The following is a 57671-nucleotide window of genomic DNA, read 5'->3' as shown; positions in this document are numbered from 1 at the left end:
TCCTTCACCTCGCGGGCCAACGCCTCCTCCAGCGTTTCGCCCACATCTACGTACCCCGCAACCAGTGAAAACCAGTTGCCGCGGAAATTCGCATTGCGGGCCAGCAACAGTTTATCGCCGCTCACAATGGCCACAATAATGGCCGGCGAAATTTTGGGATACACGGTGATATGGCAATTCGGACACACCACCGCCCGTTCGTTGGATTTGTGTTCCGTCCGGCTCCCGCATTTCCCGCAAAAGCGGTTCTGCGTGTACCAGTTCATCAGGTGAAACCCGGCAATGCTCACCCAGGCAATCTCCGGCTGTTCAATTGTCCGGAAGAAGCTAATCTCCTGGTACGTAAAAAGGGAATAGTCCACTTTCAGGTCATCCCATACCAGGAAACACGGAACATCATCGAGGGTAAACAGGAAGGTGCTTTCCGTGCGCTTCGTAATCTCCGGGAAGTCGCTCTTTCGCGGTAGCTCCAATGCCTCCCCGTCGGTTTTCATCAACAAGGAATTGTCGTGGTAATGAAGAACAAAATCGTTCTCTCCGATCGGTAGGTTGGCGATATACTGATTATTGAAACGGTGGGGGAAAATATCCTGAATCATGAGGCAAACGGTTGAAATTTTATCGGGCAAAGATAATAACATTTGTACCCATGAACAATGCACCGTAGAGACGCGATTTATCGCGTCTCCAACAACATCCCATCAACGCGCACATAGAGACGCCCGAATCGGGATTACATCGTAGAGACGCGATTCATCGCGTCTCTACATAAAAATGATGATGAAAAACCTGATCTGCTGCCGTATTTCTTTCATCGCGAGGCTAATCTGGCTTTCAACGTTTCTTTTGGTGGTTTCAAGCATGTGGGCAATCTCATCATTGGTCAACCCTTGTTGTCGCAGCTGGTAGATTTTTTTCCGCTGGGCCGGCATTTTCTCAACAATCATGTCAATCAGAAGCGATTTCTCCACAGCGATGTATTCCTCTTCGGGGCTATGGTAAAGAGTGGCCGGAGCCTGCATCTCGATGACGGACCTGGTTGCATATTTCCATTTCAGGAAATTGATGGCTTTGTTTTTGGCAATGGTAAACAAATAGGAATCGAACGATTTCTCGGGAGCTATTTTTTCATGGTTTTGCCATAACTCGACGAAAATCTCTTCAGCCAATTCTTCAGCATCGGTCATTGTTTTCACATACCCCAGCAAAAAGGTTTTGATTTTCGCATAGTAGAAAACAAAAGCCTTCTCGAAAGCCTGATGACTGCCTTGCTGTATTTCAGATAATATGGCCTTATCCATTTTCGTCATGACGAGCGAAGGTAGATTTTCCAGTTCAGAGTGCAAAACGGTTATTCCGCCGGAAAGCGGGCGGTAACTTTTTTTGAAGAATTTGTATTCCTCTACTGAGTTTTTACCGTCATAACTGTATTAATACAAAAGTGAGATGTTATGCAACAAAAACACGTGTGGTTAATTCTCCTGGTCATCCAGAGTCTGGCGGTATTACAAGCGAAAGGACAAGAGACGAAAAGAGATTCGGTTGACGTTGGCGATTCCATAAAGTGGAAAACCAGTACGGAACATCTGTCGGTACAGCCAATCCTGCAACAGGAAAAACCGGTCCTGTGGTTTCCGGAGAGTGATTTATCCCAAACGCTTCACCAAAAGATTTTTGTCCCCGACATGGATCGTGTTCTGAGATACCTAAGCTACCGGACCAACGACTCTGTATCGTCCGTTTTACCAATGTATCCCGGACTGGCAGATTTCCGGAATTACGGCGGTCGGTTAGGCACGTTCGGCCTGACAGACGACCTGTCGCTGGATTATGGCGCTTTCATTAATGTGCAGTACGGATATCTCACCGGACGCCGGAACATTATTTTTGGGGGGAATTTGCTTTTCCGGTATTCGCTCACCGACAGGCTGCAATTACAAACCTGGGGACAGTATGTTACGCTGGGAAAACAAAACGATCCGGCATTCCGGATGCGTGGCCTTTTCCCAACACGTAATGTTGGTGCCGGTTTACAATATAACTCAGGTGGAAAAGCAAAGGTCAGACTGGGCGTCGAATATCAGTACGACCAGAGCAACAAGGTCTGGAAGCCGGAATCGGGCGGAAAAGTACTGTTTAACTTCAAATAGCGCGGAGCAATGCAATCAGATAAAAAATCATGGAGCGCAGAAATTCTGAGGCTGTACCTTCGGAACCGGTATACCCCGGAAACCGAAGAGAAGATTCAGCAATGGCTGGCTGAAAAACCGGAAACGGAAGATACCGAAGAGGTCGCGAAAGAATATTGGGATTCGGTTGAGCCGGTCAGGGGAAAAGATACCGGGAAAGCGCTTCGACGGGTGAATGCGAAAATCGGCATTCGTAGCCAGGCGAAGAGAATTGGTTGGCACAGCGCCTTTTCAAAGGTGGCGGCCGTTTTCATCCTGCTGATAAGTATTGGCGGCCTCTGGTATTATCTCCGGCAGCAAAGCCATCCTGCCATGGTCAGGCTCACTGCATCGTATGGCGAAACGAAACAGGTGGTCCTTCCCGATAAATCGGTAGTGTGGCTCAATGCCGGAAGTACGTTGGAGTATCCTTCGGAATTCAGTCAGCAAACGCGCCACGTTAGTTTAACCGGAGAAGCTTTTTTCTCCGTCACAAAAAACAAAGCGAAGCCATTTGTGGTAACGACGGCAAATTTATCCGTCAGGGTCTTGGGAACGAAGTTTAATTTGAAGGCATACCCGGATGATAACAGGACGGTAGCCACGTTGCAGGAGGGAAGGATAGCTGTTCGGACAAAAGATAAACAACAGCGGAAGTTGTTGCCCAATCAGCAGTTAACGTACAACAACCGAACGTCGTTGGTGCAAATTGTGAAGATTGCCCCCGGTGATATTCCCGACTGGAAAAACGGGAACCTCACGTTTACCGATGCTACATTGGGCGAGGTGTTGCAAACACTTCGGCGGCGTTTCAATATTTCCATCGAAACGGATAAATCAATCGACCTGTCGACCGAGCATTATACCATCAAATTTGAACGGGGCGAGAATCCGGAACAAATACTTCGCGTTTTGGAAGATGTGGCCGGAGATTTTACCTATACCAAAGAGAATAAACGAATTGTGTTACATAAAAAATGAAACAGATAAAAACGGTACGCCTATGAAGAAACAGAACCGGTAGAAAGCGCCAACTTTTTACCGGTTCAAAATGAAGATACAAAATCAACTCGACGAAAAGCAATTTAGTATCAACAACACAAATGTAATAGAATGAACGTAAAAAAATTAGCAGTAAACATATTTACAATTACCATTCTTCTGTTGTTTTTTTCGGTGCAAACAAGAGCACAGGAAAAGCGCATAACGATTCAAAAAAAGAGTATTTCGCTGAAAGAGGCATTTAACGAGATAGAGCGACAAACCGATTATAGCATTGCGTATAAAAAATCGGAGGTCGACGAGAACCGGAAATTCAGTATATCGGTAGTCGGTGTGCGTTTGGACAAAGCGTTGGACGCGATATTGAAAGATACCGGGCTTACCTACAAAATAAACGGCTACCACATCATTCTGACTCCACAAAAAAAGAAACCGGAAGGCAACAAAACCACCTTAACGCAAACAATACGGGGCTCGGTTTATGATGTTTCCACCGGGCTGCCAATTGCTTTTGCCAACATTGCATTGATGGACAATCCGGGAGTGGGAGCGATATCCGATAGCCTGGGGCATTTCGCTATTCATGGAGTTCCGCTGGGATATGCCAACATCAAAGCTTCCTTTGTTGGGTACCAGCCTTACATCTACCGCGGAATATTACTTACCTCGGCAAGGGAAGCATCGGTTAAAATTCCGTTAAAAGAAAGTGCTCAGTCGGTTGGCGAAGTGGTTGTGCGCCCCCAGGTGAATAAGGAACATGCCATGAACCCGATGGCTTTAGCCGAAGGACGCATGCTAAGTGTAGAGGAAGCCAACCGGTATGCAGGGGCCTTTAACGATCCGGCCCGTTTGGTTACCTCCTTTGCCGGGGTATCCGGAACGGGTGGCATTTCGAGCAATGCGCTATCCATCCGGGGCAATGCGCCGCAGTATACCCAATGGCGGTTGGAAGGTGTTGAAATTCCCAACCCGACCCATTTTGCCGATATGATTTCGTTGGGCGGCGGTGTTTATTCGGCATTAAGCAGCCAGGTAATGGGCAACTCCGATTTTTTCAACGGAGCATTTCCGGCAGAATACGGTAATGCGCTCTCCGGCGTGTTCGATATGCAAATGCGCAACGGGAACAGCCAAAAACACGAAAATACCTTCCAGGTAAGTTTAATGGGAATTGATATGGCTTCCGAAGGACCGTTGAGTAAGGCACACAACAGTTCGTACATTTTTAATTACCGGTATTCGGCAACGGGCCTGGTGGCCGCCGCCAATTTAAAGTACCAGGATTTGTCGTTCAAACTAAACTTGCCAACCAAAAAAGCCGGCGTTTTCTCCATCTGGGGACTGGGATTGATTGATCGGAATAACGTTGGCGCACTCGACCAAAAGGATTGGGAAACGTATGCCGACCGGCAGAATGTGGATACCCGGCTCGGGAAAGGCAGCGGGGGAATTACGCACAAGTACAGCATAAACGACAAAACGTACATTAAAACAGTGCTCGCCGGAACCTACAGCGGAATCATGCAGAATGTGGGACAGGTGGATTCACTGGCTGCTCACAGGCAGGTTGTCGATATTACCAACAAAAACTGGAACATTGTGCTTAACTCCTACATCAACCGGAAATTTGGGGCACATCATGTAAACCGGACCGGGGTAACCGTTACCGGAATGATTTATGATTTAAATTACAATGTTACGCCCAATTACGGACTGGATTTACCCATGGAGAATGTCGCCAAAGGTTCGGGAAAGAATCTCCAGGTGATGGCCTACACACAGTCAGTTTTTACCGTCTCTCCAAAGTTATCGGTCAGTGCCGGTCTCAATGCCTGGTATTTCAACCTCAATAAAAACCGGTCGGTGGAACCCCGGCTAAGCATGAAATGGAATTTTGCTTTCGGACAATCGCTTTCGGCAGCTTACGGACTGGACAGCCGGCGCGAACGACTGGATTTTTACTATGTGGTCGATACAACAACGAACTTGCCGGGCAACACACACCTGAAATTAGCGAAAGCGCATCATTTTAACCTGGCTTACAACTGGCATATTTCCGATGTTCTTCATTTAAAAGTAGAACCCTATTTCCAATATCTGTACGATGTCCCGGTACAAGCCCACACCTCTTTCTCGGTACTTAACCTCGACAGTTACTACCTCGACAAGATGCTGGTGAATTCCGGCAAGGGGAAGAATTACGGGGTAGACATCACGTTAGAACATTACCTCGATAAAGGAGCTTATTATTTACTCACCGGTTCCCTCTTTCGGTCGAAATACAAAGGCGGAGATGGTGTTTGGCGCAGTACCCGCTACGATAGGGGGTATAGCTTTAACGGCGTGTGGGGTAAGGAATGGTCTGCCGGACGGATGAAAAATGACCGGTTCGGATTGAATCTTAGACTGACCTGCCAGGGCGGAGAACATTACACGCCAATTGATAAAGAACGTTCGAAAGCCAGTCACGAAATTAAACTGGATGATTCAAAAGCATTCAGCAAACAGTACAACCCGTTTGTGAGCGGCGACCTTACCGTAAGCTACCGGATCAACCGGAAAAAGGTTTCCCACGAATTTGCCCTGAAAGGACTAAACGTTGGACTGTATACCGGTCAGTCGGGTTATTTTTACAACGAATCGACTCATGTCATCGAGAAAGGAGATGTAATGGGAACCTTGTGGGATATTAGTTATAAGATTCATTTCTGACCGGGGCATATCCATCCCCAAACCGTGCGATCAACAACGCACCGTAGAGACGCGATTCATCGCGTCTCAAAACCCCCATCAATTTCATAGCCCCGAACCGTGCGATCGTAGAGATGCGATTCATCGCGTCTCCAAAACCATCCGAACCCGGAAACCACAGATTTCAGGATTTCCCGGATGAAACGACCCTGCACCCAACGGCGTTCCCGGCACATTCAATCCATCGGCACCCATGAACAACGCCTGGTAGAGACGCCCGATTCGGGCGTCTCTACCGGCGTAATCCGGTTCAGACAAGGTATGCCGGCCTCCAATAATGTGAACAACGAGACGCAAAGCATGGCATCTCTACAGCGGACAAATATCGCCCGTCAGCGGGCATACAACGAATGTCTCCGTCCATACAACGCTCGTCTCCGGTCATAAATCGGCCGTCTCCGTCCATACAAGCGTCGTCTCCGGTCATAAATCGACCGTCTCCGTTCATACAAGCGTCGTTAAATGCCATACTAGCGTCGTTAAATGCCATACAACGGCCGTTAATTGCCAAACAAGCGTCGTTAATTGCAATAAATCGACCGTCAAACGCCATACAACGACCGTTAAATGCGATACAACGACCGTCTCCGGTCATACAAGCGTCGTTAAATGCCATAAATCGCCCGTCAATTGTCAAACAAGCGTCGTTAAATGCAATACAACGACCGTCAATTGTCATACAAGCGTCGTCAAATGCAATACAACGCCCGTCAATTGCCAAACAAGCGTCGTTAAATGCAATAAATCGACTGTCAATTGCCAAACAAGCGTCGTTAAACGCCATACAACGACCGTTAAATGTGATACAACGACCGTCTCCGGTGATACAAGCGTCGTCATTTGACAAAAACAGCCCGACACCGGAGGAAATCAATGGAACTATGAGAAATATTGCCCCGTTCCCCCCGGTAAAAACATCAACACCAGGGAAATGTCGCACGGCTGACGGGTAAAAACAGGTGGTAAATGACTGGCACGTACAAAAACTCTCAACCCAATGCCTGCTTATTTGTTTAGGTGGTGGTAGAGTAGAGACGTAGCATGCTACGTCTCTACAGTAACGGGATATAACGCTATGACAAAAGACTGGAATCCGGAATTATACAACGACAAGCACGCATTTGTGTACCAATATGGCCAGGGAATCCTCAGCTGGCTGGAACCCAAAGCAAATGAACGTATTCTCGACGTGGGATGCGGCTCGGGACAGCTCACCAGTCAGATTAAAGAGAAGGCTGCCTGGGTGGTGGGAATGGATAGCTCGCCTGAAATGATTGCCGATGCGCGAAGCAAATATCCCAGCGTTGCGTTCGAGGTCGGAAACGCGTCCGATTTTGAGTTCAACCAGCAGTTCGATGCCATCTTCTCGAATGCGGTGCTCCACTGGGTAACCGATTACGAAGGAGCCGTTACATGCATGTACCGCAACCTGAAACCGGGCGGCCGCCTGGTAGCCGAGTTCGGTGGAAAAGGTAATGTGCAACACATCGTCGGGACCTTGCGGAAGGTACTGGCAAAGCATGGCTACCGCGAACAGGCGGAAAAGCAACTCTGGTATTATCCGTCGATTGGCGAGTATGCCACGGTGCTCGAAAAAGCCGGATTCCGGGTAACCCGGGCCGAGCACTTCGACCGTCCCACGGAACTGGCTGATGCAGACACCGGCATCATCGACTGGCTCTCGATGTTTGCGAAGCAATTCTTCGATGGTGTGAGCGACGCTGATGCCAAAGCCATCAAAGCCGAAGTGCAGGAAACCTTGAAACCGGTTAGTTTTACCGACGGTAAATGGTATGCCGACTACAAACGCATTCGCGTGATGGCGATAAAGGAGAAAGCTGAAACCATCGATATCAAATAACAAAATATGGAGAACACGCAGGCATCAACCAACGAACCACTTCAGCCGTTCATCCCCGACGGACAGCCAGCCTTGTTGCTGGTCGATATCCAGCAGGGATTCGAAGACCCGGCCTACTGGGGCGGTGGGCGTAACCACCCCGACGCGGAGAAAAACGCTGCCCGGTTGTTGGAAGTCTGGCGCAATCACGGCTTTCCGGTTATTCATGTAAAGCATAATTCGGTTCTCCCGCAATCGCCGCTGGCCGAAGGAAAGCCCGGCAACGCCATTCAAACGGTGGTACAGCCGAACGAGGGCGAACCGGTTATCGGGAAAACGGTCAACAGCGCGTTCATCGGCACTGATTTGGAGCAACGCCTGCACGACAACGACATTCGTCAGTTGGTGGTCGTTGGTCTCACCACCGATCAGTGTATTTCCACGACCGTGCGCATGGCCGGCAACCTTGGCTTCGACACGTACGTGGTGAACGATGCCACGGCCACGTTTCCCAAGGCCGGCTTCGACGGAAAACACTATTCAGCAGAAACCATTCATGAAACAGCGCTGGCAAGCCTGAACGAAGAATTTGCCACCGTATTGAATACGGAGGACATCATAAAAACATTCATTTAAAACGAAGGCCGGTCATTAAAAATAGTGAGAACGCCGGCTGAAATGAAGCGAAGAATATGAACAGACTTGTACCGATTAAGACCAAAGAAGACATCTTCCCGGAGTACCGGGATACGCCTATTGGCGATTTGTTGGAGTATCACGATCTCGAAAGAGAATTCGCGTCCTACGATTCAGCACAGTTGCTGGTCGGTATGTGTATGGACAACCGGAAGCATCTGAACATCCCCGACAACTTCTCGTACATCATCAGGGCGGGTGGAGCCAATCTTCGTTACAGCGAATTTAAGGTGTCGTTTGCCATCGCGATAGGAAATGTGAAGCACATTGCCATCATCGGGCACAGTAACTGCGGCATGGTGAACCTGGCATCGAAAAAAGAAAATTTTATTGGTGGCCTGGTGGATAAAGCCGGCTGGGAACGTTCGTTTGCCGAAGAGCATTTCAATCAGTTTGCCCCGCTTTTCGAGATTGGCAACGAAATCGATTTCGTGTTAAGTGAAGTCAAACGGTTGCGGAACCGCTACCCGAAGATAACGGTAGCTCCCATGTATTACAAGGTGGAAGACAACAAGCTCTACCTGATCACGGAGGATTAAAGAAACGGAAGAGAACAATGGCTGTCTGGAAGGTTGGGTGAAGAAAGTGAACACCAGAGATTAGTAAGTGAGCTTTTATTACACCCCTCATCTTCGATACTATCGAGACAGGGGTGTCCGAAAACAACAAAAAACATTTACAGAACTATCGAATTGTTAGGAAGGCTTTTGTAATTAACCCCTAAATCCCCTAAAGGGGACTTTAAGCCGCCCCTTTAGGGGAGGTTTGGAGGGGTAAAAACAAGTCGGCTGACAATGGGTAAGTTTCAAAATTTACCGTTTTAACTTTCGGACACGGTCTTTAGGGGTGATATTTCAGCAAACACTTACTGTTTGGTTGTTCACAAGAAACTCCCCGGACTATTTCAACAGCCATCAAGCAAAGACATCAGGTGAAGCGCCCGGCTCTTATTTTGAGAACCGGCATGCTTCACCTTTTTTTTTGTTTGCCCGTATTGGGTGATAGCCTCCCGGTTATTTTCTCCTTTCGGGAAGTTTTCTAATCATAAAATTTGTTAATGAAAGCTATCGGGAGGATAACCAGCCCGATTTATCCTTACATTTGATACGGGCAATGAAGTCTGCCATTAACCGTCTCCCCGAGGCTAATGACTTCTACAATGTGAAATTGAACACTAAAATTTCGATTGTATGATGAAGTCATTATTGATTGCAGGCATGGGAGGGTTTGTCGGAACCGCTTTCCGGTTCGCCATCTCCCGCTACATTCAAATCCACACCCCAACGGTCTTTCCCTGGGGAACGTTTATTGTGAACATTCTGGGCAGCCTTCTCATAGGCTTTATTTTCGGTTTAACCGAGAGAGGAGATTGGCTGTCGCCGGAGTTTCGCATTTTCCTGACAGTGGGCATCTGCGGCGGATTTACCACATTCTCGGCACTTACCGACGATGCCTTTCTATTACTCCAAAGCCGCGAGTGGCTTCGGTTTATCACGTATGCGTCACTGAGCTTCACCCTGGGATTGGTGGCGGTGTACATCGGACGAATGACGACAAAACTGGTATAAGATGGAAAAGTCAAATAAAACACTACTGCTAAAGATTTTCATCGGCTCTACCGATAAGCTGGGCAACGATAGTCTTTACGAATCGCTGGTTTTTAAAGCAAAAGAAGCCGGGCTGGCAGGCTCCACCGTCGTGAAAGGCGTGATGGGCTTTGGAGCCAGTTCGGTCATTCACTCGTACAAATTCTGGGAGATTGCTGAAAAGCTTCCCACCGTTGTGGAAATTATCGATGAGGAGGATAAGGTGATGGCGTTTTATGAGACCATTAAAGGCGACCTGGATACGATGCGTTACGGTTGCCTGGTAACGGTGGAGGAGGTGAAGGTGTTGTTGAACAAAGCCGGAGAGAAACGGGAGTTTTACTTTTAAGATATTATGAAATAGAACGGGCATGAGCAACGATTCAGCCGAACAGTCGGTGAATCCAATCATGTGACGTACCAAAAACAAAAAATTATAATCATATGAAAATTGCCAAAGTAAGAGCAATGGAAATCCTCGATTCAAGAGGAAATCCAACGGTTGAAGTAGATTTGAAACTGGAAAACGGAACGACAGGACGGGCAATGGTGCCCAGCGGCGCTTCCACCGGCGAGCGCGAAGCTTTCGAAATGCGCGACGGCGACCCGAAACGCTACGGCGGAAAAGGGGTATTGAAAGCCGTTGAAAATGTGAACACGGTTATCGCGAATAAAACAGTGGGCCGCTGTTTCGGCAGCCAGCGCGAGCTCGATTTGCTGCTCCTCGAACTGGACGGAACAGCAAACAAATCGAACCTGGGAGCCAATGGCATCCTTGGCGTGTCGATGGCTTTTGCGCGTGCCATGGCTACCGCCACCAACACACCGCTCTACCGTTACCTGGGCGGAAGCAATGCCTACCTGATGCCCGTTCCGTGTATGAACGTTATCAACGGAGGCCGCCACGCCGATAACAACGTCGATTTCCAGGAATTCATGATTGCGCCGCACGGCGCTACATCCTTCCGGGAATCCATCCGCATGGGCGCCGAAGTGTTTCATGCCCTGAAAGAGGTGTTGAAGAAGAAAGGATACAGCACCGGCGTGGGCGATGAAGGTGGATTTGCTCCCGATTTGAAATCCAACGAAGAAGCGGTGGAAGTCATCCTCGAAGGAATTACCAAAGCCGGCTACCGGCCCGGCGACGATGTGAGCATTTGCCTCGACCCGGCATCGAGCGAGCTGTGGGAAGATGGTAAATACCGTCTCTTCAAAAGCACCAAAGAACTTATCACCAGCGATGACCTGGTGAAACAGTGGGATAGCTGGGTGCGGCAGTATCCGATTGTGTTACTGGAAGATGGCTTGGCTGAAAACGACTGGGAAGGCTGGAAGAATCTCACCCAAACCCTGGGCAGCCGCATCGAGCTGGTGGGAGATGACCTTTTCTGTACGAACAAGGCTATCCTGGCCGAAGGAATCGAAAAGGAAGTAGCGAACTCCATCCTCATCAAGCTGAACCAGATTGGTACGGTAACCGAAACGCTCGAAACCATCGAGTTGGCTTATAAAAACGGCTACAATGCATTTGTATCGCATCGTAGCGGTGAAACAGTCGACACGTTTATTGCCGACCTGACGGTTGCCGTGAATGCCGGTCACCTGAAAACCGGAAGCGGTTGCCGCGGCGAACGCATCGAGAAGTTCAACCAATTGATGCGCATAGAGCAGGAGCTGGTCGGCAGCGCGGCCTTTGCCGGAAAGAGCGCCTTCAAGAATGCCTGAATAATTGAATCGGAATAATCGATTTTATATCATATTCCTAACCTCAATAGGTTGATGATTATCCTCTGAGGAAGCGAAAAACTGCTTCGTCAGGGGATATCTTTTTTCCGCCCGGGCGGAATATTGTTTCATCGGTAGGGGTGAAGCAGCGATTATTTGAGCATATCCTGCACAATGGGTTTCAATCCGCTGAAGAAGAACTCTACCGCAATCACCATCACGATGAGCCCCATCAGTCGCATGAGGACATTGTTGCCGGTGGGGCCCAACTTTCTGCTGATGCGGGTTCCACTAATCAGGATGACGTAGGTGAGCGCCAGAATAATGACAATAGAGCCGACCAGTACCAGCTTTTTCCCGAACGTGGAAGCATCTTCCATTAACACAATGCCGTTGGTGATGGCGCCCGGTCCGCTAATCATCGGAATGGCCAGCGGAGTGATGGAAATGTCGTTCACATAGGCATTGATCTCCGACTCTTTTTCACTCATCTTGATTTTTCCCAGCCGGGCCTGCAGCATATCCTGTCCCATCAGGAAGAAAATAACCCCCCCGACAATGCGGAAGCTGTTCACCGAAATACCAAAGAACCGAAACAGGAGTTGTCCGGAAAACGCAAACACCAAAATGGTGATAAACGCTACTACTACGGCTTTCCGCGCTGTTTTTCGTTTCTGCTCTTCGGGTAACTCCGATGTCATCGATACAAAAATGGGCATGGTTCCCAACGGATTGAGCAGCGTAAAGAATGAAGTCAGGGCCAGCAGGCCGAAGGAGTAAGTTTCCTGCATGAATTCTGGTTTTAGGTGATGAATAATTCGACCGGAAGATACGTATTCAAATAACAATTTTCAATAACACCGGTTACCCGGATTGAACTGTTTTCCTTTCGTAAATAATGGTCCCGGCAGCAAAAAAAACCGGAGAAATGCCGTAAAGACATTCTCCGGATTGGCAGGCCTGTAGCTCGGAACAGACCGGTTACCGGTATTTCGTACCTTCTCCCTGGGGGGATAGGGTACCAGGTGATTTGATACACCGGAAGCCAATATGGTTGGTGCTGGAATTTATCTCTCCTTTTCCGCGTGTGCCCACCATGTATCGTGTGCAATATTGATTGGTACACAGAAAGGAACCGCCACGCTGCACCCGTTTGGGAACGCCGGGCTCCTGCGGGTCGTTATAGGTGTCGGGGCCCTGCGGATTATTTACGATATCGTTGGTCATGGCTATCTGCCGGTAGTAATCGGCTCGGTACCAATCGTGACACCATTCCCACACGTTGCCGGCCATGTCATATAAGCCGTAACCGTTCGCCGGATACTGTGCCACCGGTGCAATACCGGCATAGCCGTCCGCTGCATCATCCGATTCGGGGAAATGTCCTTCGAAAATGTTCGCCATCCATTTGCCATTGGGCGTTAGTTGTTCGCCCCATACATAGGGTTTTCCTGCTAAGCCTCCGCGGGCCGCGAATTCCCACTCCGCTTCGGTGGGCAATCGCTTACCGGCCCATTTAGCGTAAGCTTCGGCATCGGCATAGGTCACATGTACCACGGGATAGTTGTCCATCCCTTCGATATTGCTGTCCGGGCCGTAGGGGTGTTTCCAGTTAGCACCGGGAACGAACCTCCACCACTGGCGATAGTCTGTCAGTTGGACCTGCTGTTTGGGCGAAAAGAAGACAATCGAGCCGGCCACCAGTTTATCGGCCGGAACACCGGGCAAATCTTCCGGCGTCGGTTTCTTTTCGGCTGTGGTAACGTAGCCAGTGGCTTTCACGAATTGGCGAAATTCGGCATTGGTTACTTCCGTTTTATCCATCCAGAAACCATCGACATACACCCGGTGAACCGGACGTGCATCGTTCATGGGCTCCTGTCCGCCATCCTTCAACGTCGTCGGATCGGTGGCTCCCATGGAGAATGTTCCTCCGGGAATCCAGACCATATCTGCGGGCGCTTTCCCCGGCGGCGTGCCCGGATTGCTAATGGTGGGGCCAAAGCCTTTCGCCGGTGAAGCCTGTGCGCTCTTTCCAACCGACAACATTTGTTTTTCTTTGGCCGTTTTCGCCGGATTCTTGTCAGTTACCCAATAGCTAATCACACCCAAAATCAGGATAGGCAATAGTAACAATACTACCTTTCCCGGGTTGTTCTGCTTTATTTTTAGCGAGTCATTTTTGTCTGCCGTCCGATTTGGGCTCATGTCTTTGAGTCGTTGGTGATGGTGCCTTCCGGTACCCCTGCCTATCAACAGCAAATCGTTGCGTTGGTTCAAGCATGACGAAAAGATGTCAGGCTGAATTTAGTCCTTCGGCCAGGCATGGTAATGGTCGACTGCCGGATTATACGGGAGAATCCGTTTCAGGATTCAAAAAGCAAGATGAACGTGATTCACCGGAGTAGAGTTTTATGAGCTTATTCCATTTTTCTTACCCGAACATCAATGGAAGTATCCTTTAGCAGCTTCACCAGCTGTTGCGGATCGGTCTGCCCAAAGTGATACGGGTAAAGAATCTTCGGCATGAAACTGCGGGCAGCCTCAGCGGTTTGTTCCGGCGTCATGGTATACGGCAAATTCATGGGAAGGAAGGCAATATCTATGTTCTTCAGGTTTTTCATCTCGGGAATGTTCTCGGTATCTCCGGCAATGTAAATATGTTTGCCGCCCATGGTCAGCACATAACCGTTGCCGTTCCCTTTCGGGTGAAACGGTTGTCCGTTTGAGCGTTTATGCACCAGGTTATAGGCCGGCACCGCTTCCACGCGAATATCATCGGCCGTTATGCTTTGCCCGTTGGAAAGAACGGTCTCATCAGGCACTTTCCCTTCACAGCTTTTGCTCACAATCACCTTCGTATCCGGTTTCCGAAGCAGTGCAATGGTGGCCGGGTCAAGATGATCGCCATGATCATGGGTAACGAGAATTAGATCGGCCTTGGGAAGTGTGGAATAATCGGCTTCACGGCTGACGGGGTCGATGTGAATGACCTTCCCGTCCCACATCATCATCAGGGTTCCGTGCCCGATGAATGTGATAGCGAGGTTTCCTTTATCCGTTTGAAACGTATCGGTTTCGAATGTGTCTGCGGCTGGTTGTCCCGGGAACAACAGGGCCAGCATAATGAGGATATGTGACATGGTTTAGCCTTTTATGGATGATATACACCACAAGTTACAAAAAAGAAGCTAACCCCTTGATGTTGTTTTTCCGGTGACGGCAATTCGGGAATGTTAGTCAACTAAAATTTGCAGGGGCGAAAGGAAAGACAGCACTTCCGGTGTCGAGAAGCGGGCGTTTTTCATCCGGTTTTCCCACGGATTGAAACGATAGTTTTTGGCTCCGCGAAAATCGGCTTCGGTGAGGTCACATTGCCGGAAGAAAGTGCCGGTCAGGTCCGTTTCCCGGAACTTCGCTTTCTTCAGGTTCGTTTCCACAAACTCGCATTCGTCGATACGGCACCTTTCGAAAGAGGTTCCGTCGAGCGGAAGACCGGTGAAGTTGCACATTTCGAGCTCAGAGTCGTTGAAAGTCATATCGAGCCTAACACGGCTTATCATGGTGAAATCGATACCGATTAAACGACAGCCGTCGAAGATGATGCCTTCGAGGTTCGCCTGCTGAAAACGGCTGCCGCTCAGATCGCAGTTGTCGAATCGGCAATTGAGGAATACGGTGCGGGTAAAATCGCACGACGAAAAATTACAGTTCTCGAAGAGACAGTCTTCAAATTCTTCGAAACGAAAAGTTTGACTGGAGAAATCTTCGTCCCGGAAAACCACGCTCACGTGAGGGGCGGTAGCTGACTTCATTATGGTTTGATTTTTTGGTTTACTCTGTTCGATGAAGATAGGAAATTCGGGACAAAGATCAGTCGAACATGTTGTATAGCTATTCTATAGGCTGACTTAAAAAAGGTGGTTTTCTTTTCCCGGAAGGAGATAACCGAAAGCGGGTAAAAAAGAAGGGAAATCCGACGTGCGAATCTCCCTTCCGGATGTAGTTCAAAAACAACCTATTTCACATACGGTGCATTGTTCAGGAAGTCGAGACTTTTCTCCACGCTAACCAGCGGGTCGAAATTGTACTCTTCTACTTCCACCACAATGTATTTCATACCGGCTGTTTCAGCATCGGCAAAGATGGGTTTGAAATCCATCACACTGTCATCGCCGCCGAGTTCGGTTTTATCTTTCACGTGCCATAACAGGAATCGTCCGGGATATTGGTTGAAGTAATCCACCGGGTTTTTACCTCCTTCGGTAATCCAGTACAGGTCCATTTCGAAAAAGACCTTGGCCGGATCGGTGTGATTGAGCATGTAATCGTATATGGTTTGCCCGTCGATATCCTTGAATTCGTTGTTGTGGTTGTGGTAACCGAAACGGATGCCGGCAGCGTTACATTTTTCGCCCACCGCATTGAAGTAATCGCAGTAGCGTTGAACACCTTCGATGCTCTCGTAACCCACTTTATCCATAAACGGCTGGACGATGTATTTTACGCCCGCCGCTTTGTGTGCCGCGATGCACTGGTCCCACCAGGCCAGCACTTCGTCCCAGTTCGACGAATCGGGAACGGCCTGTCCGGTGTGCGATGCGAGGAAATCCATGCCGTTAGCTTTTACCAAATCGGCAAAAGCAGCAGGCTCCATACCGTAGAATTTTCCATCGGCATAGCCGGCAGCTTCGATAAATTTGTAACCAATTTTGCCCACAGCTTCCACCGTGGCTTTGGCGTCGTCCTTCATGTGATCGCGAACCGACCAGAGTTGAAGACCGATGTACTTTTCATGTTTCTTTTGGGTTTGTTTGCAGGAAGAAAGGCCGGATAGCAGGAATGCGAGTAGCAGCAATCCCACTGATTTCATCAAGTGAGTGTTTAGTTTCATAACGGATTAGGTAAGTGATTAGTTAATTCGGTCGAGCATACTATGCTTAACCTATACAAAATTAGCAGCTTATTTAAATTATGAAAATAGTCGGACGCTTTTCTTGATGAAAATGCAAATTAGATTCGTTTGAATGTTAGTGCACATAATTGAAAACTAAATAAACTAAAAAAGTTTTCAATTTAACGATTAGATCATATTGAGAAAACTAAATAAACCGAAATAGTTTTCGATATTTGCAGCAAAATTGGAATAGATGAATGCACGTCAACGAATTATGATAGGGGCAATGGACCTGTTTGCCAGGGATGGCATCCGGAGTGTAACGATGGATGCCATCCCTGCCGAGCTGGGCATTTCCAAGCGGACCATTTATGAGAATTTCAGGGATAAGACGGAATTGTTGAGAGAAGGCATTATTGCAGGCGGCGACCTGCATGGCAAGACACTCGATGAAATCATGGAAAATGCCCCGAACGTCATCGACGCACTTTACCGAATTGGTAAAGAAAATCACCAGGTGATGCAGAAAATCAACCCCCGTTTTTTCAGTGACCTGAAGAAGCACTATCCGGATATTCTGGAGTTGGTCACCCGTGATTACACGACTAAATCCAGGAAGTTCATGCTCCGGTTGTTCAGGCAGGGGGTTGAGGAAGAGGTCTTTGAGCAGAGCATCAATATGGAAATTGTAGCATCGGTGTGGATACAGTTGGTCGATTTGGCGCAAAATAGCCAGGAGAGCGATGTTTTGAGTGATTCCTGGTCGGTGAAGGAATGGCATTTCCATTTGTTCATGCCCTATCTGAGGGGAATCAGTACTGACAAGGGACGTGAACTGATACGACAGTATCTTGAGAATTTCGACAGATTCACGGAGAAGTAATAATGCCGGACAATTTATGAGTAAAATAGATAGTGTATGAGAAAAGTAGTGTTGATTGTTACCTTCCTGTTTGCCGGATTGGCAACGGTGTTTGCACTTCCGCCCAAGGAAATGCAATTCACGTTGAAGCAGGCACAGGATTACGCGCTTGAGTACAACAAGAAAGTAAAAAACGCCAAGTTGGATGTAGATGCTGCGCAAAAGAAAGTGTGGGAATCGATTGCATCGGGATTACCGCAAATTGATGCCAAAGCTGATTACTCAAACTATCTGGGAGCATCGAAGACCATTCAGTTTGGTGCGAACATGCCACCGACCGTTATTCCGTTCAAACCGACTTCCAATGTGTCGGTAAGCGTATCGCAGTTGTTGTTCAGTGGCAGCTACCTTGTTGGCTTGCAGACGGCCAAGATATACAAGTCGTTGTCGGAAACGAACTACGAGAAATCGCAGCAGGACATCAAAGAGCAGGTCGCCAACAGTTATTACCTGATTTTGGTGAGTGAACAGACCCGGGACATTCTGAAAAAGAATCTGGAGAACCTGCGCAGTACACTGGCCAAAACCAAACAAATGGAAAAAGTTGGGATGGCTGAATCGACCGATGTGGATCAGCTTTCCGTATCGGTATCGACTTTGGAAAACGGTGTTCGTTCAGCCGACAGGCAAGTGGAAATGGCTTATAATATGCTCCGGTTCGAACTGGGAGTACCGGCCGAACAGGAAATACACCTAACCCAAGGGCTTGAAACCATTATTAACCGCATCAACTTTACAGCTCTGATGGATAGCTCCATGTCGGTTGAGAATAATTTGGATTATCAAGTGATGGAAACGCAGGAAAAGCTATCTGAGAAACAGTTAGCACTTGAGAAGTCGGCTTATTTACCTACCCTGAGCAGCTTCTACAACCATACGGAAAAGGTTATGAAACCCAATTTTGATGCCTCTCCGAAAGATGTGGTCGGACTGAATCTGAGTATTCCTATTTTTTCCAGCGGGTTGCGGAAAGCCAAAGTATCTCAGGCCAATATCAGTTTGGAGCAGACACAAAACCAGAAAGATTTGCTGGAAGAGCAGCTGAAGATTCAGGAAAAGCAATTGCGGTTTAATCTTCGTAACGCGTTTGACAAATACACCAGTCAGAAAGAGAATGTCAAGGTCGCTCTCCGGGTTAACCGGAATTTCGACCTGAAATACGAACATGGTATTGCATCGAGTCTGGAGCGCTTGCAGGCCAATGATAACTATCTGCAGGCCGAGAATAATTTCGTGGGAGCCACAATGGAGTTACTACAGGCGTATGTTGCCTGGGAAAAATTGTTGAATGATTTATAATCAAATCCTAAACAGATAATCATGAATTTCAAAATAAATCTAATTGTGCTGTTGGTCGCTACCACGCTTTTCGCTACCGGATGCGGAAATAAAGGCGGAGAAAAAGCAAGCGACGTGAAACAGGATAGTATTAAAATACGACCGGTTAAAGTAATGTCGCTGGAGCCACAGGAAGTTAGCCGGACCATTAACCAAACCGCTTCGTTTGTGGCTTATCACGAAAATTATCTGACTGCTGCCAGTCCGGGCCGGATTGAAAAGATTTATGTTGAGGTCGGCGATCATGTAAAAGCTGGTCAGTTGCTCGTGCAGATGGATCGTACCCAGCTGAAGCAGGCAGAGTTACAGCTCGAAAACCTGAAGACCGATTTTGGTCGGCTTGATACGTTGCAGAAAACCGGAACCGTAACGCAGCAGAAATATGATCAGCTGGCTACACAGTACAACGTCGCCAAAGAGAATGTTCAGTTTCTGAAGGAGAACACCGAACTCAGAGCACCGCTTAGCGGAGTGATTACCAGTAAATACTTTGAAGATGGCGAGATGTATTCCGGTTCACCGAATACTTCAGCCGGAAAGGCAGCGATTGTCACACTGATGCAGCTCAATCCGATAAAGGCAGTTATCAACATGACGGAAAAGGACTTTCCCCGCATTCATAAGGGAATGAAAGTAGATGTCACAGCGGATGTTTATCCCGGCAAGGTTTTCGAAGGGACGGTTTATCGTATCCATCCGGCCATTGACCCGGCATCGAGAACTTTCACGGTAGAAATAACCGTTCCGAATACTGATGAAAAAATCCGTCCGGGAATGTATGGCAAGGTAGCGATTCATGTGGGAAGGGATGTTGCCAACCTGGTGCCGGCAATTGCTGTGTTAAAGCAGGAAGGAACGAATCAGCGTTATCTCTTCAAATATGTGAATGGCAAGGCGCAGCGAGTTGATATTCAACTCGGGGAACGGTTTGATGCCGATATCGAAGTGATTTCGGATAAATTGAAACCCGGTGATCAAATCATTGTGGTGGGACAGGCTAACCTGGTGGAAGGAAACGATGTCAAAATCGTGAAGTAACACAGTCGGCCCGATTTAAAAACATTTAAAACGCAGCAACAATGAGTATATATAAAAGTGCGGTGCAACGTCCCATCACAACATTGATGATTTTCATGGCTTTAATTGTCATGGGAATCTACTCCGTGGTGCACTTGCCCGTAGACTTATATCCCGAAATTGAGTTTCCTGCCATCACGGTGATGACCACCTATCCGGGTGCCAGTGCCTCGGATATCGAGACCAATGTGTCGAAGGTAATCGAAGATGGTATGAACTCGGTGGATAAGCTGAAAACCATTTCGTCGGTATCGTACGAAAATCTTTCAGTGGTTACGTTGGAATTTCAGTACGAAACGAACCTCGATGAGGCAGCCAACAACATACGCGACGCGCTCGACCTGGTCGAGAAGCGATTGCCCGATGGCTGTGAAAAGCCTGTCATTTTCAAGTTTAACTCCAGCATGATGCCGGTTCTCTTTTACGCGGTTAATGCAAAAGAGAGTTATCCGGGACTGGAAAAAATCCTGGATGAGAAAATCATCAATCCGCTGAACCGGGTCGACGGAATCGGTTCTATCGGTTTAGCCGGACAGCCGAACCGGGTGATTTACGTGAATGTCGATCCGAATAGGCTGGATGCGTATCACATGACCATCGGCCAGATAGGGAATGTTATTCGAGCGGAAAACCAGAATACACCTTCCGGAAACGTGAAGATGGGGAAAATGGACTACCAGCTTCGCGTGGAAGGTGAATTTACCGATAGTCGTCAGTTGAACAATGTTATTGTGGGGACCAGTGATGGTCATCCGGTTTACCTGCGCGATGTAGCCACCGTGAAAGATACCTTGAAAGATACAGGGCTTCACGAACGCATCAACGGACAGCAGGGGCTCCGGATGTTCGTGATGAAGCAGTCGGGAGCCAACACGGTGAAAGTTGCCCGGGAAGTCAAGAAACACTTGGCGGAACTGGAGAAAACACTTCCGCCGGATGTGAAAATTGAAACGATTTTCGATTCGTCCGACTTTATCAAGGATTCGGTTTCGAACCTTTCGCAGACGCTGATGTTTGCACTCCTCTTCGTGGTGTTGGTGGTGCTGGCCTTTTTGGGACGTTGGCGGGCGACATTTATTGTGGCGCTCACCATTCCCATATCGCTGATTGTTGCTTTTATCTACCTCTACATCTCGGGGAATTCCATCAACGTCATCTCACTTTCATCGCTTTCCATTGCGATTGGAATGGTGGTGGATGATGCCATTGTGGTATTGGAAAACATTACGACACATATTGAACGAAAGAGCAGTCCACGTGAGGCCGCTATTTATGCGACCAACGAAGTGTGGCTTTCGGTTATCGTCACTACGCTGGTGATTGTAGCGGTATTCTTCCCGCTGACCCTGGTTTCGGGTATGACCGGAGTAATGTTCCATCAGTTGGGATGGATTGTGACCATCACGGTAGTAACATCAACGGTCGCTGCTATCACGCTGACTCCGATGCTGAGTTCAAAATTGCTGAAACTGCAACCGAAGAAGGAAAAACCTTCACGATTCAGTTACGACAATACATTCCTTCGCGCACTAAATGCACTCGACCGGGGATATGAGAAAGCCATAAAATGGAGTTTGCATCACAAAAAGGTTATCCTTTTAAGTGCGCTTGTCATCTTCTTAACCTCGATGTATTTAGCGAAGAACCTGGGAACTGACTTTATGCCACAGACCGATGAGAGCCGCATTCAGTTGAAAATTGAACTTCAATCAGGAACAAGGGTCGATGTAACTGATAGCGTAGCCCGGCAGATGGAAAAAATCATTCGGAAAACAGCACCGGAAGTACAGCTGATTAGTACGTCCGATGGTTCCGACGATTCGGGTGGTTTCATCTCGTTATTTAGTCAAACCGGTTCGCACATCATCAACATGACCATGACGCTCGATAAACCAAGCCAGCGTAAGCGCAGTGTTTGGGAAGTGGCAGCAGCCTTGCGGAAAAAGATGGATGAGGTTCCGGAGATAAATAATTATTCCTTTACTTTCTCCAGTGGAATGCAAACTTCCAATACCGTTGATGTGTACATCTATGGTTACGATTTCAATACCACATCGAAGCTGGCAAATGAAATAGCGGGTGAAGTACGGAATATCAAAGGAGCATCCGATGTTCAGATTAGCCGGGATAAGGAGAAGCCGGAACTGAAAGTAGTTCTTGACCGCGATAAACTCGCACTTCACGGCTTGAACACCGCTTCGGTGTCGGCCATGATTCGGAATCGTGTAGATGGCTTAACGGCTACCGAGTACCGGGAGCAGGGAGACGAGTACGACGTAATTGTGCGCTATGCGCCACAGTATCGTAGCTCCATCACCGACCTGGAGAATATCTCGATCATGACACCGGCTGGTAAATACATTAAGCTGAAGGAAATTGGTAAAGTGGAAGAGTATTGGTCTCCACCGAACATCGAGCACCGTCAGCGCGAACGTGTTGTGAAGGTTTCGTGTGCGCCGTATAAGACGTCGCTGGGCCAATTGGCTGGTCAGATACAGCAAAAGATTGATAAACTGGACGTACCTACCGGAATTATGATTGACGTAGGTGGTGCTTATGAAGATCAGCAGGAATCATTCACCGATTTGGGACTCCTTCTGCTGCTCAGTCTGGTGTTGGTATTCCTGGTGATGGCATCACAGTTCGAGTCATTCAAAATGCCGTTCATCATCATGTTCTCCATACCGTTCTCCTTTGCCGGAGTGGTACTGGCACTGTTGATTACCGGAACCGATTTGAACCTGGTAGCGGCACTCGGGGCTGTCCTTCTGGTCGGTATCGTGGTGAAAAACGCCATTGTATTGGTCGACTACACCAACCTGATGCGCGACCGGGACATGGAATTGTATGATGCCATTCGGGCAGCCGGTAAATCGCGTTTGCGTCCGGTATTGATGACTGCTATGACAACGATTCTGGGAATGTTGCCGATGGCACTTAGCACCGGCGAAGGCTCCGAAATCTGGCAACCCATGGGAATTTCGGTCATTGGAGGTTTGATTTTCTCCACCATTATTACCATGATTATTGTGCCGGTTATTTATGCTGTATTTGCCAAAACGGGCGAGCGGGATAAGAAAACGGCTTTAAGAAAGAAATTCATTTTTATGGATAAAAAATAATTTACTGGAAATGACAGTGAATTTGTCCAACGATTCATATGGTTAAAAATTATCCGGGAATGGTAAAGCTGTCAAACGGCAGTATTTATCTTCCCGGTTTAACCGGAAAACAAGAACAGCGAACGATTAAATGAATTTAAAACATACAACGTGAAAGCAGTATTTATTGTATATAATCAGGCCAATACCGAACGGGTGGAATACATGCTCGATCGCCTTGGAATAAGAGGCTACACGCAGTGGGCTGACGTTCGGGGACGAGGAACCGTTGCCGGACCACCTCATTTGGGAACGCACACCTGGCCGGAAATGAATTCAGCGATAATGACCGTAGTACCGGAAGAAAAAGTGGCGGAACTTTTGGAAAAAGTAAAAAATATGGATGCCATTAACGAAGAAGTAGGCGTTCGGGCTTTTGTCTGGGACATTACCGAATCGGTTTAGTTATAGTATAGGTTTAGATAACAGAACCGGGTATGCGAGGTAGGAGATGAGCAGTCGTTTCTGATCTTTGTTGCCCGGTTTTTATTTTAGCTCTTTTCAAAGCCTCGATTTTATATTTGATTGGTAACATGTTCAGTCAAGCTTACCATGAACTTAATGAATCTTTCACATTTAAAAATATAGATGTGTCTATGTATGTGTTATATTTGTGGGAATTTAGTGATAACCCAATGATGATGTAACCGTTGCTCTTTGTTATTGAATGGTTGAAGAAAGCGGTTTTCGTTATTAATAGAAAGACGTGATAAAATGATGTTTCTGTACATTGGTGGAGGTATTGCTGTACTGTTTATTGCCTATTTGATTTACGGCTTTAAAAAGATGAAGAATCTGGAAAATGTACCTCCCAGCAAAAAGATTAAGGTTCTGAACAATAAGAATTTTAAAACAGTCATTCGTAGTGGCACTGTATTGGTTGATTTTTGGGCTCCCTGGTGTGGCCCCTGTAAAATGATTGCGCCTACGCTGAATGAAATTGCAGAAGAGAACCACAATGTTACCATTGCCAAAGTGAATGTTGATGAACAACAGCAACTGGCTCAGAAATACAATATCCGGAACATTCCAACGATGATTCTTTTCCGTGACGGAAAAGCGGAGAAGCGAATAACCGGTGTAAAATCGAAAAAAGCGATTCTGTCAGAGATCGCCTGATTGGGCTTTTCCCGGTAAATTGCCGGTTGATAGCTAAACAAAGGGACTGTTTCCGTTTTTCGGACAGTCCCTTTGTTGTTTTAGTTCATCCTATAAATTTCTTTTCCCCTACTGCACATTTCGTGCGAATGCAGTAAATTGAGTCGACAAGCCGGGTTTAAATAGCACTAAATCCGTTGTTCAAACCGGGGCGATAATTATGGTATCTTCCGCAAAAACACCGAAGTGCTTATTCCCAAACAAAACAACATTTTGAATGAGATCCCCAACCTCGAGATCATTGCATTGAAGGTTGAACCCATTTCACCACTCATCAGTCAATCCCTGGCCGAAGTGCAGTTTCGTCGCACATGTGGTGTCACTTTGCTGGCTCTGAAAAGAGGCGAAGAGTTGCATGAACATCCGCCAGCAAATACCATCTTCCGGGAAGGAGACATTGCCTATGTACTTGGGAAACCAGAACAGGTCGCCCGGGCCGTTGAGTTGTTTGCTCATGCAGGAGCAGAATAGCGGATTTTATACTCTTAAAAAACATACTGGTAGGTACTGGTTGGTAAAAATTTGACGAATAAATGATTCATAAGTGATATAAAAGTGTAAATTTGAGATTTTCGCACACTGAGGGGACGAAAACCGGAATCATGAAAAGTGTGTTTTCTGGTTATATATTAATGGTTTATGTCGATAGTGGTAATTTTTGCCAAGTGTGTACAAATTAAACTAAATATCATTTATGCACTTTGACCTGACTGATGTTCAATTGATGAATAAAATACGTGTCGGAGACTTCGATGCGTTCAGGTTATTGTTCGAACGTTATTACTCATCCTTGTGCAACTTTGCCAATTCTCGTCTGCAGGATGATTTCATCGCAGAGGACGTTGTTCAGGAGCTCTTTACAAAAGTTTGGGAAGAAAGAACCCGTATCAAATTTACGGGCTCAATAAAGAGTTACCTGTATACAGCCGTTAAAAACCGGAGCTTAAATCGTTTGAATGCTGAAATGATCCGAAGGAAACATGCAGGTGCTTTTCGGAGTAATCAAAATGAGCAGGCCAGTGATATCGATTTGGAGCTGGAAGAGTTCCGAAATTACCTGTTCGAATGCATCGAAAAACTACCTCCCCGCTGTAAGACCGTTTTTGAAAAAAGTCGATTTGAAGATTTAAAACAGCAAGAAATAGCCAGTGTAATGGAAATTTCTGTTAAAACCGTTAAGGCGCAGATTGGAAAGGCTTTAAAGCTAGTTAAGACTTGTGTTGAACTGGTATATCCGGAATTTTCACAAAAAAACTAAAAAAAGATGTAGGACTTTTGTTTTTGGCAACTGTCCTACATAATAACAGGGCGTTTTTTGAATATATGAGACTCAGCTCAATATATGGAATCTCGCCGGTTAGGATTTAATAATACTGACTAAGTAAGTTCGGACGAAGAGCGAACTTAAATATGAAAGAAACATTTGAAATAATTTATGCTGTCCTGACAGGAAGCGCTTCTTCAGAAGAGAAGGAACGTTTTGATGGTTTGATGGAAGAGGAGGAAAATCGTCAGCTTTTCAACCAGATTCAAAAGATTTGGGAGGAAAGCAAGACAGTTCGCTCCTACAAAAAATATGATGCCCGACGATCCTTTCAAGAGCTGACCCGAAAAATTCAGGAAAAGAAGCGAAGAAGAAGACAGCAAATATGGATTGGTTTTTCAGGTGTAGCCGCAGGTCTGCTATTGATGCTTGGAATATCAAATTTTATAGGTATTCCTGAGAGGAACCAGAAATCTGGCAATGTGATGTTCGCCACCCAATTGGGCAATCGATCGGTTGTATATCTCCCCGACAGCACCAAAGTTTGGTTGAATTCCAGTTCCAGTCTTCAGTACTCCGGTGATTTTGACAAAAGGAATCGAACAGTCAGGTTGAGAGGCGAAGGATATTTCGAAGTTGCTCACAGCAAAAAACCTTTTATCGTGAATGTCGGTCCCTTTAATATCAAAGTGTATGGAACCCATTTTAACGTGTCTGCTTATCAAAACGATTTATTCATCAAAACCTGTTTAGCGAAAGGAAAGATAAGCATCCAGAGAACAGGGTATGAGGAATATATGGTCAAACCGGGGGAGTTGATAACCTATGATAAAGCTGATGCCAGTTTCTCGAAAAAAAATGTGGACCCGGATGAATATTCAGGCTGGCGGAAGAATCTGATGTATATGCACAATGAGTCATTGGAAAATCTTTCCAGGAAGCTGGAGCGAAGATATAATGTAAAAATATTGTTTGAACCGAAGGACTTGGGGGAAGATGTGCATTATACCGGAACGTTTAGTAGTGAAAATATTGAAGAAGTATTGGATGCCATTTCCATTGCCAGCGGCCTTCAATTTTCAAAGAAGGACAGCCTGTATACAATAACTCGTAACAACCAGAAACAACATAAATCCTTTAATGACTAATGTGAAAACAATTAATCAGTAAAACTACAGATCAATGAAAACAAAAAACCACCGAATGCTGGCACATCCGGTGGTTGAAAAAGCCTCGTTAAAAAGGCTTTAAGTAGTATAATTCAAACATTCAAATCTATGAAAAAAAACCCGAAAGTTGAGGGATTAGGAATCCCTTGCCTTAAAAAACTGTTGCGTATTATGCGACTTATTACCTTTCTGATCTTCGTTACCACGCTGCATGTATCCGCCAGTGTGTACTCACAGGAGACAAAACTAACACTGAATCTGAATGATGTGAGCATCGAGCAGGTTCTGAAGCAGATTGAAGCACAGAGCGAATTCAAGTTCCTGGTTCAGGACGAACGGCTCGACGTCAATCGAAAAGTGAATATCAATGTTCGGAAAGAATCCGTGCAAAGTATCCTGAAACAATTGTTCGGGGAAAGAGGCGTTGATTATGTAATTACCGACAAAAACCTGGTTATTCTGAATCCAGCTGTCAAAGAACAAACTAGTTCTGCTAAAGGACAGCAGGAGAGTTCAATAAAAGGGAAAGTCACTGATTCCTCTGGTTCGCCGCTACCAGGTGTAACGATAGTTATAAAAGGAACAACAACCGGAACTGTTACAGACACAAATGGAAAGTATACCATGGCAAACGTTTCTAAGGGAAGCGTTCTGCAGTTCTCTTTTGTAGGTATGGCTCCCCAGGAAGTCACGGTCGGGGATCAAAAAGAGATAAATATTACCATGAAGGAATCTGCAGTTGGACTACAGGAAGTGGTAGCTGTAGGATTTGGTTCCCAGAAAAAAGTCAACCTGACGGGTGCCGTAGGGACTGTTGATAATAAGCTTATTGCACAGCGACCGGTTCAAAATGCAGTACAGGCATTACAAGGAGTTGTTCCGGGATTAAATATTACCCAGAATAATGGTAATATGGATAGTAATCCGACAATTAATATTCGTGGTGTTGCGACGATTGGAAAAGGCTCGACCGGTTCTCCGTTGGTATTAATTGATGGAATGGAAGGAGATATCAACTCTATCAATCCACAGGATATTGCTAATATTTCAGTATTGAAAGATGCAGCAGCTTCTTCTATTTATGGTTCCCGGGCTGCCTTTGGTGTTATTTTGGTGACGACCAAAAAAGGTAAAGCTGGAAAAGTAAGGGTAAACTATAATAATAGCTTCCGCTGGAATAAGCCGGTCCTGTTACCTCAAATGATGAATTCCTATAGTTTTGCTTTGTATTTTAACGATGCAAACGAAAATAGTGGTGGAGGCCCGATCTTCAGCGATACAAGATTGCAGAGGATTAAGGACTACCAGGATGGAAAAATCACTACATCCACTATTCCAAATCCTAACAATCCACAATACTGGGCTGATGGATATGGTTACGGCAACGCAAATGTCGACTGGTACAAAGCTGTTTACAGAAGTTCAGCTCCTTCGCAGGAGCATGAGCTCAGTGTAACAGGAGGCAATGACAAAGTGAACTATTACCTTTCAACTGATTATCTCGATCAAACTGGATTGATGCGTTTTGGTAGTGATCATTTTAATCGATATACAGCAACGTCAAAAATCAATGCCAAGCTTTCTGACAAAGTTTCATTGGCATATAACGTGCGATTTATTCGTGAGGAATATGCAAGGCCTGCTCGTTTAACCAATTCATTAAACTCCGATTTGGCCAGACAGGGTTGGCCGGTACTCCCTCTGTATGATCCGAATGGCTATCTCTATTCATCTCCTTCTCCGGCACTCGGACTAAGAGATGGTGGAAGGGATAAGTACCAGAATGACTGGTTGTATAATCAGTTGAACTTAACCATTACACCGGTAAAAGGATGGAAGATTTATGCTAATCTGAATTACCGGATAAAGGATAATTTCCGTCACTGGGATGTACAGAAAACATATAACCATGATGTAGAAGGAAATCCTGTTCCATATGATCGAGGTTCTCAGGTTCATGAGGAGGCTTATCGTTCGAACTATTTCACTCCGAACATTTATTCCGATTATACCAAGCAAATTGGTAAAAATCATTTCAAAGTAATGGCTGGATTTCAGTCCGAATTATTTAAAGATCGGGGGCTGAATGCAACGCGTCAGGGAATAATCATACCTGCACTTCCTGTGCTGGATTTGACTTCCGGCGCCGACTGGCAAAATAATATTCAGCCACCGACGGTCGGAGGAGATTATCAACAGTGGGCTACAGCTGGATTTTTTGGTCGGTTAAATTACAACTACGACGGAAAATACTTGGTTGAAGGCAATCTGCGTTACGACGGAACATCCCGTTATCGCGGAAATAATCGCTGGAACCTGTTCCCGTCAGTGTCAGCTGGGTGGAATATCGCCAAAGAGAATTTCTGGGGCTCTCTGAAAGACCACATTAATACCTTTAAACTTCGTGGTTCCTATGGAGAGTTAGGCAATCAAAATACTGATAATTGGTACCCTACATATGAAACCATGCCAGTGGGAATTTCGAATGGCACTTGGTTGATTAACGATAAGCAGCCCAATACGGCTTCTGCGCCTGGTTTAATTAGTTCTACACTGACCTGGGAACGAGTAAAAACCTGGGACGCAGGTTTGGATATCAGTGCATTTAATAATCGCCTGACAGGTTCATTCGATTATTTTGTAAGGTATACGAATGATATGGTTGGGCCGGCTCCGGAACTTCCGGCTATTCTGGGAACAGCGGTTCCGAATACCAATAATACCGACTTGAAAACATACGGAAAGGAGATGGATATCTCATGGAACGACAGATTGCATAATGGTCTGGGATATACCATTCACCTTATTTTATCTGATTCACAAACGAAGATTACCAAATACCCGAACCCAACCGGTCGTTTGGATACGTACCGTGCCGGCGAAATGTTAGGAGAGATTTGGGGATATAAAACCATCGGTATTGCTAAAACTCAGGATGAAATGGATAAACACCTGGCTTCTCTTCCCAATGGCGGCCAAAACGCTTTGGGTAATAACTGGGCAGCAGGCGATATTATGTATGCCGATCTGAATAATGATGGAAAGATTGACGGCGGTTCAAATACAGTTAATGACCCGGGTGACCGGAAAATCATTGGTAATAGTACGCCTCGCTATAACTTCGGAATCGATCTTTCAGCAGATTGGAAGGGATTTGACTTCAGAGCATTCTTCCAGGGAGTACTGAAGCGCGATTATTACCAGAACAGTTACTTCTTCTGGGGTGCCTGGGATTGGGGCGAATGGTGGTCAACCGGATTGAAGCAACATCTTGATTACTTCCGGAATGATCCGAATTCTCCACTTGGAGAGAATTTGAACGCATACTACCCACGTCCTTTGTTCAACGGCAAGAACCATCAGGCACAGACTCGTTACTTGCAAAACGCCGCTTACATCCGGTTGAAGAATATTCAGCTCGGATACACAATTCCTAAAACACTAACACAACAGTATGGAATACAAAAACTGCGTGTTTATGTGTCGGGAGAGAATTTGTGGACCGGAACGAAACTGGCAAAGATGTTTGATCCGGAAACCATCGATGGTGGATGGGGTGGAAACGTATACCCATTGTCAAAAGTAATTTCTGCCGGATTAAGTGTGAATTTCTAAAAAAGGATTATCATGAAATTGAAACTATATATCGTATTTATTGTCGGAGCATTAGGATTTCTGACTTCGTGTCAAAACTATCTTGATCGTCCTCCATTGTCAAGTATCACTCCAGATCAATATCTGAATGATGAATCGCAGTTAGCGGCCTATGATGTGAACATGTACAATGTGTTTCCATCGCATGCACAATGGACGTTCGGGACGTTTGGGATTGATGCCAATACGGATAACCAGGCCGGAATGACATACGACAACAAATTTGTACCGGGGCAATGGAAGGTTGGTCAATCAGGCGGTGGTTGGAATTTTTCTGACATCTACCAGTGTAACTATTTTCTCAACAAAGTGGTTCCATTGTATAAAGCTGGAAAAATTACCGGTTCTCAGGCTAATATTAAGCACTATATAGGGGAAATGTACATGATCCGTGCTTATGTATATTTTCAGAAACTGATGGAGTTTGGTGATTTTCCGATTGTAAAGAGAACATTGCCTGACAATGCCGATACACTGACAGCAGCGAGTAAACGTGCTCCATGTAATGAAGTCGCTCGTTTTATCATTGCTGATTTGGATTCGGCAGTCAATCTGATGCAACCAGAGGCACCGGAGGGAGGAACGAATCGCTTATCCAAATATGCTGCTTTACTCTTGAAATCGCGGGTAGCATTGTTCGAAGGCTCTTGGCTAAAGAACTTCAAAGGGACAGCTTTTGTACCCAATGGTCCGAACTGGCCGGGTAAAAACAAAGATTACAATGCTAATTATCAATATCCTTCAGGAGGAATAGATAATGAGGTTGACTATTTCCTGACCCAATCGATGGATGCGGCCAAGCAGGTCGCTGATAACATCTCGCTTGTGGCAAACAATATGAGTGCGGAAGCCGACACCGGTAAAGCTTTCAGTGTGGCAAGTGATGCGAATCCTTACTGTCAGATGTTTAGTTCTGTTGACATGTCAGGTTTTGGTGAAGTCCTTTTTTGGAGGAGATATGATGCCGGCTTGGGTATTACTCATAACGTGCCAGTGTACGAGCAATCAGGTAACGATGGTATTGGTTTGACCCGCGGTCTCGTTGATGATTTCCTGATGGCTAACGGCTTGCCTATTTACGCTGCTGGTTCAGGTTATGCTGGAGATGATTACATTTCGGACGTACGTAAAAATCGCGATGGTCGTTTGTGGTTATTCCTTAAGCAACCTAACCAGGTGAATGTATTGTATCCGAGTACAGTGGGCGATCATGCTACTCCGATTGAACCGATTCCTGATATTACTAGTTCGTCGCAAGAGCAGAAATACACAACAGGTTATACGATTAGGAAAGGGTTGAACTATGATGCAGCGCAATGTGCTAATGGTGGAGGTTATACCGGTGCTATTGTTTTTCGCGCGGTAGAAGCTTACCTGAATTACATGGAGGCTGAATACATGAAAAATGGAAGTCTTGATGCAACAGCACAAACCTACTGGCGTGAAATTCGCGTTAGGGCAGGAGTGGATCCGGATTTCCAGAAGACAATTAATGCAACCGATATGAGCAAGGAAGCAGCTAACGACTGGGGTGCATATTCTGCAGGTCAGTTGGTAGATAAAACCATGTATAATATTCGCCGTGAACGTCGTTGTGAATTGATGGCTGAAGGTCTTCGCTGGATGGATTTGATTCGCTGGCGAGCAATGGATCAAATGATTGATAATCCGTACCATATCGAGGGTTTCAAATTGTGGGGACCCATGCAGAATTGGTATAAGGATAGTAATGGTAATTCGACGCTTACTTATGGGGTGGGGGATGCCAGCACAGTATCGGATCCATCAAGAAGCGAATACCTGCTTCCATATGAGAAAACGTCAACATCCTTGGTGTACAACGGATATAAGTGGGCAATGGCACATTACCTTCACCCAATTGCTTTGCAGCATTTCTTAATCACTTCGAAGGATAATGATGTGACTACATCCCCGATTTATCAGAACCCAGGATGGCCAACTCAAGCTAATACCCCTCCAACGGGTTACTAAGGGATACATATGCTTCTGTTAGAATAATTTTTACGGGTCAGCACGATGACGGTGCTGGCCTGTTCAAATGCAGTTGCTTTAAATTAATGTAAATCAAAAAAACCGTTCAGGAGAACCCGGCCTGAGCGGGTTTTTTACTTCGTTCAACTTGTGTTTGGAATATTTCGCTGGATATAAAATAGATAAGAAATGAGAGTAAAAGTCAATTTGCTCATTTGGGTACTCTTTCCGCTTATTACCTTCTTTGGATGCCAACAAGAAGGCATATCAAAGAGAACCGGGCGGGAAACCATCAATTTTGATAAAGACTGGAAATTCAGGAAGGGCGATTTCCCGGGAGCGGAGAAATCTTCGTTTGATGATTCGCAATGGCGCAAATTAAATCTGCCACATGACTGGTCCGTCGAAGGGCCGTTTTCTCCAAAGTGGGCTAGCGCCACAGCTTATCTTCCGGGGGGTATAGGATGGTACCGAAAGGAATTTACTGTTCCGGCCTCCGAGAAAGGACGCAACGCGTATATTTATTTCGGGGGAGTTTACGATAACAGTGAAGTTTATATTAATGGCCATCTGCTCGGAAAACGTCCCAACGGATTTGTCTCGTTTCAATATGAGTTGACTCCCTGGATTCACCCGGGTAATAATGTCATTGCTGTACGGGTCAACCATTCGCAATATGCCGATTCGCGTTGGTATACCGGTTCGGGTATTTACCGGAATATTTCTCTGATTTACACCAATAAAGTGCACATTGGTAAGTGGGGAGTTTATGCGACGACTCCTGACGTGACGAATGATAAGGCAACGGTCAATGTAAAAGTCTCGCTGGAAAACCAGGATAAAAGCCCGGCAAAAGTTAGGGTGGAAAATGTATTGATTGATCCCAGTGGAATAAAAGTATCGTCATCGGAAAGCGAAGTTGAGATACCAATGGGCGACAGGCTGATAACCGATCAAAATCTGGAACTGAAGAAACCTGAATTGTGGTCGGTAGACAATCCAACCTTATACAGCTTAGAGACGACGGTTTTTGAAGGGGATAAAATAATCGATAAGCAAGTGACTCCAGTGGGCATACGGACTTTCCGTTTTGACCCCGATAAAGGCTTTTCCCTGAATGGGAAGTCGATGAAACTAAAAGGGGTATGCATCCACGGAGATGCCGGTAGTTTTGGCGTTGCTGTACCCGCAGAGATATGGAAATCCCGCCTGATAAAACTCAAAGAGATGGGATGTAACGCCATCCGGATGAGTCACAATCCGCATCTGCCTGCTTTGTACGATTTGTGTGACGAGATGGGCTTCCTGGTGATGGATGAAGCCTTTGACGAATGGACCGGGGCCAAAAACATCTGGATGAAGGGTTGGAATGTAGGTAAACCGGGCAAAGACGGTTACCATGAATATTTCCGGAAATGGCATGATGCTGATTTACGTGATATGATACTTCGCGACCGGAACCATCCCTCCATCATCATGTGGAGCATAGGAAATGAGATTGACTACCCGAACGATCCCTTTACCCATCCGATCCTGGATAAGGGAACCAATCCGCAGATCTATGGACGTGGTTATAATCCGAATTTACCTTCGTCGGATACGCTGGCCGTGATAGCCCGTGAACTGAAGAAGGTCGTGAAACAATATGATACAACGCGTCCGGTAACAGCTGCCCTGGCGGCTGCCCTGATATCGAATGTGACAGGTTATGCCGATGTGCCGGATATTGCCGGTTATAATTACCAGGAATACCGGTATGCGGAAGATCACAAAAAATACCCGAACCGGGTGATTTACGGAAGTGAAAATGGAATGAGCCTGAAAGCCTGGCAAGCGGTTGAGGACAATGACTACATTTCCGGACAATTTCTTTGGACGGGAATCGATTACCTCGGAGAAGCGGGCAGATGGCCCGATCGTTCGAATACTGCCGGATTACTGGATTTGGGTGGTTTCCGGAAGCCTGAATATTATTTCAGGCAGAGTTTATGGTCTGACAAACCGATGGTTTATATTGGGACATCGGAAATTCCCCAAGGGCATGGACCTAAATCCATCTGGGCACACCAAAAGGCCGACCCAGTTTGGAACTGGCCTGCAGGAAAGAAGGTTCGGGTCAACTGTTTCACGAACTGTCCGGAAGCAGAACTGTTGCTGAATGGAAAATCGTTGGGCGAGAAAAAGTTGTCCTCATTTCCCGGAAGGGTGATATACTGGGATGTCCCGTATCATCCAGGAAACTTGCAGGTTATTGGACAGCGTGGAGGCAAGGAGTTGTGCCGGTATACCCTGCGCACATCAGGAGAATCTGCTCAATTGGAAGCAATTACCGGTAAGGGAAGTATGACAACGGCTCTTTCGGATGTGATGCCTGTTGTGGTTAAAGTGGTTGATAAGGAAGATGTGCCGGTCTATGGAGCGACCAATGATGTTACCTGCGAGGTGTCCGGACCAGCCAGACTGGCAGGCATGGAGAGTGGTAACCCGCGCAGCGTTGTCAGCTACCGGGCCAATCACTGTGAGGTTTACCAAGGCCGTTTGAAAGTTTACCTTCAGCCTACAGGTCAACAGGGGCAGGTAACATTGAAACTGAATTCACCAGGTTTAGAAGGGTGTCAGGTGAATTTTGATGTCAATAAATGATTGCAGAGCCCTGAAAGGAAAAGTGCAATAGCCGTTATCAAAAGTACTCATGAAAGTGTAACGATAAAGTTGACAGTAAGCACGAAGGGAGTGGCCGATACTACCATAAATATTAAAACAATGAAGCGTTAACCGATGAAAAATACTAGGAAAACAATGTCATTCTTTTCTGTCAATTGGTTCTATATTCTGACTATTGTATTGACACTAACACTGGAGGGGCTGGGAAGCAACATTTACGCTCAGAACACGAAGAAATCTGAGCAATTAAAGCTTCCCGATATGCCGCTGCATGATCCTTTTATATTAGCCTACAAGCCTACACATACTTACTATCTTTATACAACGAACGTCCCAAGGATGACAGGCAACCGGAAAAGCGGAACGATGGTGTATAGAAGTAAAGATTTGCTTCATTGGGATAAGCCAAAAGTAGTTTTTACCGTACCGTCTGATTCGTGGGCCGATCCTACAGAGAGGCCCTGGGCACCGGAGGTTCATGCCTGGAAAGGTAAATTCTATCTCTTTACGACCTTACATAATAAGAACAAGATTATCGCCAAACCACCCAAGGCTTGGCACAAAAATATCATGCGGAGTACGGTCATTGCTGTTAGCGATTCGCCTGAAGGCCCCTTTACATTAGTAAAGAGAGACAGTCCCATCCTCCCGGCCAATTTTATGACTCTGGATGGAACTCTTTATGTCGATCCGGATGGGCAGCCGTGGATGGTTTATGCCCATGAGTGGCTGCAGAAAATCGATGGAACGATGGAAGCGGCACCGTTGGATGATTCCCTGTCGAAGATGGCTGGTGAGCCAATCCATCTGTTTAAAGGGTCCGATGCACCATGGTTGAATTCGACCATCAAACCCAGTGACTTTGAATTACATTATGTCACCGATGGACCAGAACTTTATCGCACGAAGGACGGACACCTGCTGATGTTGTGGTCGAGCTGGGAAAGAGGTTCGTATGTCCAAACTGTAGCTCGTTCAGAGACAGGAAAATTACAGGGACCTTGGGAACAACTTGCTCCGCTGGTCAAGCATGACTCGGGGCACGGTATGCTTTTTAGGAGGTTTGATGGCCAACTGATGATGGTACTGCATCGGCCTTTCCGGAACGCACGTGGCAAACTTTACGAAATGAAAGACTGCGGCGACCACCTGGAAGTGGTTCGCGAACGAATTGATCTGGATGGTGGCGCTAGAGAAATTAAATGAAAAAAGATGAGAATGAACGATCTGATTCCACTGAAATTTCTGGAACACCTCACAGGACGTACACACAAGAGTTCTTTAGGAAAACCGAGCAATTTTTTAGAATTTGAATACGATGAAAGCTAAAGGATAAAAAATGTTGATTTACATGCTCTTGTTGTTGTTTCAACAATCGTTTGCAGCAAATGGGACCATGACCAATCCGCCTGATTCGATTTACCTGTTTTCCGATTACGGCCGTTGGGGCAAAGAAAAAAGGCTGGTTACACCTTTCTTTTATTAAAGCGAAAGATGGAATGTGGCATTGCGTATGGAGCCTTAACGAATATGATGGAACGTTTGCACATGCCAGATCGAAAGATTTGCTCTAAGTGAATCTAAAGATATTGAGTCGGTTAAGTTATGCGGAATCTAAAATAGGATGATAGATTTTCATGAACAAGATTAATCATACTTCTTTTTTTAATAGAAAAATAAATATTATGCGTAGGTTTTCAATATTTCGGAAGTATTCGATTTCCTCACTCGTTTTGTTCGGAATACTGGTTGCTGCAAGCAGTTCAGTATGGGCTCAAACGAGTTATGGAAATCTTCCCGACTGGGAAAACTCCCAGGTTATCGGTATCAACAAAGAACCACCTTATCTGAGTTTTATGCACTATCCCGACAGGATGAGTGCGTTGGCCGATAGTACACTGGAAATTCATACACCGTACTACAAGTCGTTGGATGGGATGTGGAAGTTCCATTTTTCCAAAAATCCCGCAGAACGGCCCAAAGATTTTTACAAGACCAGTTTTAGCGATAGAAAGTGGGCATCCGTTAAAGTGCCGGGAGTTTGGCAGCTTGAAGGGTACGGAAAGCCCATTTACCTGAATAACCGTTATCCGTTTCATCCCGACTATCCAGCCCATCCTCCGTTGGTGAATGCCAGTGCTAACCCGGTTGGTTCGTACCGAACCACCTTCGATGTTCCGAAAAATTGGGACGGTCGCGAAGTTTTTATCCATTTCGGAGGCGTAAAAAGTGCGTTTTACATCTGGCTTAACGGGAAAAAGATCGGCTATAGCCAGGGAAGTATGACGCCGGCCGAGTTCAATCTTACGCCTTTCCTGAAAAAGGGAAAAAATGTTCTGGCAGTTGAGGTGTATCGCTGGTCCGACGGTTCCTACCTGGAAGATCAGGACATGTGGCGCTTCAGCGGAATTTTCCGGAGCGTTTATTTATACAGCACACCTTTGGAGCATCTGGAAGATTTCTTCGTGCGCTCGAGCCTCGACGATCGCTATGAGACCGGGATAATGCATATTACTGCGAAAGTCCGGAATTCTTCCGAAGATAATCTTCGCCCGGCAACGGTTGTCGCCTGGTTATATAATGAACAGGGAAAATTAGTGGGAGATGGTCCCATTGCTCAGTCTAAAAGCATTACCGATATCCCTGCCGGTACCGATGGAATTGCTGAGCTCTACGCCAAGGTTCCAAACGTATTGAAGTGGACTGCGGAAACGCCCAATCTCTACACCGTCGTTCTGGAACTGAAAGATTCCAAAGGAAAGGTGCTGGAGGCAGCCCGTTCGACGACTGGTTTCCGGAATATCGAAATCAAAGACGGTGTGTTGCTGGTAAATGGTGTCCCGGTTAAGCTGAAAGGAGTCAACACGCATGAACACGATCCGTTTAATGGCCGGGCCATGGATTACAAGTGGATTGAGAAGGACCTGAAATTACTGAAACAGGCGAATGTCAATACAGTACGAATGTCGCATTATCCGCACGATCCACGTTATTATTATCTGTTCGATAAATACGGTATGTACGTGCTCGATGAGACCAACCTGGAGGCACACGGGATGTTGGAACGGGAACTTCTTCCGGGTAGTGATCCTCGCTGGACACACGCCTGTGTGAACCGGATAGCCCGTATGATTGCCCGCGATAAAAATCATCCGTCGGTCATCATCTGGTCGTTGGGTAACGAAGCGGGACATGGTGAAAACTTTGCCCAGATGGCATCGTATGCCCGCACGATTGATCCTTCAAGGCCGATTCACTACGAGCAAATGAATAGTGTGGCTGATATGATTAGTCACATGTATCCAACACCGCAGTGGTTGCAACAACTAGCCTCGGACCCGAATATTCACAAGCCGATTTTCATGTGTGAATACGCTCACTCGATGGGCAATTCAACGGGAGGATTGACGACCTACTGGAATTTGATTAATCATTATAAAAACCTGATTGGCGGTTGTATCTGGGATTGGGTTGACCAGGGCCTGTATAAAAAGGATGCCAAAGGTAAAATGTTTTGGGCCTATGGTGGTGATTACGGAGATGATCCCAATGACGCGAATTTCAACATCAATGGTTTTGTTTCGCCCGACCGGAAACCCAATCCAGCCTATTACGAAGTGAAGCATGTGTATCAGTACGTGACTTTTAAAGCCGGTGATTTGAACCGTGGACAGATCATGGTTCACAATGGTTACTACCATCAAAACCTCAGTAAGTTTAATGTGGAGTGGACGTTGACACAGAATGGAAAAACGATCCAATCGGGTGTGATTGACACACTGACAACGCCAGCGAACAGTTGGACAAAAGTTCGTTTGCCGATTGAGCAACCTAAACTGGAAGCCGGCAGCGAATACTGGTTGAACCTGAATTTGACCCTGAAGCAGAACAAGTTCTGGGCGGATAAAGGATTTACGTTGGCCTGGGATCAGTTCAAAATGCCCTGGGCTGTTGCACCTGCTGCAACGCCTGGTAAGGCGAACGGAACGGTTATTCAGGTGAAGCAGACCGACAAAGCATTTACGTTGAGTGGAGCCTCCTTTTCTATGACCATATCCAAAGAGAACGGTTCGCTGGAAAGTTATACTTCGAAAGGGAAATCGTTGATCAGCGGCCCATTGAAGCCCAATTTCTGGCGGGCACAGACCGACAACGACAGAGCAGGTTGGCGCGGAGAACTTAATGACTGGAAAGATGCTGGAGCAGGTCGTAAAATAACTGATGTCGAACTGACCCGGCCGGATAAGCAAACCGTGGTTGTGACACTGAGAGGAACATTACCGGTTGGACAGTCAACCTGGGAACTGAAATACACCGTATATGAAAATGGCGTGGTTCGGGTGAATCAAACGCTAACTCCGGTTGGAGATGTTCCGACTGACATACCTGTTGTGGGCATGAGCCTGCGGATTCCCAAAGAGTTTGGAACCATGACCTGGTACGGCCGCGGACCATGGGAAAACTATCCCGATAGGCAAACCGGGGCAAATGTAGGCGTCTACTCCGGTCTGGTTGATTCCTTGTGGACCGATTATGTGCGTCCGCAGGCCAATGGCAACCGTGACGGCGTACGTTGGGTTCGCTTTACCAACAAATCTGGTCAGGGACTCATGGTCGTTGGGCAGTCTCCATTGAGCGTCAGTGCATGGCCTTACTCGTTGCAGGATTTGGAACAAGCCAAACACATCGATGACTTGCCGGTACGCAATTTCATTACCGTGAATCTGGATGACAAGCAAATGGGCGTGGGAGGTATCGACTCATGGAGTCGAAATGCAAGAGCGATGCCACCTTATCGTTTGCCTTCCGACAAGCAATATCAGTACGGATTTTATCTCTATCCTTACCACAAATAATTTTGAAACAGAAAAGTTAACCTCAAAGCTCACAGCGGAGTCGTCGAAAGGCGGCTCCGCTTTTTATTTTACCGGCGGGATGAAGTGAACAAAATGAAGAGAATGCTTACGTGATTTTCTATGGAGAATTGTATAATAGTGTGTGGACGCATTGGTTCGTGCCGATCAGACAATCCACACTTAAGTTGCTTAATCCGTTAAATTCTTCATCATAACTAGCATTAAAAATGAAACGATTCATCTTGTCACTCCTTGTTGTATTTGTGCTACAGGGAATATCAGACGCATGGGCTCATGGAGCTGAAAATTTCAACAGTCCCCCTAAAAGACATCAGAAGCGGGAGCAAAGAAAAGCCGAGGATGGTTTTGCCGCGAACGGCGTGATTGCACACCGCGGAGCCTGGAAAGCGAAAAAACTACCGAAGAATTCCATTGCTTCGTTGAAGCAGGCTATGAAACTGGGCGTTGCCGGTTCGGAGTTCGATATTCACGAAACCGCCGATGGAGTGCTGGTCATCCACCACGACAACACCTTTAACGGATTGACCATCGAGAAGACGAACTATGCCGATTTGCTCAAATTCAAGCTCCCCAATGGCGAGCCCATTCCCACGTTGGAACACTATATTCAAACCGGTATGACGCAACACCGCACCCGGTTGATAGCAGAATTGAAACCTTCCGTCATCAGCAAGGAACGCTCGCTGGAACTGGCCGACAAGGTCGTGGCCATGGTTCAAAGGCTGCACGCACAGGATTGGATGGTGTATATCAGCTTTAGTTATGACATTCTGCAACGGATTCACGAACTGGACCCAAAGGCACGGCTCATGCCGTTGCAGAATAAAGTCGGTATTCCACAGATGAAAGCCGATGGAATGTGGGGGATCGATTTCTATTTCGGCGCGTTCAAAAAGAACCCCGAATTGGTGGAGGTCGCGCACAGCAACGGATTGAAAGTAAATGCCTGGACGGTAGATAAACCGGGGGTGATGGATGAGCTGTTGCATCAGGGGGGCGACTTCATTACCACCGACGAGCCGGAAATGTTGCTGAAGAAGGTCAGTCGACGAAGGAAAGCTGCCGGGAAGAGATGATTTCTTGTTTAACAGAAAATGATAAATGCCAAACCGTGAAATTTCAGGAATTGTTGCTGAAAATCACTAATTTCAGAACTTCAACCTGCGGGAATCCATGTACCTGCTCAACCTGTAAAACCAAATCATAAAACTGAATCCGAAACAATGAAAACAAAGAATCTGTTACTGGGCCTGGCTTTAACATCGCCCATCGCGGCCAAAGCAGTCAAATCGGCTCCTGTAGAGAAGAAACCCAACGTGGTCATCTTCTTCATCGACGACATGGGGTACTCCGACATTAGCTGTTACGGCCAGAAGAAATGGAAAACACCCAACATCGATCAACTGGCGGAGAACGGTATCCGGTTTACCGATGCCTATTCTGCATCCCCCATTTGTAGTCCGTCACGCGCGGGATTGCTCACCGGCCGGTATCCGGCACGAATGGGTATTCAGCAGGTGTTTTTCCCCGATAATTATACCGGAATTCCGCAAAAAGAATTGTTGATTCCCGAATTGCTGAAAACAGCTGGTTACACAACGGGAATCATTGGAAAATGGCACCTGGGCAGCCGTGAGAAATTCCTTCCGTTGCAAAACGGTTTCGACGAATACTTCGGCATACCGTATAGCAACGACATGTCTTCACAGGTGTATTTGCGCGGGAATGATGTGGTGCAGTTTCACATCGACCAGTCGCACATGACGAAGAAATATACCGAGGAAGCCATCTCGTTTATCGACCGGCACAAGGACCAACCATTCTTCCTCGAGTTGGCGCACAACATGATGCACGTTCCCATTTTCTGTTCACCCGAGTTTCGGGGGAAGTCAGGCGCGGGCCTGTACGGCGATGCTGTTCTCGAGGTTGACTGGAGCATCGGGCAGGTGATGGCCGAACTGAAGAAGCAGGGACTTCTGGATAATACGCTGGTCATCTTTTCGAGTGATAACGGTCCGTGGTTGCAGGAAGGTCCGCTGGGAGGCGAGGCGAAACCCTTGCGGGAAGGAAAGACCACCAGCTACGAAGGGGGCGTCCGGGTTCCGCTCATCGCTTACTGGAAAGGGAAAATCAAGCCGCGCACCGACCATGAAGTGGTTCGGAACCTCGACTGGTTTCCAACCCTGGCCGATATCTGCGGTGTTGCTGTTCCTGACAGCATCCGGCTCGATGGTTACGACATCTCGGGCGTATTGTTACGTGGAGAGAAGAGCCCAAGCAATGTGTACGCTTACTTCCGCAATAATAAAGACGTAACCAGTCTTCGGGTAGGCGACTGGAAGATTACTTTGCCGCAGGACAAAATCGTTGGAAACTTCTGGCGGGCCAGTACGGCTGCACACGATACGTTGCTTTTCAACCTGAAAGAGGACCAGTCGGAAACGACTGACCTGTTTCATAAGTATCCCGAAAAGGCGAAGGAGATGACCAAGGCCATCGAAACCTACAAAGCCAATTTTGGACCGATTCCGCCCGCATTGGTGGTATGGGGCAACGATCAGCGAAGAGAGCTGCAGCAGCAACGTCACAAAGCCATTGAAGAGGCGAAGAAACGCGGCATCAAGAGCAAAAAAGATGAGGTCGACGGTTTCATCGAAGGTAGAGACGCGTTATAGCGCGTCTCCCTTTTTATAAAAACGCCGTTTAGGCGTTTGTTTTTTTGAGACGTCCTGTAGGACGTCTCTACGTGTTTTATTTTTTCTACCTTTATCCTGTTATGACGAACCGGAATACCAATAGGGAAGAAAGCATACTGCAGGCCTTTATGATTGGCTTGTTGCTGATGCTGTTTGCCGTTCTCAGCGGCCCCTCCTCATCCGGTTCTCATTCCATCGAAAAGCAACACAGTGCTGTTGTGGAGATGGCCGCGTCACATCCCGCTGCCGTAACGGTTACCCCGGATATTCTTCCGCCGTTCCAGCCGTCGTGGATTAGCTCCGACAAGAGCGAATTGCCCGGCATGTCGTCGTTTGCATTTGCTGTTTTAGCCGACAACGAAGCCAGTCAAACGGCCGGCCATGTGTGGGCACAAGTTGGTTTGCGCATCAAACCTTACCGGATGAACGAATCCGGCTCTTTCCTTTATACCTCACTCAACGGTCGCGAGATTCCCGCTATCGCCTGATTCCCATTCTCGCTTAACATCATCCCGATGTTTTCTTCCGGAAGGAAGAGGAGAAATCATTCTAATATCAAAATTTAAACGTGTGTTGTCGATTGAAGAGATATGAGCTGAGTAATAGCTATTGGAATAGTTTACTCGTTGCATGATCCGATGAAATCACCCCCACCCTCCGAAGTTTCGGAGCTCCCCTTCAGGGGAGGCTTAAGGTCCCCTTTAGGGTCCCGATGTACATCGTGGATAGGGGTAATTGATCGCGGAATCGATGACAGTTACATCAAAAAAATAAACTTGAAATATCATGAAAACAATTATTTATATCCTCCTCGCCGTGATGCTATCTAGCATGTTCATCCCAAACCACCCCAAACAAAAGCAGGAACCCACCCGGACGGTGACCTTGCAAAGTACCGCTTCGAACACGGATGCTGCTCGAATGAATCAGTCGGCGGGCATCATCAAAAAGCGGTTGTTGGCAGTCGGTTTGAGCCACTTTATCCTGGTGCCCGATCCGGCTCAGGCTACGCTGACCGTCCGTTTTGAAAAGCCGAAAGACAGCCAGCGGGCAGGGGAGTTGCTGACGGATAAAGGTCACCTGGCTTTTGCCGAAACGGTTGACCGGAGCAGGATTCTGTCGCAAATTCCCGAAAACGATCGCTTGTTTAGCCTGATGGATATTCCTTCTGCGGATGCTAAAAACATGGCAGCTGATGTATTGGGTTATGCCAAACCGGCCAGTGTTAAAGCCGTGAATGCTTACCTGGCGACGGCTCCCTGGTGGCAAAAGATGTCAGGCACGATGCAGCTGGCATGGGGAATTGCACCGAACGACAAGCATCAGATGGTTTTGCATATCCTGAAGCGACCGGAAGCATTAAGTGGCTTGGCGGTGAGTGAAGCATCGGTAACCGATGGTCAGCCCTCGGTGCAGATTACCTTTAACGAAGCCGGACGGCAAACCTGGCAGGAAGTGACCCGGCGCAACATCGGCAAACCGCTGGCCATCGTCATCGATAACCGGGTCTATTTTGCACCGGTGGTGCGCGACGAAATCAAAGGCGGGAAGTGCAACATCACCGGGAACTTCACCCACGATGAACTGACCCGTTTGGCAGCGCTCATCAACAATGGTGAGTTGCCGGTTGGTTTCCGAATGGTAAGATAATGTCCGTTATAACGGTAGAGACGCGATTAATCGCGTCTCTTTTTATGTTTATATCGGTATAGCCAGAGGGTGTCCGAAAAGTCCAAAGAGTATTTTCAGAACTATCAAATTGTAAGTACAGCTTAAGTTATTTACCCCTAAATCCCCTGAAGGGGACTTTAAGGCCGCCCCTTCAGGGGAGGTTTGGAGGGGTAAATCCAAGATTGCTTTCAATTTGAAAGTTAGCACTTTTTCAATTCAAATTTTCGGACACCCTCTATATTTTTTCAATACATCCGCTCGGGCGGAATATTCATTTCTTCGATGACCATCTTTTGCAGAACACGCAGCTCTTTGGCGTAATTCACATCCTGCTCATCGTCCTTGCTTTTCAGCTCCGACAGTACCTCAAAAACGAAGTTATCTTCCCCTTTCTCGGTCCAGTCCTTTTGCAGTTCCATATTCCGGTGACCACCGAAATTCAGCTCCATCTTGTGCCGGTTCCATTTCGACAGCATGTCGGTGCTGTTGTCAATCAAAACCTTGTCGTTCGTCAGGTTGCGCACCTGGAACACCCCCATCGGGAACTTCATCTGTTTGTATTCTTCCTTCAGTTCTTTCTTCGTTTTCATAGCGTCATTTAAAGCCATTAGCAGTAGAGACGCGATTAATCGCGACTCTACGTGTTTTATTTCACCGTCTTGTGCATAAACCGTTTGGCCAGCCAGTTTCGTACCGGCACGTCGTACAGTTTCATCGCACCGTACGCGATGGCAATCGCCGAAACAATCATCAGCACGCCCACCGGCCAGGCTTTCGACATGGGTACCTGGTTGTCGACTACCCAGGCGGTAAAGATATAAATCAGCGGATAGTGCGTAATGTATAGCGGGTACGAAAGGTCGCCCAGGAACCGCGTGATTCTGGTCGCGAATTTCCCGGTTACTTTACCGCTGGCGCCGATGTACACAATCAGCGGGAAAACGATGATGATGGTCAGCGAATCGTACAGGCCGTTCATCCAAAGGTGCTCGCTTCCACCCACGCGCGGAAACGACAGCGCCACGATAACCAGCAGACTGGCCCATAGAAACGCGTATTTGATACGTCCCGGTTGGGCGATGCGCGACAGCAACAGCCCGGCAAAGAACGGGTACATCAAACGGGTCAAACCTACGCGCAACTGTTCGGGGTTAACCGACCAGCCACCAATCACGTCGCCGTTGGGACTGGTAACCGCCAAGTGTATCAATGCGGCGCCGGCCAGAAATACCAGCACAGCAAGCGCTTTCTTCGAGAATTTCCGGATGAAAAGTGCGTACAGAATGTTCGCGACGTATTCGAAAAAGAGCGACCAGGCCGGGCCATCCAATGGGTGCATCTCGCCCCAGCCCCTGATTTCGAGTGACGGCGGTACGGGCAGCAGGGTAAACCCGATGAGCATTACCAGCAGTAACTTCCATACGGGAACACTCGCAATCCCCGGAAACAGGATGGGCGATGCGCTGAAATAAAACCCGATGGCGCCGATAATCATCCCCATGATAATCATCGGGTGAAGGCGGATCAGGCGTCGCTTGAAAAAGTCTTTTAACGTCATTTTGCCCCAACGGTCGTCGTAGGCATAGCCAATCACAAATCCCGAGAGGACAAAGAAAAAGTCCACTGCCAGGTAGCCGTGGTTCATGATTTGCTTCAGGTGGTTACCTCCGCTAAAGGTTTCGAAGAAGTGGAAGATGACCACCATCACCGCGGCCACGCCGCGCAGCCCGTCGAGAATCTCGTAGTGGCTTTTGGAATCCGAGAAGGTGGATAGGTGTTTGTTAGTTGAATTCATGTTGAATGCTTGTGGTGTTTTGATTAGGATGATTAAGATACGTTGCCGCCGGCGGCGGAAAAACGCGCCATGAAGATAATGGTTTCCGGGCAAAAATTGAGTTTCAGGTTTCAAGTTCCAGGTTACCGATTGCGCTTCGTGGTTACTGTGGCTATGAAGGTTACTATTGTTATTCGAAGAAGACATTAGACTCCAGACATGAGACGATAGAGTTAAGATATTTCAGGTTTCAAGTTTCAGGTTGTGCTGCAAGGTTGCTGTTGTTCGTCAGGCTGAAGGTCCGAAATTCCATAGCCCGGGACAAGGAGGTACGACGCCGCCCCGGGATCGAATGCCCCGCATAGGAAGGAGGCGCACGTTCGAAACAGGATTGGAATGGAAACGCTCCTGCGCCGCATATGCCGGCGTTGAACAGAGCGATTCCTGATTTATCCTCCCCCTTTAATTCCCCCTCCAAAGGGGGACAGCCCGCGAATTTACTGTAGTACTAAAGTTTTGGAGGTACAAATTTGCAAGGTAAAATTCCTGCTCAATTTTCTTCCATTAGCTGAATAAAAGCACGGTAGTTCGCGCATGTCCTCCTTTGGAGGAGGTGGCTGACAGGCCGGAGGAGGATTTTATTCAATGAATAATGAGAAATGAACCACTACTACTCTCAGACTCCAACAACAGAAACCACGAGGCGCAACTTGAAAACGGTTTAAATCACGCCTTGGGAGTTGTCCCAAACCCTCCCTGACGAAAAGTGAAGCCTTGGGAGTTGTCCCAAAGCTTGTCGAATCAAAAAGTGAGGCGTTGGGAGTTGTCCTAAGCCTTCCCTGAAGAAAAGCAGGCATTTGGGAGTTATCCCAAAGCGTGCCGGACCCAAATGATGCCTTTCGAATTGTCGAATGACGTTCCTGCCGAAAAGTGAGGGCTTTCGAATTGTCGAATTGCTTCCCCGAACAAAAAGTGAGCGTTTTCGAGTATTCGAATTGCTTCCCCGGACAAAAAGTGGACGTTTTCGAGTATTCGAATTGCTTCCCCTAGCCAAAAGTGAGCGTTTTCGAATTGTCGAACGCCTTCCCTGATGGAAAGTGAGTGTTTTCGAATTGTCGAACGCCTTCCCTGACGGAAAGTGAGCGTTTTCGAATTGTCGAACGCCTTTCCTGACGGAAAATGGAGGTTAATCATATACTAATTGCTTCCCTTGAAGAAAAGTGAAGGCTTAAGCATTTGTTAATGGCTTCACTGGTCAAAAAGTGAAGGTTTAATCATTTACTAATTGCTCCGCTGGCCCAAAAGTGGGAGTTTAAGCACTTGTTAACGGCATCGCTGGCAAAAACTTCATCAGTGGCCTTAAGGATGTCATCCCTCCGAGGGATGACATCCCTGGAAACGCAGCAACGGACGTTCTTCGCTGATTGGCGGTCTGGGGGCGTCTGGTTATCATGGTCAAACTAACCCGGGCCTGTCCCGACTACCGTCGTGGGCGGTCCTTCGATTACCATCCCGGGTTCCCCGGACCAAACTCATATCCGTTTTTCAGGCTTTGTAGCGACGGTCAGGATAGGTACTGACCCTACTTAATCGTCTCTGGCTTGCCATTAGGGATTGACTTTGCTGTCTTTTGCGAAAAAACTTTGCGCGTTTTGCGTGGAGCCTTTGTGCTTTTCCTACAAAGTCTGTCCTTTTGGCTTGTCCCAAAAGAACGAAAAGGACAAGTCAAAGTGATCCTACTACCCGCGTCACGGTTTTTTCTTTCCGGCCCACGACCTTGAACCCCCGCCAAAAACCGCTCCCGCCTTCTCCTGCCCGGGCTACTTTGACCGGCCTGCGCACTTTTCGTCTACCGACGAAGTGGGGGACTAAACAGTTAAGTATGTTCAGTTGCTCTGAACCGTTCTTAAAACTTAACACGTAAAACTTAAAACTCATCCAACAATAGTAACGATAGGAACAACAGAAACTACAGAAACCGCTCCCATAACCTGAAAAGTCTCATGTCTGAAGTCTCTCATCTAACATCTTTTTGTCAATTTATATCCATTCTCAATAGTTCGATTTCTTACGTGAACGTATCAAATTCTTCCGTGAACGGTCGGATCTGGTATGTGAATGGAAAATGGGCTTGGGCATGATTTTGTTAAACATGGTCAGTAAACAATAAGAATTTGGTGGGGAGCGTTATTTTGCGAGACAGGAACATACAAGTGGAATGAAATGCAATAACTGATGAAGTTATTAAGGGAAGTTGTACCAGAATTACGATGTGTGATTTCCATGTTTTTCGGCTTTAAGACAAGTTCAAATAAATATGAAACTAAAGTAGATAGCGGTTATGAATGATAAATTGGTTAGTCTTTTTAAATTAGAGCAGATTGTAAAGAAAAATCTTGAGTCGTTTGATAAATCTAGTCTAGTAAAAGAAATCCCTTCTTTTAAGTTATGTGAAAATATAAACCCTCAATATGTAAAGCCCGACTTTACAGAATTAATGGGTAGAATAAAAGAGGGCAATAATCCAAAAGTAATTCTAATATCAGCGGCTGGCGCTACAGGAAAAAGTGAGTTGACAAAATATTTATCTTCAAGTTTACAAATGCCAGTTTTTAATTTGTCCCAACATAAACCGGTAGCAAGCAATTCCCTTACCGGATTATTTTTCGATACTTTAGGACACGTAGGGTTAGGAAAATTCGTTGAAGGCTTGAAGACCGGAAAAGCTACATTAATTATAGATGCACTAGATGAAGGATATATAAAAACCACAGTTCAAGGCTTTAATTCATTTCTTGATGAGATTGTCAACATTTGTGGTGATGCAGATGGTATTCCGTTTGTTCTATTGGGGAGAACTCAAGTCATGGAACATTGCTGGCTCTATTTGGAGGAAAATGGTGTAGAGACATCTCTTTTAAAAATAGAACCATTTACAGTCGCTCAAGCAAATGAATTTATTGATAAGCAGATTGATGAACGAAAATTTCCACAAGAGTATAAAAAGACACGTGATTACATAATTAAGTCAGTTGAAGGCTTTTTTAAAAATACAGCTGAAATAAAACATAGACAATATCAGTCTTTTATTGGTTATGCTCCTGTTTTGTTGTCAATAACTAAATTGTTACGGGCTGCAAAAAATTATCATGCATTATATGAAGATTTAGTTAGAGATGATTTCAAAGGTGTTGATTTAATCACTTCAATAGTTCAATACATATTGTTAAGAGATAAAGAGGAGAAAATTGACAGACTTGTTCTTCCATCCCTTTTAGGAGACCGTACGCCTGATTTTAGACAGAATGTTCTGGAAAAGGCTTATAGTGTTGATGAACAATGTATTCGATTGCTTTATAGTCAAATTTCGAAACCATATCAAGCATGTGTTTCAGAGGATGCCAAGTTTAACGCTCTCTATGAAGATAAAATTAGTGAGTGGATAAAAGAACATCCTTTTTTGGAAAACAATAAGATCCAGAATGCAGTGTTTGAAAGTTATATTATTGCAAAAATGATTGGTAAAGCGGAATATGAGGAAGCTGTATTTGAATATCTGAAGACAAAATATAAAGACGCCTTCATGCTTTTCTTTATCTTTGAGAGATTGAATGATGAGCATAAAATAAATCCTAAATTCTTGCCTTTCTTATATAGTTCAATAAAATCTTTAGATGATAAGCAGTTTTCAACATGCATGAGCATTGATGAGATAGATGAAGACACAAATTCCATTCATTGTGAGGTCGAATTTTCCAATATTCAGGAAGACCCGACGACCTTTGATATGGCATTAAATAGAGATACTGGTCTATATCTTAATAGTGTTCTGAGCAATGTATTCGTAAATGCGGGAATAGATATAGTACTAGATGGAAAGCGTTGTGAATTATCTTCTCCAATAACCCTAAATTGTAATAATATTATTATTAGTACAGATGAATTTGTTCTAGAAAAAGGGGTGGCAAATTCGAAAGACGGAATTGTTTTTGAATGTGAATCCTGTCAAATTGATTATGCTAATGGTCAAGTTCCTTCTTTGATTAATCATTTAGGAGCAGAACAGAAATTTCAGATTATAACCAAGAACAGACCTGAGTTTCCTTTTGTCGACTTTTATGAACCCACCGATCTTTCGTTACAGATCACTGACCCGCTTTTAAAAGATAAATATCTCAAGCTGAGGAAAATTATTGCGCTGTTTCGCTCACATAGTAAGGGACGCATGGCAAAATTCAGAGACAAAATTGAAAATAGAAGAGTCACAGGAAATATTATTGGTGAGAAAGTCCTGGAAGAGCTGATTGATAAGAAAATATTGTATTCTGATGATAAATTTTATTATATAGATCCAGAATATATGCATGAACATTTAGGAGTTTCCTACAATGATATTAAGCTTCGGATAATAAATGATAAGACAATTGATTTTCTAAATAATATAGATATTTCAGAGTGATTTAGTAATGAATGATATTATCAAATAGAAAGAGATGGACAATTACATTGGAATTTCGAAGGAAGAAGCGTTGGCCGAAACGCAACGGTTCATCGTAAAAGTATACAGCTGGATGTCGTTTGCCCTGCTGATTACCGGGGGCGTGGCGATGTGGACAGCCATGCATGTGGATATCGTGCGGATGATTGTGCAGAACCAAATCCTGTTCTTCGGACTGATTATCGGCGAGTTCCTGATGGTGGGTTACCTGGTGGGATGGATACAAAAGATGTCGGCGCAAACCGCCACGCTGGTGTTTGTGCTCTATTCCGTGTTAAACGGGCTGACCTTTTCGGTGATTTTCCTGTTGTATACCGCCGCATCCATTGCGTCGACCTTCTTCATCACGGCCGGTACCTTCGCGGTGATGAGCGCCTACGGGTACTTCACCAAAAGCGATTTAACCCGGTGGGGCAACCTGTTGTTTATGGGACTCATCGGGGTTATCATTGCCTCGGTGGTCAACATGTTTTTTCATAGTCCGGCCCTGTACTGGTTTACCACTTACGCCGGGATACTGATTTTCGTGGGACTGACGGCTTACGATACCCAGAAGATAAAGAAGATGAACGTCATCGGGAACGAAGGAACCGAAGAGGATAAGAAGGAAGCCATTGTCGGGGCACTCGTCCTCTACCTCGACTTCATCAACCTGTTCCTGCTCCTGCTGCGGTTGTTTGGACGAAGAAGATAAATTGAACCTTTGAGGAAAGGGTGTCAGAAAAGTACAAACTGCGGAATTTAAAACTTACAAATTGTAAGCAAACCTGTTTTCACCCCTCCAAACCTCCCCTAAAGGGGCGGCTTAAAGTCCCCTTTAGGGGATTTAGGGGTAAAAGTTTTGGAGATAACTTTCAATTTGGTAGTTCTGAAAATGTTCTTCGTACTTTTTTGACACCTTTTTTATGACTTTTATATTCTGAAATTGAAGCAATTGGTTTTCAGTCTGTCCAAAATTTTTGTAACTATGTAAAACAAATACCGTAACGTTTAACAGACCAACAAAAACCCTTGCTACATGAAGAGACAGATTGCTAACCATCTCCCCATAACCTTGTTGCTATTAGTGGGCTTGCTGTGGCTTGGCCTGCCGGGATGTCACACGAAGAAAGAGGCCGTAAACGCCTCCAAAGCCAACCGGGAAGAGACCGCTACCACGAAGAGCAAAAGCAAAGCCGCGGAGGACTTCGACCAGTTCTACAACCGTTTCCACGAGGATAGTTCTTTCCAGGTATCGCGCCTGAAGTTTCCCATCGAAGGTGCGTCGGTGGATGTGGACGGCACCGAAAAGTGGACGAAGCAGAACTGGCACATCATGAAAACGAAGATTTACGACATCGACACCACGCAATACAAGGTGACTTACCACAAAACACCCACGGAGTTTACCCAGCACGTCTGGCTTCCCGACACCGGCTTCAGTAACAAGTGCCGTTTCGAACTGGTGGGGAAGAAGTGGTACCTGGTGTACTGTTTGGATGAAAACCTGTAAAGGGTTACAGTTACAGGTTGTGCTTTGCGGTTTCTGTAGTTCCTGTTGTTTCTGTTGTTCGGTTTCGAGGTTAAGATATCGCCAGGATTGAAATTTCCACCTTTGACCTCTTAATTGTTCGTCAGGCTGAAGGCCTGAAAGTTCATAGCCCGGGGTAATCCGGGATGAATATCGAGGAGCCACCCCGGGTTGGAATAGTGTAATCAACAAGAGGCGCATCTGCCGGCAATGATTGAAACGGAACCGTTTCTGCGCCGCACATGAAGGGTTGCCAGTTGGTTACGCTCCGCGGTTCCTATCGTTTCTGTTGTTCGGAGAAGACATTAGAAACAACTACGATGTCCTTTTGGCTTGTCCCAAAAGAACGAAAAGGACAAGTCAAAGTGATCCTACCGCCCGCGTCACGGTTTTTTCTTTCCTACCCACTCCCCGGAATCCCCGCCAAAAACCGCTCCCGCCGCCGCCTGCCCGGGCAACTTTGACTGGCCACCGCCCTTATCGCCTGGGGGCGTTGTTGGGGACGAATCATTTCACAACCTGGTATTAAAAATGATCTGTAAGGCTTCGAACCACAGAAACCACAGGAACAAGTCGAAAGTCAAAAGGCAAAAGTTGTCAACCTGAAACTGCGAAGCGTAACTACAGTAACAATAGTAACCATAGAAACAACAGCAACGGCGTAGCCATCCATTTCCCAAAATTTCAGTAACTTATCGACTGCATTTTAACCAAAACTGACTTCATGAAAGCAGCGATTCGAACCCAATATGGCTCCCCCGACGTATTAACCGTACAGGAGGTCGCTAAGCCCGTTTACGGAGACAACGAAGTGCTGGTGAAAGTATATGCAGCCACCGTTAACCGCACCGATTGCGGCATTCTGACCGGAAAGCCCTATCTCATCCGGTTGTTCACCGGCGTGTCGAGACCGACGCATCAATCAACCGGGACCGACTTTGCCGGACAGGTGGAAGCCGTTGGCCGGAATGTCAGCGCGTTTCAGGTCGGCGATAAAGTCTGGGGCTTTAACGACAGCGGGTTGCAGTCGCACGCCCAATACCTGGCCGTTTCGGAGAACGAAGCGATGGCACATATCCCCGAAGGTATCACGTACCAACAGGCTGCTGCCAGCAGCGAGGGCGCGCATTACGCTTACAACTTTCTCAAGCGGGTGCCGGGCGGTAACCGGAAAGTGATGCTGAACGGCGCTACCGGCGCTATTGGTTCGGCCGCGTTGCAAATGCTGAAATACTATGGCGCCGAAGTGACGGCCGTAGGCAATACGCAGAACCTCGACCTCATCAAATCGCTGGGTGCCGACCGCGTTATCGATTACCTGCAGGAAGATTTCACGCAGGACCGTGAGCAATACGATTTCGTTTTCGATGCAGTGGGAAAAAGCTCTTTTGGAAAATGCGAGCGCTTGTTGAAACCGGGAGGTGTGTATATTTCGTCGGAGCTGGGGCCCAACGCGGAAAATCCCTTCCTTGCTATGTGGACACCCGTCAGAGGTGGAAAGCAGGTCCACTTTCCGTTGCCCTCCAATCGGAAGGGGAGTATTGTCTTCATCAAAAAATTGCTGGAAGAAGGAAAGTTCCGGCCGGTCATCGACCGGTGGTACCCACTGGAAGATATCGCCGAGGCTTACCGGTATGTCCTCACCGGACAGAAGACCGGGAATGTAATCGTTCGTTGCAACATGGATGAAAGCTAACCATGAAATAGAAGAACTGATTAGCGGGCTGCAATCGAAGCAGCTAAAAGAGCGGGAAGAAGCCTTTCACCAGCTGTATGCCCTTAGTGAAGAGCATCCGGAGTTGTTGTATCCATTCTGGGACAGGTTCGCGGAAATGCTTCACGGGCCGGAGGTGTCGAAACTCTATTGGGCGATTCATATCATCGCCAACCTTGCCAGAGTAGATACCGATAACCGTTTTGAGGAACTGTTTGACTTATGGTTCAACGAATTGCTGAATCACGAAAGTCCGGTGGTTTCGCCGCATGCTGCCGAGAAATCCGAAAAAATCGTGTTAGCCAAACCGGAACTGGAGAAAAGGATAACACCGCTGTTGCTGGATATCGCGAACACCAGCCATTGCCGTCACCTCGATTTGCAAAAAGCGTATGTACTTTCAGCGCTCGACCAGTATTTCGATTGGGTTTCTGATAAGGAGGCGGTCGTAGCATTCATCAGGGAGCAGTTGCAAAGTACCAGTCCGAAAACCAGGAAGAAAGCGAAGGAATTGAAACAGAAATACGATATCAATTAACGCTCATTTTTATGAAAGAAGACGATTACCGGAAAATCATTGAAAACTATGTGGATGCCTACAATCACTTCGACGTCGACCGGATGCTGGCCGACATAGACGAAGAGGCTCGTTTCGAAAACATATCAGAGGGTGAAGTGACGTTGACGACCGAAGGGAAGGAAGCCTTGCGGGAACAGGCCGGGGAAGCAGCTGAAGTCTTCAGCGAAAGAGAACAAGTCATTTCCAATTTTCAATTCCATGGACACGAGGTTGAAGTGGATGTGGATTTCAGCGCCACGCTGGCTATCGACTTTTCCGAAGATTTAAAAGCCGGCGACCGGATAGAGATGAAAGGAAAATCGGTTTTCACCTTCCGGGATGATAAAATCATCGAACTGAAAGATATCAGCTAGGGGCAGGAACATTGATATACCGTCTCGGGTTAAAGAGTGATGGGAAGTAAGGGTATTCTCGCCGTCAACTGTCATGATACAGATAGCTAACCAAATCTTGTCCTGCTCATGATGAAATTACTCTTTATGTTAGGTTTCCTGCTGGCTAGTCTGTTTGCCTTGGCTCAGCCTTTCGGTCATGCTTCAGAAAATTATCGGGTTATCCGTTCGGATTACGAAAATGCCAGCGGCGAAAAAGGGCATAGCCTCTTCCACAACAATACAGAAGGACAAATGGATCGCTCACTCTGGTCACTCAATGACCAGAGTCGCAGTTCCGCAAACCGCTACCAGTATGACGCGGAAGGAAAACTGAGTTCGGCCTATCGTGAATTTTCGGATAGCCTGACCTCGGTGGAATTGTTTTTCTATGATTCGCTGGGGCGGAAGACAACAGAACATTTCTACCGGTCGGATGGACGGGCTGGTACAGCAAGTTATCGGTACGATGGAAACCGGAAAACGGAAGCAGAACTGAAGAAATACAAAGGTTGGCTAAGTGGAACGTTGATAACCGAATATACGGAGGAGGGCAGAAAGGAGAAAGCTACGTTGCTGAAGAGTGGCCAGCCGATAGGCAATGTAAGTTATTTGTACGATGATAACGGCAACCTGGAGCGAGAGCACTGGGACTTTAGCGGGAAATGGAGTCAGACCTTCCGTTATACCTACGAACGCACAGACCGGCCTGAAATCTACTATACAAGTCCGTACTTAGCCGGCCTCAGTAATCACCGGGTGAGTGGTGAAAGCTATACTTTCAATGGTGAAGCCGGTGGTCCGTCGTTTTATGAATACGATGCCAACGGCTTGTTGCACCGGAAGTTTTTTCAACGCTCCGACAGTGTCTCGACGACTACTCATTACTTTTATGATGGACAGCGCCGGCTGGAATCTTCGGAACGGGTTTTCTCCGATGGTAAAGTAACCCGCTTCACTTATGGTTATGACGAAAACAACCGGCTGATTTCCCGTCTGGCTTACCGTAATGACAGCATCATTGGTTTTGAGCAATACATGTATGGCGATGACGGCGAATTGAAGAAAGCCTACCTGAAAAACTTCGATGGCTGGTTGAGCGGAGTCGTTACCTACCACTCCGATGCATTGGGAAAAGTGTCCGGAGGTGAATTTAAAGGTGATAGTGATTTTAATGCTGATTTACATTTCAATTACACCAATGAAGGCTTGCTTTCTGAGATCCGCTGGGATTTTTCGTTCGGGAAGTATCAGTTGTACAGGTTTGAATATGAAGAGGTGGAAGGATAGAAATTTGCTTACCTCAAAAGTTGTCATTCTTAACACCTATAACTCTTCTAACCTCAGAAACGGAAGCCCGAACCTAAGACGTGGTAAAGTTTGGCATTCTCTGTCCTTTTGGCTTGTTCCAAAAGAACGAAAAGAACAAGTCAAAGTGATCCTACCGCCCACGTCACGGTTTTTTCTTTCCTGCCCATAACCCGGAATCCCCGCCAAAAACCGCTCCCGCCTTCTCCTGCCCGGGCAACTTTGACCGGCCTGCGCACTTATCGCCTGATGGCGATATTAGAGACGAATCAATTCAGAACCTGTTATTAAAAATGATCTATAAGGCTTCACACGGAAACCTGAAACTGCGAAGCCTAACAACAGTAACCACAGAAACCCTTCTAATCGCGAAGCGCAACCTGAAACCCTCTCACGTCTACCATCTCTCTTCTAAAATCTGACGTCTCGGTGAATACTTTTGAACACTTTTAGAATCTCCCGCAAAAATGAATACATTTAAGCGATTCGTTGAATGAGTACGCTCGCTTTTCCGGTTGGTTTGTGCTCTAAGTGTTGAAAATGAAATCGTTCATTGCAATCATAAAAACTAACATTCCAGACAACATGCAATTCCAAAGTAACCTGAAAACCATCATTAGTCTGTTGGTTCTCTTTTTGATGTCAGGCTGTAGCTATGTGCAGGAACAGTCAGCCACACTGAAGCTCGATAAGAATTGGACGCTCCAGCCTTACGGCGAATGGAGTGATGACGGTCAACTCATCAAGCCCGATGTGTACTCGCCGAAAAACGAGCTCACCTGTGACGTGCCTACCACCGTTTTCGCCGCCATGGTGAAGGATGGGAAGTTTAAAGATCCTTTCTTTTCCGATAATCTCGAAAAGGTGCCGCGTAAGTGGTTCAACAACAAATGGCGCTATTCCAAAACCTTCGATGTGCCGGAGAACCTGCTCGGTTCGTACTCCCGGCTCTGTTTTGGCGGTATCAACTACAGTGCCGACGTCTTCCTGAACGGAAAGCAAATCGCTTCGGCCGATACGCTGAAAGGCGCTTTCCAGCGATTCGAAATCGACGTAACCGGAAAGCTGAAGAAGAAGGGCAACCGCTTACAGGTCGATGTTTATCCGCCGCAGCCCGGCGATTTTACCATTGGCTTTGTGGACTGGACACCCAAGGTTCCGGACAAGAATATGGGCCTTTGGCGGGGTGTGAAGATCCGTTTCAACGGACTGGTTTCGATAGAGCACCCGTTTGTGCAATCGAAGGTGAACACGGCCAATGAACATGAGGCGGCCCTGACCGTCGAAACGCAGGTGGTGAACCACTCGAAAATGAAGGTAGAAGCCACGGTTGAGGCGCAGATTGGTGACGTCACGGTGAAAAAAGAGGTGGCGTTAAAGCCATTTGAAAAGAAGCGGGTGGTTTGGACCCCGGAAGAGTATCCGGCGTTGAATTTCAAAGATGCCAAACTCTGGTGGCCCGTTACCATGGGCGAGCCAAATCTTTACACGCTGAAAGTAAGCAGTAAGGTCGGCAACCAAATGTCTGACGAACTTTCGCAGGAAGTTGGTATCCGCGAGGTAAGCAGTTACATCAATAAAGAAGGTTCACGAGCGTACAAAATCAAC

The 57671-nt window shown here is 46.5% G+C and carries 47 protein-coding genes and 1 riboswitch (2 of these 48 running past the window's edge); of the genes, 36 read left to right on the top strand and 11 right to left on the bottom strand.

The genetic code is table 11. The annotated features are described in order from the left end of the window. Together nudC and T426_RS0120170 are read right to left on the bottom strand one after the other, a co-directional pair. Positions 1-599, bottom strand: partial view of an NAD(+) diphosphatase gene (gene nudC, locus T426_RS24520; protein ID WP_025866217.1) — the 5' portion only. The gene continues 268 nt to the left of window position 1, outside the view; 599 of the gene's 867 nt are visible here — the first part of the coding sequence; the start codon lies at positions 597-599; its stop codon lies beyond the left edge, outside the window. A 165-nt stretch (positions 600-764) separates the two neighbouring features. Continuing rightward, complete coding sequence (locus T426_RS0120170; RefSeq protein ID WP_025866218.1) at positions 765-1310, bottom strand: sigma-70 family RNA polymerase sigma factor; 546 nt, start codon at positions 1308-1310, stop codon at positions 765-767. Positions 1311-1451: 141 nt separating this feature from the next. Here T426_RS0120170 and T426_RS0120165 point away from each other — a divergent pair, with 141 nt between their 5' ends. The 3 genes from T426_RS0120165 to T426_RS0120155 all read left to right on the top strand — a co-directional run bounded on the left by T426_RS0120165 (position 1452) and on the right by T426_RS0120155 (position 5882). Then, the gene (locus T426_RS0120165) at positions 1452-2150 is read left to right on the top strand and encodes a porin family protein (RefSeq protein WP_025866219.1); all 699 of its coding nucleotides are present in this window, start codon (positions 1452-1454) and stop codon (positions 2148-2150) included. 9 nt (positions 2151-2159) lie between these two features. After that, positions 2160-3149: a FecR family protein gene (locus T426_RS0120160; protein WP_027586203.1), complete on the top strand. Its 990-nt coding sequence runs from the start codon at positions 2160-2162 to the stop codon at positions 3147-3149. Between the two features lie 132 nt (positions 3150-3281). Then, the gene (locus T426_RS0120155) at positions 3282-5882 is read left to right on the top strand and encodes a secretin and TonB N-terminal domain-containing protein (RefSeq protein WP_027586202.1); all 2601 of its coding nucleotides are present in this window, start codon (positions 3282-3284) and stop codon (positions 5880-5882) included. 120 nt (positions 5883-6002) lie between these two features. Here T426_RS0120155 and T426_RS25875 read toward each other — a convergent pair whose 3' ends face one another. Beyond that, positions 6003-6179, bottom strand: a complete 177-nt coding sequence (locus tag T426_RS25875; protein WP_153637557.1) for a hypothetical protein — start codon at positions 6177-6179, stop codon at positions 6003-6005. Then, the gene (locus T426_RS0120145; RefSeq protein ID WP_027586201.1) at positions 6172-6705 is read right to left on the bottom strand and encodes a hypothetical protein; all 534 of its coding nucleotides are present in this window, start codon (positions 6703-6705) and stop codon (positions 6172-6174) included. Before T426_RS0120145 ends, T426_RS25875 begins: the two co-directional genes overlap by 8 nt. Before the next feature lie 291 nt (positions 6706-6996). On the opposite strand from T426_RS0120145, the gene T426_RS0120140 reads away from it, so the two are divergent. The 6 genes from T426_RS0120140 (at position 6997) to eno (ending at position 11768) form a co-directional block, all read left to right on the top strand. Next, the gene (locus T426_RS0120140; RefSeq protein ID WP_025865565.1) at positions 6997-7782 is read left to right on the top strand and encodes a class I SAM-dependent methyltransferase; all 786 of its coding nucleotides are present in this window, start codon (positions 6997-6999) and stop codon (positions 7780-7782) included. A 6-nt stretch (positions 7783-7788) separates the two neighbouring features. Further along, on the top strand, positions 7789-8397 hold the full coding sequence (locus T426_RS0120135; RefSeq protein ID WP_081782515.1) for a cysteine hydrolase family protein: 609 nt from the start codon (positions 7789-7791) through the stop codon (positions 8395-8397). A 56-nt stretch (positions 8398-8453) separates the two neighbouring features. Next, positions 8454-8996, top strand: coding sequence for a carbonic anhydrase (locus tag T426_RS0120130; RefSeq protein ID WP_025865567.1), 543 nt, complete (start codon positions 8454-8456; stop codon positions 8994-8996). 561 nt (positions 8997-9557) lie between these two features. Then, positions 9558-9621, top strand: a riboswitch (Fluoride riboswitch). Between the two features lie 26 nt (positions 9622-9647). Next, positions 9648-10025, top strand: coding sequence for a fluoride efflux transporter CrcB (gene crcB / locus T426_RS0120125; protein WP_025865568.1), 378 nt, complete (start codon positions 9648-9650; stop codon positions 10023-10025). 1 nt (position 10026) lies between these two features. Next, entirely contained in the window at positions 10027-10392 is a 366-nt protein-coding gene (locus tag T426_RS0120120) for a DUF190 domain-containing protein (protein ID WP_025865569.1), read from the top strand. A 95-nt stretch (positions 10393-10487) separates the two neighbouring features. Next, positions 10488-11768: a phosphopyruvate hydratase gene (eno, locus tag T426_RS0120115; protein ID WP_025865570.1), complete on the top strand. Its 1281-nt coding sequence runs from the start codon at positions 10488-10490 to the stop codon at positions 11766-11768. Between the two features lie 152 nt (positions 11769-11920). On the opposite strand, the gene T426_RS0120110 is transcribed toward eno, so the two are convergent. The 5 genes from T426_RS0120110 to T426_RS0120090 form a co-directional block, all read right to left on the bottom strand. Then, positions 11921-12559: a MarC family protein gene (locus T426_RS0120110; RefSeq protein ID WP_027586200.1), complete on the bottom strand. Its 639-nt coding sequence runs from the start codon at positions 12557-12559 to the stop codon at positions 11921-11923. A gap of 190 nt (positions 12560-12749) precedes the next feature. After that, entirely contained in the window at positions 12750-13976 is a 1227-nt protein-coding gene (locus T426_RS24515) for a formylglycine-generating enzyme family protein (RefSeq protein ID WP_199898678.1), read from the bottom strand. A 212-nt stretch (positions 13977-14188) separates the two neighbouring features. Further along, entirely contained in the window at positions 14189-14911 is a 723-nt protein-coding gene (locus tag T426_RS0120100; protein WP_025865572.1) for an MBL fold metallo-hydrolase, read from the bottom strand. 93 nt (positions 14912-15004) lie between these two features. Then, complete coding sequence (locus T426_RS24510) at positions 15005-15583, bottom strand: pentapeptide repeat-containing protein (protein ID WP_025865573.1); 579 nt, start codon at positions 15581-15583, stop codon at positions 15005-15007. 203 nt (positions 15584-15786) lie between these two features. Then, positions 15787-16641 carry a sugar phosphate isomerase/epimerase family protein gene (locus T426_RS0120090; RefSeq protein WP_234406848.1) on the bottom strand — a complete coding sequence of 285 codons (855 nt, stop codon included), beginning with the start codon at positions 16639-16641 and terminating at the stop codon, positions 15787-15789. A 277-nt stretch (positions 16642-16918) separates the two neighbouring features. Between T426_RS0120090 and T426_RS0120085 the strand changes: the two genes are divergently transcribed. The 19 genes from T426_RS0120085 to T426_RS0119980 all read left to right on the top strand — a co-directional run bounded on the left by T426_RS0120085 (position 16919) and on the right by T426_RS0119980 (position 44287). Next, positions 16919-17548 carry a TetR/AcrR family transcriptional regulator gene (locus T426_RS0120085; RefSeq protein ID WP_025865575.1) on the top strand — a complete coding sequence of 210 codons (630 nt, stop codon included), beginning with the start codon at positions 16919-16921 and terminating at the stop codon, positions 17546-17548. A gap of 36 nt (positions 17549-17584) precedes the next feature. Beyond that, the gene (locus T426_RS0120080; protein ID WP_025865576.1) at positions 17585-18886 is read left to right on the top strand and encodes a TolC family protein; all 1302 of its coding nucleotides are present in this window, start codon (positions 17585-17587) and stop codon (positions 18884-18886) included. A 21-nt stretch (positions 18887-18907) separates the two neighbouring features. Beyond that, positions 18908-19963, top strand: a complete 1056-nt coding sequence (locus T426_RS0120075) for an efflux RND transporter periplasmic adaptor subunit (protein WP_025865577.1) — start codon at positions 18908-18910, stop codon at positions 19961-19963. A gap of 41 nt (positions 19964-20004) precedes the next feature. Continuing rightward, positions 20005-23124, top strand: coding sequence for an efflux RND transporter permease subunit (locus tag T426_RS0120070; RefSeq protein ID WP_025865578.1), 3120 nt, complete (start codon positions 20005-20007; stop codon positions 23122-23124). 150 nt (positions 23125-23274) lie between these two features. Then, on the top strand, positions 23275-23568 hold the full coding sequence (locus T426_RS0120060; RefSeq protein WP_025865579.1) for a PG0541 family transporter-associated protein: 294 nt from the start codon (positions 23275-23277) through the stop codon (positions 23566-23568). A 309-nt stretch (positions 23569-23877) separates the two neighbouring features. Beyond that, positions 23878-24282, top strand: coding sequence for a thioredoxin (gene trxA, locus T426_RS0120055; RefSeq protein ID WP_199898679.1), 405 nt, complete (start codon positions 23878-23880; stop codon positions 24280-24282). A 252-nt stretch (positions 24283-24534) separates the two neighbouring features. Next, a complete protein-coding gene (locus T426_RS0120050) occupies positions 24535-24792 on the top strand; it encodes a cation:proton antiporter regulatory subunit (protein WP_159103365.1) in 258 nt (85 codons plus the stop codon). 223 nt (positions 24793-25015) lie between these two features. Further along, a complete protein-coding gene (locus T426_RS0120045) occupies positions 25016-25579 on the top strand; it encodes an RNA polymerase sigma-70 factor (protein ID WP_025865582.1) in 564 nt (187 codons plus the stop codon). Positions 25580-25731: 152 nt separating this feature from the next. Continuing rightward, positions 25732-26733, top strand: a complete 1002-nt coding sequence (locus tag T426_RS0120040; protein WP_025865583.1) for a FecR family protein — start codon at positions 25732-25734, stop codon at positions 26731-26733. 129 nt (positions 26734-26862) lie between these two features. Then, the gene (locus T426_RS0120035) at positions 26863-30369 is read left to right on the top strand and encodes a TonB-dependent receptor (RefSeq protein WP_025865584.1); all 3507 of its coding nucleotides are present in this window, start codon (positions 26863-26865) and stop codon (positions 30367-30369) included. Positions 30370-30381: 12 nt separating this feature from the next. Further along, entirely contained in the window at positions 30382-32400 is a 2019-nt protein-coding gene (locus T426_RS0120030; protein ID WP_027586197.1) for a RagB/SusD family nutrient uptake outer membrane protein, read from the top strand. A 189-nt stretch (positions 32401-32589) separates the two neighbouring features. After that, positions 32590-35043 (top strand): glycoside hydrolase family 2 TIM barrel-domain containing protein, encoded by a 2454-nt coding sequence (locus tag T426_RS0120025; protein WP_036985520.1) that lies wholly within the window; start codon positions 32590-32592, stop codon positions 35041-35043. A gap of 135 nt (positions 35044-35178) precedes the next feature. Beyond that, the gene (locus T426_RS0120020; RefSeq protein ID WP_199898680.1) at positions 35179-36270 is read left to right on the top strand and encodes a glycoside hydrolase family 43 protein; all 1092 of its coding nucleotides are present in this window, start codon (positions 35179-35181) and stop codon (positions 36268-36270) included. Positions 36271-36403: 133 nt separating this feature from the next. Continuing rightward, on the top strand, positions 36404-36550 hold the full coding sequence (locus tag T426_RS25870; RefSeq protein ID WP_153637556.1) for a hypothetical protein: 147 nt from the start codon (positions 36404-36406) through the stop codon (positions 36548-36550). 199 nt (positions 36551-36749) lie between these two features. After that, entirely contained in the window at positions 36750-39920 is a 3171-nt protein-coding gene (gene lacZ / locus T426_RS24505) for a beta-galactosidase, LacZ type (RefSeq protein ID WP_051569049.1), read from the top strand. 227 nt (positions 39921-40147) lie between these two features. After that, a complete protein-coding gene (locus tag T426_RS0120000) occupies positions 40148-41017 on the top strand; it encodes a glycerophosphodiester phosphodiesterase (RefSeq protein WP_025865587.1) in 870 nt (289 codons plus the stop codon). 147 nt (positions 41018-41164) lie between these two features. Further along, positions 41165-42616, top strand: a complete 1452-nt coding sequence (locus tag T426_RS24500; RefSeq protein ID WP_082229571.1) for a sulfatase family protein — start codon at positions 41165-41167, stop codon at positions 42614-42616. Positions 42617-42717: 101 nt separating this feature from the next. Continuing rightward, the gene (locus tag T426_RS0119985) at positions 42718-43125 is read left to right on the top strand and encodes a hypothetical protein (RefSeq protein WP_025865588.1); all 408 of its coding nucleotides are present in this window, start codon (positions 42718-42720) and stop codon (positions 43123-43125) included. 298 nt (positions 43126-43423) lie between these two features. Then, positions 43424-44287 (top strand): SecDF P1 head subdomain-containing protein, encoded by an 864-nt coding sequence (locus T426_RS0119980; RefSeq protein ID WP_027586193.1) that lies wholly within the window; start codon positions 43424-43426, stop codon positions 44285-44287. Between the two features lie 266 nt (positions 44288-44553). Here the strand turns inward: T426_RS0119980 and T426_RS0119975 are convergent, their stop codons facing one another. Both T426_RS0119975 and T426_RS0119970 read right to left on the bottom strand, forming a co-directional pair. Continuing rightward, on the bottom strand, positions 44554-44898 hold the full coding sequence (locus tag T426_RS0119975) for a GIY-YIG nuclease family protein (RefSeq protein ID WP_025865590.1): 345 nt from the start codon (positions 44896-44898) through the stop codon (positions 44554-44556). Positions 44899-44954: 56 nt separating this feature from the next. Continuing rightward, the gene (locus T426_RS0119970; protein WP_025865591.1) at positions 44955-46103 is read right to left on the bottom strand and encodes an acyltransferase family protein; all 1149 of its coding nucleotides are present in this window, start codon (positions 46101-46103) and stop codon (positions 44955-44957) included. Between the two features lie 2320 nt (positions 46104-48423). Here T426_RS0119970 and T426_RS0119960 point away from each other — a divergent pair. From T426_RS0119960 to T426_RS24495, 8 genes are all read left to right on the top strand, one after another. Beyond that, positions 48424-50541, top strand: coding sequence for an NACHT domain-containing protein (locus T426_RS0119960; protein ID WP_025865594.1), 2118 nt, complete (start codon positions 48424-48426; stop codon positions 50539-50541). Between the two features lie 34 nt (positions 50542-50575). Continuing rightward, positions 50576-51274, top strand: coding sequence for a Bax inhibitor-1/YccA family protein (locus T426_RS0119955; protein ID WP_025865595.1), 699 nt, complete (start codon positions 50576-50578; stop codon positions 51272-51274). Between the two features lie 324 nt (positions 51275-51598). After that, positions 51599-52072: a DUF4348 domain-containing protein gene (locus T426_RS0119950; RefSeq protein WP_027586192.1), complete on the top strand. Its 474-nt coding sequence runs from the start codon at positions 51599-51601 to the stop codon at positions 52070-52072. 742 nt (positions 52073-52814) lie between these two features. After that, on the top strand, positions 52815-53786 hold the full coding sequence (locus T426_RS0119945) for an NAD(P)-dependent alcohol dehydrogenase (protein ID WP_025865598.1): 972 nt from the start codon (positions 52815-52817) through the stop codon (positions 53784-53786). Next, the gene (locus T426_RS0119940) at positions 53776-54342 is read left to right on the top strand and encodes a hypothetical protein (RefSeq protein ID WP_025865599.1); all 567 of its coding nucleotides are present in this window, start codon (positions 53776-53778) and stop codon (positions 54340-54342) included. Before T426_RS0119945 ends, T426_RS0119940 begins: the two co-directional genes overlap by 11 nt. An 11-nt stretch (positions 54343-54353) precedes the next feature. Then, positions 54354-54737, top strand: a complete 384-nt coding sequence (locus T426_RS0119935; protein WP_025865600.1) for a nuclear transport factor 2 family protein — start codon at positions 54354-54356, stop codon at positions 54735-54737. Between the two features lie 108 nt (positions 54738-54845). Next, on the top strand, positions 54846-56045 hold the full coding sequence (locus tag T426_RS0119930; RefSeq protein ID WP_027586191.1) for an RHS repeat domain-containing protein: 1200 nt from the start codon (positions 54846-54848) through the stop codon (positions 56043-56045). Between the two features lie 603 nt (positions 56046-56648). Next, positions 56649-57671, top strand: partial view of a glycoside hydrolase family 2 protein gene (locus tag T426_RS24495; protein ID WP_036985533.1) — the beginning only. Its footprint extends 1590 nt past the window's final position; only the first 1023 of its 2613 coding nucleotides appear in the window; it begins with the start codon at positions 56649-56651; its stop codon lies off the right edge, out of view.

Origin of the sequence: Prolixibacter bellariivorans ATCC BAA-1284 (assembly GCF_000621705.1) — a bacterium.
GTDB lineage: Bacteria > Bacteroidota > Bacteroidia > Bacteroidales > Prolixibacteraceae > Prolixibacter > Prolixibacter bellariivorans.
Note: the sequence above shows the minus strand (reverse complement) of the source record. Positions and strands in the feature narration are given on the sequence as shown.

Coding starts and splice junctions, on each gene's coding strand:
- T426_RS0120100 (WP_025865572.1), bottom strand. CDS start 14,911: ATGTCACATATCCTCATTATGCTGGCCCTGTTGTTCCCGGGACAACCA.
- T426_RS0120110 (WP_027586200.1), bottom strand. CDS start 12,559: ATGCAGGAAACTTACTCCTTCGGCCTGCTGGCCCTGACTTCATTCTTT.
- T426_RS0120120 (WP_025865569.1), top strand. CDS start 10,027: ATGGAAAAGTCAAATAAAACACTACTGCTAAAGATTTTCATCGGCTCT.
- T426_RS0119930 (WP_027586191.1), top strand. CDS start 54,846: ATGATGAAATTACTCTTTATGTTAGGTTTCCTGCTGGCTAGTCTGTTT.
- T426_RS0120025 (WP_036985520.1), top strand. CDS start 32,590: ATGAGAGTAAAAGTCAATTTGCTCATTTGGGTACTCTTTCCGCTTATT.
- T426_RS0120085 (WP_025865575.1), top strand. CDS start 16,919: ATGAATGCACGTCAACGAATTATGATAGGGGCAATGGACCTGTTTGCC.
- T426_RS0119955 (WP_025865595.1), top strand. CDS start 50,576: ATGGACAATTACATTGGAATTTCGAAGGAAGAAGCGTTGGCCGAAACG.
- T426_RS0119975 (WP_025865590.1), bottom strand. CDS start 44,898: ATGAAAACGAAGAAAGAACTGAAGGAAGAATACAAACAGATGAAGTTC.
- T426_RS0120030 (WP_027586197.1), top strand. CDS start 30,382: ATGAAATTGAAACTATATATCGTATTTATTGTCGGAGCATTAGGATTT.
- T426_RS0119945 (WP_025865598.1), top strand. CDS start 52,815: ATGAAAGCAGCGATTCGAACCCAATATGGCTCCCCCGACGTATTAACC.
- lacZ (WP_051569049.1), top strand. CDS start 36,750: ATGCGTAGGTTTTCAATATTTCGGAAGTATTCGATTTCCTCACTCGTT.
- T426_RS0120045 (WP_025865582.1), top strand. CDS start 25,016: ATGCACTTTGACCTGACTGATGTTCAATTGATGAATAAAATACGTGTC.
- T426_RS0120070 (WP_025865578.1), top strand. CDS start 20,005: ATGAGTATATATAAAAGTGCGGTGCAACGTCCCATCACAACATTGATG.
- T426_RS0120130 (WP_025865567.1), top strand. CDS start 8,454: ATGAACAGACTTGTACCGATTAAGACCAAAGAAGACATCTTCCCGGAG.
- T426_RS24515 (WP_199898678.1), bottom strand. CDS start 13,976: ATGAGCCCAAATCGGACGGCAGACAAAAATGACTCGCTAAAAATAAAG.
- T426_RS0120135 (WP_081782515.1), top strand. CDS start 7,789: ATGGAGAACACGCAGGCATCAACCAACGAACCACTTCAGCCGTTCATC.
- T426_RS0120170 (WP_025866218.1), bottom strand. CDS start 1,310: ATGACGAAAATGGATAAGGCCATATTATCTGAAATACAGCAAGGCAGT.
- T426_RS0120020 (WP_199898680.1), top strand. CDS start 35,179: ATGAAAAATACTAGGAAAACAATGTCATTCTTTTCTGTCAATTGGTTC.
- T426_RS0120090 (WP_234406848.1), bottom strand. CDS start 16,641: ATGAAATCAGTGGGATTGCTGCTACTCGCATTCCTGCTATCCGGCCTT.
- trxA (WP_199898679.1), top strand. CDS start 23,878: ATGATGTTTCTGTACATTGGTGGAGGTATTGCTGTACTGTTTATTGCC.
- T426_RS0119980 (WP_027586193.1), top strand. CDS start 43,424: ATGAAAACAATTATTTATATCCTCCTCGCCGTGATGCTATCTAGCATG.
- T426_RS25870 (WP_153637556.1), top strand. CDS start 36,404: ATGTTGATTTACATGCTCTTGTTGTTGTTTCAACAATCGTTTGCAGCA.
- T426_RS0120140 (WP_025865565.1), top strand. CDS start 6,997: ATGACAAAAGACTGGAATCCGGAATTATACAACGACAAGCACGCATTT.
- T426_RS0119950 (WP_027586192.1), top strand. CDS start 51,599: ATGAAGAGACAGATTGCTAACCATCTCCCCATAACCTTGTTGCTATTA.
- T426_RS0120080 (WP_025865576.1), top strand. CDS start 17,585: ATGAGAAAAGTAGTGTTGATTGTTACCTTCCTGTTTGCCGGATTGGCA.
- T426_RS0119935 (WP_025865600.1), top strand. CDS start 54,354: ATGAAAGAAGACGATTACCGGAAAATCATTGAAAACTATGTGGATGCC.
- T426_RS0120075 (WP_025865577.1), top strand. CDS start 18,908: ATGAATTTCAAAATAAATCTAATTGTGCTGTTGGTCGCTACCACGCTT.
- T426_RS0119970 (WP_025865591.1), bottom strand. CDS start 46,103: ATGAATTCAACTAACAAACACCTATCCACCTTCTCGGATTCCAAAAGC.
- crcB (WP_025865568.1), top strand. CDS start 9,648: ATGATGAAGTCATTATTGATTGCAGGCATGGGAGGGTTTGTCGGAACC.
- T426_RS0120145 (WP_027586201.1), bottom strand. CDS start 6,705: ATGGCGTTTAACGACGCTTGTTTGGCAATTGACAGTCGATTTATTGCA.
- T426_RS0119960 (WP_025865594.1), top strand. CDS start 48,424: ATGAATGATAAATTGGTTAGTCTTTTTAAATTAGAGCAGATTGTAAAG.
- T426_RS0120040 (WP_025865583.1), top strand. CDS start 25,732: ATGAAAGAAACATTTGAAATAATTTATGCTGTCCTGACAGGAAGCGCT.
- T426_RS24500 (WP_082229571.1), top strand. CDS start 41,165: ATGAAAACAAAGAATCTGTTACTGGGCCTGGCTTTAACATCGCCCATC.
- T426_RS0120035 (WP_025865584.1), top strand. CDS start 26,863: ATGAAAAAAAACCCGAAAGTTGAGGGATTAGGAATCCCTTGCCTTAAA.
- T426_RS0120160 (WP_027586203.1), top strand. CDS start 2,160: ATGCAATCAGATAAAAAATCATGGAGCGCAGAAATTCTGAGGCTGTAC.
- eno (WP_025865570.1), top strand. CDS start 10,488: ATGAAAATTGCCAAAGTAAGAGCAATGGAAATCCTCGATTCAAGAGGA.
- T426_RS0120165 (WP_025866219.1), top strand. CDS start 1,452: ATGCAACAAAAACACGTGTGGTTAATTCTCCTGGTCATCCAGAGTCTG.
- T426_RS24510 (WP_025865573.1), bottom strand. CDS start 15,583: ATGAAGTCAGCTACCGCCCCTCACGTGAGCGTGGTTTTCCGGGACGAA.
- T426_RS0119985 (WP_025865588.1), top strand. CDS start 42,718: ATGACGAACCGGAATACCAATAGGGAAGAAAGCATACTGCAGGCCTTT.
- T426_RS0119940 (WP_025865599.1), top strand. CDS start 53,776: ATGAAAGCTAACCATGAAATAGAAGAACTGATTAGCGGGCTGCAATCG.
- T426_RS0120000 (WP_025865587.1), top strand. CDS start 40,148: ATGAAACGATTCATCTTGTCACTCCTTGTTGTATTTGTGCTACAGGGA.
- T426_RS0120155 (WP_027586202.1), top strand. CDS start 3,282: ATGAACGTAAAAAAATTAGCAGTAAACATATTTACAATTACCATTCTT.